The 57469-nt window shown below is 58.0% G+C and carries 52 protein-coding genes, 4 tRNA genes and 1 other RNA gene (1 of these 57 cut by a window edge); 43 read left to right on the top strand and 14 right to left on the bottom strand.

The features are described from left to right. From CKF42_RS14365 to CKF42_RS14330, 8 genes are all read left to right on the top strand, one after another. Positions 1–370 carry the final stretch of a TDP-N-acetylfucosamine:lipid II N-acetylfucosaminyltransferase gene (locus tag CKF42_RS14365; protein ID WP_111208481.1) on the top strand. It extends 698 nt beyond the left edge of the window, so the window shows 370 of its 1068 coding nt (coding positions 699–1068); the start codon falls outside the window, past its left edge; its stop codon occupies positions 368–370. Continuing rightward, positions 367–1710: an ECA oligosaccharide polymerase gene (gene wzyE / locus CKF42_RS14360; RefSeq protein WP_058958101.1), complete on the top strand. Its 1344-nt coding sequence runs from the start codon at positions 367–369 to the stop codon at positions 1708–1710. Before CKF42_RS14365 ends, wzyE begins: the two co-directional genes overlap by 4 nt. A gap of 25 nt (positions 1711–1735) precedes the next feature. After that, positions 1736–2476, top strand: a complete 741-nt coding sequence (gene wecG / locus CKF42_RS14355; RefSeq protein WP_111208480.1) for a lipopolysaccharide N-acetylmannosaminouronosyltransferase — start codon at positions 1736–1738, stop codon at positions 2474–2476. A gap of 158 nt (positions 2477–2634) precedes the next feature. Further along, a tRNA-Arg gene (locus tag CKF42_RS14350) sits at positions 2635–2711 on the top strand. Between the two features lie 98 nt (positions 2712–2809). Beyond that, a tRNA-His gene (locus CKF42_RS14345) sits at positions 2810–2885 on the top strand. A gap of 16 nt (positions 2886–2901) precedes the next feature. Beyond that, positions 2902–2988 (top strand) — tRNA-Leu (locus tag CKF42_RS14340). 20 nt (positions 2989–3008) lie between these two features. Further along, a tRNA-Pro gene (locus CKF42_RS14335) sits at positions 3009–3085 on the top strand. 32 nt (positions 3086–3117) lie between these two features. Then, positions 3118–3247, top strand: a non-coding RNA gene (locus tag CKF42_RS14330) — RtT sRNA. A 985-nt stretch (positions 3248–4232) separates the two neighbouring features. Here CKF42_RS14330 and hemY read toward each other — a convergent pair. Genes hemY through hemC form a run of 4 tightly spaced genes read right to left on the bottom strand, consistent with a single transcriptional unit; the run spans position 4233 to position 8256 of the window. Continuing rightward, positions 4233–5429 carry a protoheme IX biogenesis protein HemY gene (gene hemY / locus CKF42_RS14325; RefSeq protein ID WP_009088436.1) on the bottom strand — a complete coding sequence of 399 codons (1197 nt, stop codon included), beginning with the start codon at positions 5427–5429 and terminating at the stop codon, positions 4233–4235. Between the two features lie 2 nt (positions 5430–5431). After that, positions 5432–6565, bottom strand: coding sequence for a uroporphyrinogen-III C-methyltransferase (gene hemX / locus CKF42_RS14320; protein WP_009088438.1), 1134 nt, complete (start codon positions 6563–6565; stop codon positions 5432–5434). Between the two features lie 24 nt (positions 6566–6589). Then, positions 6590–7318 (bottom strand): uroporphyrinogen-III synthase, encoded by a 729-nt coding sequence (gene hemD / locus CKF42_RS14315; RefSeq protein ID WP_046100954.1) that lies wholly within the window; start codon positions 7316–7318, stop codon positions 6590–6592. Further along, a complete protein-coding gene (gene hemC, locus CKF42_RS14310) occupies positions 7315–8256 on the bottom strand; it encodes a hydroxymethylbilane synthase (protein WP_111208493.1) in 942 nt (313 codons plus the stop codon). Before hemC ends, hemD begins: the two co-directional genes overlap by 4 nt. A 317-nt stretch (positions 8257–8573) precedes the next feature. Here hemC and CKF42_RS14300 point away from each other — a divergent pair, with 317 nt between their 5' ends. From CKF42_RS14300 to CKF42_RS14260, 10 genes are all read left to right on the top strand, one after another. Then, positions 8574–11132 (top strand): class I adenylate cyclase, encoded by a 2559-nt coding sequence (locus tag CKF42_RS14300; RefSeq protein ID WP_009088443.1) that lies wholly within the window; start codon positions 8574–8576, stop codon positions 11130–11132. 147 nt (positions 11133–11279) lie between these two features. Then, positions 11280–11480 (top strand): lipoprotein, encoded by a 201-nt coding sequence (locus CKF42_RS14295; protein WP_009088446.1) that lies wholly within the window; start codon positions 11280–11282, stop codon positions 11478–11480. A gap of 28 nt (positions 11481–11508) precedes the next feature. After that, complete coding sequence (gene dapF, locus CKF42_RS14290; protein ID WP_111208492.1) at positions 11509–12333, top strand: diaminopimelate epimerase; 825 nt, start codon at positions 11509–11511, stop codon at positions 12331–12333. After that, positions 12330–13034, top strand: coding sequence for a DUF484 domain-containing protein (locus CKF42_RS14285; protein ID WP_009088449.1), 705 nt, complete (start codon positions 12330–12332; stop codon positions 13032–13034). Before dapF ends, CKF42_RS14285 begins: the two co-directional genes overlap by 4 nt. Then, the gene (gene xerC, locus CKF42_RS14280) at positions 13031–13936 is read left to right on the top strand and encodes a tyrosine recombinase XerC (RefSeq protein ID WP_111208479.1); all 906 of its coding nucleotides are present in this window, start codon (positions 13031–13033) and stop codon (positions 13934–13936) included. The genes CKF42_RS14285 and xerC overlap by 4 nt, the downstream gene beginning before the upstream one ends. Beyond that, the gene (gene yigB, locus CKF42_RS14275) at positions 13933–14649 is read left to right on the top strand and encodes a 5-amino-6-(5-phospho-D-ribitylamino)uracil phosphatase YigB (protein ID WP_009088454.1); all 717 of its coding nucleotides are present in this window, start codon (positions 13933–13935) and stop codon (positions 14647–14649) included. The genes xerC and yigB overlap by 4 nt, the downstream gene beginning before the upstream one ends. Before the next feature lie 112 nt (positions 14650–14761). Further along, complete coding sequence (gene uvrD / locus CKF42_RS14270; RefSeq protein ID WP_009088456.1) at positions 14762–16924, top strand: DNA helicase II; 2163 nt, start codon at positions 14762–14764, stop codon at positions 16922–16924. A gap of 67 nt (positions 16925–16991) precedes the next feature. Next, positions 16992–17048 (top strand): YsgD/CorL family protein, encoded by a 57-nt coding sequence (ysgD, locus tag CKF42_RS21525; protein WP_350769477.1) that lies wholly within the window; start codon positions 16992–16994, stop codon positions 17046–17048. Positions 17049–17226: 178 nt separating this feature from the next. Continuing rightward, positions 17227–18180, top strand: a complete 954-nt coding sequence (corA, locus tag CKF42_RS14265) for a magnesium/cobalt transporter CorA (protein WP_009088458.1) — start codon at positions 17227–17229, stop codon at positions 18178–18180. A gap of 96 nt (positions 18181–18276) precedes the next feature. Further along, positions 18277–19329: an AbrB family transcriptional regulator gene (locus CKF42_RS14260; protein ID WP_111208478.1), complete on the top strand. Its 1053-nt coding sequence runs from the start codon at positions 18277–18279 to the stop codon at positions 19327–19329. On the opposite strand, the gene rarD is transcribed toward CKF42_RS14260, so the two are convergent. Together rarD and CKF42_RS14250 are read right to left on the bottom strand one after the other, a co-directional pair. Beyond that, on the bottom strand, positions 19300–20199 hold the full coding sequence (gene rarD, locus CKF42_RS14255) for an EamA family transporter RarD (RefSeq protein ID WP_009088462.1): 900 nt from the start codon (positions 20197–20199) through the stop codon (positions 19300–19302). The genes CKF42_RS14260 and rarD overlap by 30 nt on opposite strands. Before the next feature lie 20 nt (positions 20200–20219). After that, positions 20220–20690: a thioesterase family protein gene (locus CKF42_RS14250; protein WP_009088464.1), complete on the bottom strand. Its 471-nt coding sequence runs from the start codon at positions 20688–20690 to the stop codon at positions 20220–20222. A gap of 193 nt (positions 20691–20883) precedes the next feature. Between CKF42_RS14250 and pldA the strand changes: the two genes are divergently transcribed. From pldA to CKF42_RS14230, 4 genes are all read left to right on the top strand, one after another. After that, entirely contained in the window at positions 20884–21762 is an 879-nt protein-coding gene (gene pldA / locus CKF42_RS14245) for a phospholipase A (protein ID WP_009088467.1), read from the top strand. Between the two features lie 24 nt (positions 21763–21786). Next, complete coding sequence (gene recQ, locus CKF42_RS14240) at positions 21787–23613, top strand: ATP-dependent DNA helicase RecQ (protein ID WP_009088468.1); 1827 nt, start codon at positions 21787–21789, stop codon at positions 23611–23613. A 12-nt stretch (positions 23614–23625) separates the two neighbouring features. After that, positions 23626–24249 (top strand): threonine export protein RhtC, encoded by a 624-nt coding sequence (gene rhtC / locus CKF42_RS14235; RefSeq protein ID WP_111208477.1) that lies wholly within the window; start codon positions 23626–23628, stop codon positions 24247–24249. Between the two features lie 205 nt (positions 24250–24454). Next, on the top strand, positions 24455–25255 hold the full coding sequence (locus CKF42_RS14230; protein ID WP_033736133.1) for a DUF1460 domain-containing protein: 801 nt from the start codon (positions 24455–24457) through the stop codon (positions 25253–25255). A gap of 47 nt (positions 25256–25302) precedes the next feature. On the opposite strand, the gene rhtB is transcribed toward CKF42_RS14230, so the two are convergent. Next, on the bottom strand, positions 25303–25926 hold the full coding sequence (rhtB, locus tag CKF42_RS14225) for a homoserine/homoserine lactone efflux protein (protein ID WP_003854387.1): 624 nt from the start codon (positions 25924–25926) through the stop codon (positions 25303–25305). A gap of 112 nt (positions 25927–26038) precedes the next feature. On the opposite strand from rhtB, the gene pldB reads away from it, so the two are divergent. Together pldB and yigL are read left to right on the top strand one after the other, a co-directional pair. Continuing rightward, on the top strand, positions 26039–27031 hold the full coding sequence (gene pldB, locus CKF42_RS14220; RefSeq protein WP_009088474.1) for a lysophospholipase L2: 993 nt from the start codon (positions 26039–26041) through the stop codon (positions 27029–27031). 52 nt (positions 27032–27083) lie between these two features. Continuing rightward, positions 27084–27884, top strand: coding sequence for a sugar/pyridoxal phosphate phosphatase YigL (gene yigL / locus CKF42_RS14215; RefSeq protein ID WP_009088476.1), 801 nt, complete (start codon positions 27084–27086; stop codon positions 27882–27884). Positions 27885–27930: 46 nt separating this feature from the next. Here the strand turns inward: yigL and glpT are convergent, their stop codons facing one another. Then, on the bottom strand, positions 27931–29271 hold the full coding sequence (gene glpT / locus CKF42_RS14210) for a glycerol-3-phosphate transporter (protein WP_009088478.1): 1341 nt from the start codon (positions 29269–29271) through the stop codon (positions 27931–27933). A 373-nt stretch (positions 29272–29644) separates the two neighbouring features. On the opposite strand from glpT, the gene CKF42_RS14205 reads away from it, so the two are divergent. Then, positions 29645–30508, top strand: a complete 864-nt coding sequence (locus CKF42_RS14205; protein ID WP_111208491.1) for a carboxylate/amino acid/amine transporter — start codon at positions 29645–29647, stop codon at positions 30506–30508. A gap of 491 nt (positions 30509–30999) precedes the next feature. Here CKF42_RS14205 and CKF42_RS14200 read toward each other — a convergent pair whose 3' ends face one another. Both CKF42_RS14200 and metR read right to left on the bottom strand, forming a co-directional pair. Next, a complete protein-coding gene (locus tag CKF42_RS14200) occupies positions 31000–31479 on the bottom strand; it encodes a DUF1456 family protein (RefSeq protein WP_009088484.1) in 480 nt (159 codons plus the stop codon). Between the two features lie 83 nt (positions 31480–31562). Beyond that, positions 31563–32489 carry an HTH-type transcriptional regulator MetR gene (gene metR, locus CKF42_RS14195; protein ID WP_111208476.1) on the bottom strand — a complete coding sequence of 309 codons (927 nt, stop codon included), beginning with the start codon at positions 32487–32489 and terminating at the stop codon, positions 31563–31565. Positions 32490–32633: 144 nt separating this feature from the next. On the opposite strand from metR, the gene metE reads away from it, so the two are divergent. Beyond that, positions 32634–34904 (top strand): 5-methyltetrahydropteroyltriglutamate--homocysteine S-methyltransferase, encoded by a 2271-nt coding sequence (metE, locus tag CKF42_RS14190; protein WP_111208475.1) that lies wholly within the window; start codon positions 32634–32636, stop codon positions 34902–34904. 292 nt (positions 34905–35196) lie between these two features. Here the strand turns inward: metE and CKF42_RS14185 are convergent, their stop codons facing one another. Further along, positions 35197–36030, bottom strand: a complete 834-nt coding sequence (locus tag CKF42_RS14185; protein ID WP_009088490.1) for a dienelactone hydrolase family protein — start codon at positions 36028–36030, stop codon at positions 35197–35199. 303 nt (positions 36031–36333) lie between these two features. Here CKF42_RS14185 and udp point away from each other — a divergent pair, with 303 nt between their 5' ends. From udp to tatD, 10 genes are all read left to right on the top strand, one after another. Then, positions 36334–37095: a uridine phosphorylase gene (gene udp / locus CKF42_RS14180; protein WP_111208474.1), complete on the top strand. Its 762-nt coding sequence runs from the start codon at positions 36334–36336 to the stop codon at positions 37093–37095. Positions 37096–37172: 77 nt separating this feature from the next. Further along, a complete protein-coding gene (locus CKF42_RS14175) occupies positions 37173–38441 on the top strand; it encodes a lipopolysaccharide assembly protein LapB (protein ID WP_111208473.1) in 1269 nt (422 codons plus the stop codon). Positions 38442–38526: 85 nt separating this feature from the next. Next, entirely contained in the window at positions 38527–40026 is a 1500-nt protein-coding gene (rmuC, locus tag CKF42_RS14170) for a DNA recombination protein RmuC (RefSeq protein ID WP_111208490.1), read from the top strand. A gap of 75 nt (positions 40027–40101) precedes the next feature. Beyond that, entirely contained in the window at positions 40102–40860 is a 759-nt protein-coding gene (ubiE, locus tag CKF42_RS14165) for a bifunctional demethylmenaquinone methyltransferase/2-methoxy-6-polyprenyl-1,4-benzoquinol methylase UbiE (RefSeq protein WP_009088499.1), read from the top strand. 11 nt (positions 40861–40871) lie between these two features. After that, the gene (locus CKF42_RS14160) at positions 40872–41477 is read left to right on the top strand and encodes an SCP2 domain-containing protein (protein ID WP_046100983.1); all 606 of its coding nucleotides are present in this window, start codon (positions 40872–40874) and stop codon (positions 41475–41477) included. Beyond that, a complete protein-coding gene (gene ubiB / locus CKF42_RS14155) occupies positions 41474–43111 on the top strand; it encodes a ubiquinone biosynthesis regulatory protein kinase UbiB (RefSeq protein ID WP_009088503.1) in 1638 nt (545 codons plus the stop codon). The genes CKF42_RS14160 and ubiB overlap by 4 nt, the downstream gene beginning before the upstream one ends. A 109-nt stretch (positions 43112–43220) precedes the next feature. Continuing rightward, positions 43221–43475 carry a Sec-independent protein translocase subunit TatA gene (gene tatA / locus CKF42_RS14150; RefSeq protein WP_009088506.1) on the top strand — a complete coding sequence of 85 codons (255 nt, stop codon included), beginning with the start codon at positions 43221–43223 and terminating at the stop codon, positions 43473–43475. Positions 43476–43478: 3 nt separating this feature from the next. Further along, a complete protein-coding gene (tatB, locus tag CKF42_RS14145; protein ID WP_111208472.1) occupies positions 43479–44132 on the top strand; it encodes a Sec-independent protein translocase protein TatB in 654 nt (217 codons plus the stop codon). Next, positions 44132–44890 carry a Sec-independent protein translocase subunit TatC gene (tatC, locus tag CKF42_RS14140; protein WP_009088508.1) on the top strand — a complete coding sequence of 253 codons (759 nt, stop codon included), beginning with the start codon at positions 44132–44134 and terminating at the stop codon, positions 44888–44890. The genes tatB and tatC overlap by 1 nt, the downstream gene beginning before the upstream one ends. Positions 44891–44977: 87 nt before the next feature. Continuing rightward, entirely contained in the window at positions 44978–45760 is a 783-nt protein-coding gene (gene tatD / locus CKF42_RS14135; RefSeq protein WP_009088510.1) for a 3'-5' ssDNA/RNA exonuclease TatD, read from the top strand. On the opposite strand, the gene rfaH is transcribed toward tatD, so the two are convergent. After that, positions 45757–46245 carry a transcription/translation regulatory transformer protein RfaH gene (gene rfaH, locus CKF42_RS14130; RefSeq protein ID WP_009088512.1) on the bottom strand — a complete coding sequence of 163 codons (489 nt, stop codon included), beginning with the start codon at positions 46243–46245 and terminating at the stop codon, positions 45757–45759. The genes tatD and rfaH overlap by 4 nt on opposite strands. Positions 46246–46451: 206 nt before the next feature. On the opposite strand from rfaH, the gene pepE reads away from it, so the two are divergent. From pepE to fre, 3 genes are all read left to right on the top strand, one after another. After that, entirely contained in the window at positions 46452–47177 is a 726-nt protein-coding gene (gene pepE, locus CKF42_RS14125; RefSeq protein ID WP_058958179.1) for a dipeptidase PepE, read from the top strand. Positions 47178–47257: 80 nt separating this feature from the next. Next, a complete protein-coding gene (gene ubiD / locus CKF42_RS14120) occupies positions 47258–48742 on the top strand; it encodes a 4-hydroxy-3-polyprenylbenzoate decarboxylase (RefSeq protein ID WP_111208471.1) in 1485 nt (494 codons plus the stop codon). Positions 48743–48783: 41 nt separating this feature from the next. Continuing rightward, the gene (fre, locus tag CKF42_RS14115; RefSeq protein WP_009088519.1) at positions 48784–49485 is read left to right on the top strand and encodes an NAD(P)H-flavin reductase; all 702 of its coding nucleotides are present in this window, start codon (positions 48784–48786) and stop codon (positions 49483–49485) included. 68 nt (positions 49486–49553) lie between these two features. Here the strand turns inward: fre and fadA are convergent, their stop codons facing one another. Both fadA and fadB read right to left on the bottom strand, forming a co-directional pair. Then, on the bottom strand, positions 49554–50717 hold the full coding sequence (gene fadA, locus CKF42_RS14110; protein ID WP_046100969.1) for an acetyl-CoA C-acyltransferase FadA: 1164 nt from the start codon (positions 50715–50717) through the stop codon (positions 49554–49556). Between the two features lie 10 nt (positions 50718–50727). Continuing rightward, positions 50728–52911, bottom strand: coding sequence for a fatty acid oxidation complex subunit alpha FadB (gene fadB / locus CKF42_RS14105; RefSeq protein ID WP_111208470.1), 2184 nt, complete (start codon positions 52909–52911; stop codon positions 50728–50730). A gap of 186 nt (positions 52912–53097) precedes the next feature. Here fadB and pepQ point away from each other — a divergent pair, with 186 nt between their 5' ends. Genes pepQ through hemG form a run of 4 tightly spaced genes read left to right on the top strand, consistent with a single transcriptional unit; the run spans position 53098 to position 57081 of the window. Then, positions 53098–54429, top strand: coding sequence for a Xaa-Pro dipeptidase (gene pepQ, locus CKF42_RS14100; protein WP_111208469.1), 1332 nt, complete (start codon positions 53098–53100; stop codon positions 54427–54429). Then, on the top strand, positions 54429–55046 hold the full coding sequence (locus CKF42_RS14095; protein WP_111208468.1) for an IMPACT family protein: 618 nt from the start codon (positions 54429–54431) through the stop codon (positions 55044–55046). The genes pepQ and CKF42_RS14095 overlap by 1 nt, the downstream gene beginning before the upstream one ends. A 32-nt stretch (positions 55047–55078) precedes the next feature. After that, positions 55079–56530: a Trk system potassium transporter TrkH gene (gene trkH / locus CKF42_RS14090; protein ID WP_009088529.1), complete on the top strand. Its 1452-nt coding sequence runs from the start codon at positions 55079–55081 to the stop codon at positions 56528–56530. 17 nt (positions 56531–56547) lie between these two features. Beyond that, positions 56548–57081 (top strand): menaquinone-dependent protoporphyrinogen IX dehydrogenase, encoded by a 534-nt coding sequence (gene hemG / locus CKF42_RS14085; protein WP_111208467.1) that lies wholly within the window; start codon positions 56548–56550, stop codon positions 57079–57081. Positions 57082–57469: the final 388 nt, after the last annotated feature.

Raw genomic sequence — 57469 nt, 5'->3', positions numbered from 1 at the left:
TACGCTGTTCCCGCAGGGGCAGGTGAACCTGATACGTGAAAATATGGCGTTTGAAGCCTATCTGGCGCTGCTGGCGCGCTGCCACGTCGGCTATTTTATGTTTGAACGTCAGCAGGGGGTGGGCACACTCTGCCTGCTGATTCAGGCGAACGTGCCGTTTGTGCTGACCCGCAAAAATCCATTCTGGCGCGATGTGGCAGAGCAGCAGTTGCCGGTCCTGTTCAGCGAAGATACGCTGTCGCCTGCTGTTATCGCCGAGGCGCGTCGCCAGCTTATGACCTGTGATAAAGCGGCGATCGCCTTTTTCGCTCCCGGTTATCTGGCAGGCTGGCGGGCAGCGTTACAGCTCAGCGAAGGGGAAAAGTCATGAGTCTTATGCAGTTTGGCGGCCTGCTGGTGGTCTATCTGCTGTCGCTGGGTTTCATTCTGACCCTGACCTGGCGGGAGTTTAAGCGTGTCCGTTTTAACTTCCACCTCTTTTTCACGCTGCTGTTTTTACTGACCTTCTACTTCGGCTTTCCGCTGACTTCCCTGCTGGTGTTCCGGTTTCATGTTGAGGTGGTGCCGGTGGAAAACCTGCTGGAGGCGCTGCTCTCGGCCACGGCGTTTTATGCCATCTATTACGTCAGTTATAAGGTGCGGCTGAAGCCGGCCAATGCACCGCCTGCAAAGCCCTGGCTGCAGATGAACCGGGTCGAAACCCACCTGACCTGTGTGATTCTGGCGCTGGTGGCGCTGGGCACCGTTACGGTGTTCTTTATTCACAACGGTTTTCTGCTGTTCCGCCTGACGGCCTATAACCAGATCTTCTCCAGCGAAGTGTCGGGCGTGGCGCTGAAGCGCTTCTTCTATTTCTTTATTCCGGCGATGCTGATCCCCTATTTTCTGCGTCCGACGCGTCGCAACTGGCTGCTGTTTCTGGTGGTGACGGTGGCCTTTGGCCTGCTGACCTACGCGCTGGTGGGCGGGACTCGCGCCAATATCATTATTGCGTTTGCGCTGTTCCTGTTTATCGGTATTACGCGCGGCTGGATCACCCTGTGGATGCTGGCAACGGCGGGGGTGATGGCTATCGCGGGGATGTTCTGGCTGGCGCTGCGCCGCTATAACCTGGACGTTATGGGCGATGAAGCGTTTTACACCTTCCTTTATCTGACGCGGGATACATTCTCGCCGTGGGAGAATCTGGCCCTGCTGCTGGATAACTACGCCAGAATAGAGTTTCAGGGGCTGGCACCGCTGTGGCGCGATTTCTACGTGTTTATTCCCACCTGGCTGTGGCCGGATCGGCCGCTGACCGTGCTGAACAGCGCGAACTATTTCACCTGGGAAGTGCTGGATAACCATTCGGGCCTGGCCATTTCCCCGACGCTGATCGGCTCGCTGGTGGTCATGGGCGGCGTCTGGGCGATTCCGATCGGTGCCGTGGCGGTAGGGATGATTATTAAAGCCTTCGATGCGATCTACCAGCGTGGCTGCCGTGAGGCCAACCGCTACAGCGGTGCTATCCTGCAAAGCTTCTGTTTTGGTGCGGTCTTTAACATGATCGTGCTGGCACGTGAAGGGCTGGATGCCTTCGGTTCTCGCGTAGTGTTTTTCTGCATCATTTTTGCTGCCTGTCTGGGCCTGGCTAAATTACTTTTCTGGTTACTGGATCGCGCAGGTTTAATACGCGATCGCAGTGGACGGGTGCTACACAGCCCGCTCTGATTAACCTCTGGGATTAACGGAAGATATGACACAGTTAACAGATACGCCGCAGTACCGGATCCGCGGCGTTGACCTGTATGGCTTCGAAAATATGTCGTCGGCGGTGAGCTTTCTGATGCCGCCGCAGAGCGTACGCAGCGGCATTCTGGTGGCGATCAATGCGGAGAAGATCCTGACCGCCGAGCGGGATGAGGGATTGCGCACGCTGCTGGCGCAGGCGGAGTATGCCTATGCCGATGGCATCAGCATTGTGCGCTCGATCCGTAAAAAGTATCCGCAGGCGTCAGTGCAGCGTATTGCGGGCGCAGATTTGTGGGAGGCGCTGATGGAACGCGCCGGGCGGGAAGGGACGCCGGTGTTTCTGGTCGGCGGTCGCCAGCAGGTGCTGGATGAGACCTGTGCGAAGCTGCGTCGTCAGTGGAATGTGAATATTGTCGGGGCGCAGGATGGCTATTTTGCGCCAGCGGATCAGGATGCCCTGTTTGCCCGGATTGCCGCCAGCGGCGCGAAGCTGGTGACCGTGGCGCTGGGGTCGCCGCGTCAGGAGCTGCTGATGCTGGCGTGCCGCGCACACTGGCCGGATGCGCTTTATATGGGGGTAGGGGGAACCTACGACGTCTTCACCGGCCATGTGAAGCGCGCGCCCAGAATCTGGCAGCGGCTGGGGCTGGAGTGGCTCTACCGTCTGATTCGGCAGCCGAGCCGCCTGCGCAGGCAGTTAAAACTGCTTAAATATTTGCGCTATCACTGGCGCGGCGATCTCTGATATCGCTGATAAATGCCGCATTTTTACGCACGGCGAGGGCGGAAATGTACTATTTGTCGACGAAATGCACAAAGCGTAATCAAACGCGCCTTTTTATTTAAAAAGCACTAGACACGATGGGCGCTTATCTCTAGTATGCACATCCGCAACGGCGCTACGCGCCCGTAGCTCAGCTGGATAGAGCGCTGCCCTCCGGAGGCAGAGGTCTCAGGTTCGAATCCTGTCGGGCGCGCCATATCGTTTGTGCGCATGAGCTTCGGTGGTTGATTTACCGCGGTTGGCAGTAAAGATTTACATGCTGCAGGTCTTTGACTTGTAACATTAAGTACAGTGGTGGCTATAGCTCAGTTGGTAGAGCCCTGGATTGTGATTCCAGTTGTCGTGGGTTCGAGTCCCATTAGCCACCCCAGATTTTGCTGGGATACGCGAAGGTGGCGGAATTGGTAGACGCGCTAGCTTCAGGTGTTAGTGTCTTAACGGACGTGAGGGTTCAAGTCCCTCTCTTCGCACCAGGCAAAACAGTTAAAAAAATCGGCGAGTAGCGCAGCTTGGTAGCGCAACTGGTTTGGGACCAGTGGGTCGGAGGTTCGAATCCTCTCTCGCCGACCATTTTTAGAAACCTGTCTGAAAAGACAGGTTTTTTTTCGTCTGAAAAAAAGAGGATGAGAACCTCCGAAGGAGGTTTGAGCCGAGCGTAGCGAGACAACGTTGCTTCAGCAACGGCCCGGAGGGCGCTGCTCGCAGAGCAGTGTAATCCTCTCTCGCCGACCATTTTTAGAAACCTGTCTGAAAAGACAGGTTTTTTTTCGTCTGTAGAAAAGTGGGTGAGGACCTTTGCAGAAGGTTCAGGCAGGTACGGCGAGATAAGTTTGCTGTAAATCTGAGCCTGCGAAGGGAACACGGTCAGATCGGAAAGTCGCTTAAGCCATCCCTGGACGCTTTCCTCCTCTGCCCGTGTTACCTGCACGTTGAGCTTCTTCATTGCTGTAAACCCTCTGAAGCTTATGTCAGTACTTAATGCGTCTGCCAGACTTAAAGCGAAGGGAGCATACGCCTGTAGCAAAGCATAGCGGGCCAGGGATGGCCCGCGCTGAGCCTGCCATGGATGGCGTCTTTTGCGTCTTTGCGAAAGGCGTATGCTCCCTGAAGCCCGCACTGTGGTGAGAGCCGGCGTGCTCGTTAGCGTATTGTTTGATGCCAGATTACCCGCTTTGAGTGAGTCAGTTGTCAGAGAAGGTTGCTGAAGCAGAATCGCTAGCGTCGTGAATTGCCGACAAATAAGTTATTGTTATTTATAGATTCATAAAGAGTCCGGGCTCGCTGTCTCCGTTCAGAGACAGAGAAAGTCTCTGCTGTCGCCGGATACCGACACTTACCCGCCATCTGCTCCGCTGGAGCACTCAGCCTCTTCGATAACCGAATGATTTAAAATAATTTTTAAAATAACCTTCAAACTGGCACGGCTTGTGCAATACTCCTGCTGTAGATGCTCATTCCACCTCTTATGTCTGCTGATGCTGCATAAACCTGGGAATGATGCAGAGCCAATTTTAGGTACCTGTTGTCTGCCTGCCTGTATCGCGAAAGCCTTACAGGATTACCAGACACCACGTTGAGTCGGGTACCTCCCGGTTGTCTTACCGACCTGATCTTACACCTGCCACTGGCAGGTGTTTTTTTTTGCCTGAGGAGAAGGAGCGGCAGATTGCGGGCACAAAAAAGCCGGGCGAGCCCGGCTTAGTTAGCTTTGCGCCTGTCAGGCGCCAGGATTATTTTTCAGCGTCAGCAGTAAGCCTTCACGGCGCATCTTCGCGGCCTCTTCCGGACGATGCAGACGATCATACACATCCGCCAGCCACGCATAATCGAATGCGTCAGGACGCTGTGCCAGCGCCTGCTGCAGAGCATCCGCTGCCTGCTGCCACTCTCCATGACGCATCAGCAACTGTCCCAGCGTGCTGTGCAGCAGCGGCGTTGCGCCATGCTGTTTGATCTGCTGACGTAAGGCCTTCTCAAGTGCTTCCGGATTGCCGCTTTTAATGCGGGGCATCAGCAGCACCAGACGATCGTCATAATGACGCTTGAGGCCTTCCAGCACGATCGACTGCGCGGTGTCATGGTCGTTACACTCAATCAGGTGATCCGCCATGGCGACCTGCAGCGTGGTATCCTGACGGGTCTTACGGCTCAGCGTATTCCACCAGCGCTTCAGACCGTCACTGCCCTGATCGGCCATCGCCTGATTCATCAGGCCCAGCCAGGCCTGCTGCTGCAACGCGTCGCGATGGAGGTCGTCGCCGACCTGCGCTTTCTGCATCGCAGGCAGAATATCCAGCAGCGCACTCCAGGCGCCGGTACGGACATAGGCCTGTTCAGCCAGACGCAGCACTTCAGGATGACGCGGTGCCACTTCCAGCAGACGATCGATGCTGTGACGTGCAGCGTGATCTTCATTGCGCGCCAGCTGAATACGTGCGCGGGCAATTTCTACCGGAATAGTATTGTTTTCGGACAGCTCTGCCGCGCGTTCAAGATGCTGGTTGGCACGCACTTCATCACCGCGCTGCTGCGCGGCTTCCGCAGCCAGCAGGTAGTTTGCTACCGGCACATCCGCGTGATCGGCATCTTTAGAGAGCAGTTTTTCCGCCTGACGGTGGTCACCTTCCGCCAGCTTCATCAGCGCAGTCTGCGTATGACGCTGGGCGCGGCGGCGTTTACGTCCGGTAAACCAGCCACGGGTGCGTGCGCCGGTTCGCAGCACGCGACGCAGCAGCCACTCCACGGCCAGAATTACCAGCAGGCTGAGAATAAGGATAATCACCAGCCCGGTGACGCTGGTTTCGATATTCCAGTTATCAGTCTGAATCAGCACATAGCCTTGATGACCGGCAATCATCGGTCCCAGTACCACGCCCGCAATCAGCAGGATAAAGAGGATAAATACCTTAAGCATGCTTAGCCTCCCTGCTGAGTGGCAGCGGCAGAGGGCTGAGCTAACAGGTTCCGCACACGGGTCTGCATCAGCTGTTCCAGCAACGGCTGGCTTTCCAGCGTGTCAGGCAGATCCATATTGATGTTCTGCTGGCTCAGCTCATCCAGCTGGGCAAGGAAGGCTTTCGTTGCCGCATCGTTAGTGTCATACCAGGCGCGAACCCAGGCGGAGACGGTATCGATAGATTGTTTGTAAATCTCATCCTGATGACGCGGCACAGCCTGCGCTGCGATCAGCAGACGCGAGCGGATATTCTCACGCAGATAGACATCCTGATTCGGGGCCAGCAGCGGCTGGGCGGTGTTATCGCGGCGGCGGATGGTAATAAAGTCATCCATAAAGTTGTGCCAGCTCTTCACCAGGTTCTGACGCCACTCGCGCACGGAACCCGACAGTTCGCCGCCATCGCTGTCCATCGGCGCATCATCGCTGTCGTTGTCTGCCAGACGCAGATTATCGACGTTGTTCGACAGCTGATTCAGCTTGAGGATCACGCCGTCATAATCGACCTGCGTGACGGAGGAGAGATTGCTGATGTCCTGGGTCAGGGCGCGACGCACGTTCATTACGCTAGGATCGTTCATGTCGGCCAGGCTGGCATCAGCGCTTTTCAGCAGCGCAGCGGCGGTCGTGACATCCTGATCGCTCCAGAGCTTGCGGCCAGCCAGTTTCACCAGATAATCGGCCTGAGCCAGCAACCAGCTGCGCACGTCATTGCCGGAAATCACGGCCATTTTTTCGCGCAGGGTTTCCAGCTCTTTGGCTGACGCGTTCTGCTGGGCCTGTGCCGTCTGCAGTGCGGTTTCAGCGCCGCTCAGCTGCTGAGTCAGCTGCTGTTTGTCGCTGCTGGCCTGCTGCTGCAGCGCACTCAGCTGGTCACTCAGCTTCTGATTGGTTTGTGCCTGTAAATCAGCCTGATGTTTCCCGTAAAGGTATAAACCTGCACCCATCGCCAGCGCAATGACGATCGCCACTGCCCCCAGCGCCATGCCACCTTTATTCGCATTGCGCGGAGGCGTGTCGTTGCTGGAGAGAGAGCGGTCGACCGCTGGGGTGGTTTCTTCAACCATGGCGGAGGAGTCTTTTTGTTCCGTCATATGTGGCACATCCCATTGTTAAGTTCATCGTAACGCGCGCAGCAGCGCATCGTTATCGGCACCATCGGCTACCTGAATATCCTGCCAACCCAATCCTGCGGCCAGGGTAGCCAAACGTTCACTGACGACAATCAGTCGGCAGTTGAGCAGCCATTCCTCGCGATCGACTGCGGGGAACAGCGAAAAGAGCTGTTGTAACATTTCACCGCTGGTGACCACCAGTACCGAGACGCCGCGATCGCGCCAGCGGCGGCCTTCGACCGGTCCGTCGTAATGCTTCTGACAGCGCTGGTAACAGGCAGCAAACGTCACCTCAGCACCACGCCGGGTTAATGTCTCTGCCAGCAATTCGCGTCCGGGGTCGCCGCGCAGGATCAGCGCACGTTTACCGGCAATCTGCTGCAGTGTATTCAGCTGAATCAGTTCTTCACTGGTTTCATGAGCATGGGGCCATGTTACCTGCCGGCCGCTGGCGGTGTGAAACGCCAGCGCAGTGCTGCGACCAATTGCATAATAGTCCAGCTCGCCGGGCCATGCTTTGATCGCGTGCTGCGCGTAGTGAATAACCTGCTGAGAAAGAATGAAAACCAGGTCGCCCGGGCGGAGGGCGGCGAGCTTCTGAGGCAGAAAGGGGAGGTCCGCGCCCGGTGCGAACTCGATTAGCGGCAGGCTCCACGCCTGCCTGCCAAGGGCATGCAGGCGTGACACCAGCTCTGCCGCGGCGGGTTCCGGGCGCGTCACCAGAATGGTCATGCCGGTGGCTGCCCCTGGTAAACGTCCTGCAGAATCTCACGGGCGCCACCGTCCAGCAGCTCGTCGGCCAGTGAAATGCCCATCTCGCGGGCCTGATCCCGCGGACCACGACGCTCGCCGCTGACCATCACATGACCATCCGGTGCACCGACCATGCCGCGCAGCCAGAGTTCATCGCCTTCCAGCACGGCGAAACTGCCGATAGGCACCTGACACCCCCCTTCGAGACGGGTATTCATGGCGCGTTCCGCTCTGACACAGACTTCCGTGTCGTCGTGATTCAGCGCCTGCAGCAGGCCGATCAGGGTGGTGTCATCCAGACGGCATTCAATACCGACTGCGCCCTGGCCCACGGCGGGTAAGGAGACTTCAGCAGGCAGGGCCTGACGAATACGATCTTCCAGTCCCAGACGTTTCAGCCCGGCAACGGCGAGAATAATCGCGTCATATTCACCGGCATCCAGTTTGCTCAGACGAGTGCCCACGTTGCCCCGCAGCGAGCGGATCACCAGATCCGGGCGGCGAGCGCTAATCTGGCACTGACGACGCAGGCTGGAGGTGCCGACAATAGCACCCTGAGGCAGCGCGTCCAGGCTGTCATAATGATGAGAAACGAACGCATCGCGCGGATCGTCGCGCTCGCAGATGGTTACGAGGCCCAGACCTTCAGGGAAATCGACCGGCACATCTTTCATTGAGTGCACCGCCATATCGGCCCGGCCATCCAGCATCGCCAGTTCCAGCTCTTTGACAAACAGACCTTTACCGCCGACTTTCGCCAGCGGCGTATCAAGAATAATGTCACCCTTGGTGACCATTGGCACCAGTTCAACGCGCAGTCCCGGATGGGCGCTCATCAGGCGTTGCTGTACATAATGTGCCTGCCATAATGCGAGCGGGCTTTGTCTTGTAGCAATTCTGAAAATTTTGTCTAACATGCTGTTAACCATTTTTATCGTTCACTGAATATCCTATCATCTCTGGGTGAATACTGTCAGTTTCAACGGATTGAAAACGGCCTGTGAGCGGTTTCAGGCCCGGTTCATCAAGCCATCACGTGGGAACCAGTGCTGAAAAGGCGGGAAGCTGGTAAGAACGTGCTAAACTGTTAAGTAGCGCAACTTTCTTTACGGTCAATCTGCCGGGTGTTAGATTGATCACGTTTCCAGCAATTATCTGCCCACTTTTTTACTTTTATAAGCGGCAGAGCGGGGAAACAGGGTGCTTAAACACTGGGACAATCAGGCGAAACGTCTTGTACCTCTACATTGAGACACTGAAACAGAGACTGGATGCAATCAACCAGCTGCGCGTTGATCGTGCGCTGGCTGCTATGGGACCCGCTTTTCAGCGCGTCTACAGTCTGCTGCCAACCTTATTACATTATCAACATCCGCAGATGCCGGGTTACCTTGAAGGTAACGTTCCACATGGCATCAGCTTTTTCACGCCTGATGAAAACCAACGTCAGCTACTGGCCGATCTCACAGGTGACAGCGACCTGCGCCATGCCGATGCGCCGAAAGGCGAAATGCCGATCACGGCGATCTACTCCATGGGCAGCACCTCCTCTGTCGGGCAGAACAGCGTCTCAGATCTCGATATCTGGGTCTGCCATCAATCCTGGCTGGATAATGAAGAGCGGCTGAATCTGCAGCGCAAATGCACGCTGCTGCAGAAGTGGTGCGTCTCGATGGGCGTGGAAGTGAGCTTCTTCCTGATCGACGAGAACCGCTTCCGTCACAACGAAAGCGGCAGTCTGGGCGGTGAAGATTGTGGCTCAACGCAACACATTCTCCTGCTGGATGAGTTTTACCGCACCGCGGTGCGTATGGCGGGTAAACGCCTCCTGTGGAATATGGTGCCGGGCGAAGAGGAGCATCACTACGACGATTACGTGATGTCGCTCTATGCCAAAGGGGTGCTGACGCCTAACGAGTGGCTCGATCTGGGCGGCCTTGGCACCCTGTCGGCGGAAGAGTATTTCGGTGCCAGCCTGTGGCAGCTCTATAAGAGCATCGATTCGCCCTATAAAGCGGTGCTGAAGACCCTGCTGCTGGAAGCCTACAGCTGGGAATATCCGAACACCCAGCTGCTGGCGATGGACATTAAACAGCGTCTGCACGATGGCGAAATCATCTGCTTCGGGCTGGACCCTTACTGCATGATGCTGGAGCGCGTGACGCACTATCTGACCAGCATCGACGATCAGCCGCGTCTCGACCTGGTGCGGCGCTGTTTCTATCTCAAAGTGTGCGAAAAGCTCAGCACGGACGACCATCCGCAGCGCAGCGGCTGGCGTCGCGAAATTTTATCGCAGCTGGTGAAAGAGTGGGGCTGGAACGACGAGAAGCTCGCTATCCTGGATAACCGCGCCGGGTGGAAAATCGAGCGCGTGCGTGAAGCCCACAATGAACTGCTGGATGCGATGATGCAGAGCTATCGCAACCTGATCCGCTTTGCCCGCCGTAACAATTTAAGCGTGAGCGCCAGCCCGCAGGATATCGGCGTGCTGACCCGTAAATTGTATGCCGCCTTTGAGGCGTTGCCGGGCAAAGTGACGCTGGTGAACCCGCAGATTTCACCCGATCTCTCTGAGCCGAACCTGACCTTTATTCATGTGCCGCCTGGCCGTGCCAACCGCTCCGGCTGGTATCTCTATAATCAGGCGCCGGATATGGATTCGATCATCAGCCATCAGCCGCTGGAATATAACCGCTATCTGAACAAGCTGGTGGCGTGGGCGTGGTTCAATGGCCTGCTGACCCGCAAAACCCGGCTGCATATCAAAGGCAATGACACCTGCGATCTGGCGCGCCTGCAGGAGCTGGTTAACGACGTCTCCAGCCACTTCCCGCTGCGCCTGCCTGCGCCGACGCCCAAAGCGCTCTACAGCCCGTGCGAAATTCGGCACCTGGCGATTATCGTGAACCTTGAGCACGACCCGACGGCGGCCTTCCGCAATCAGGTGGTGCATTTTGACTTCCGCAAACTCGATGTCTTCAGCTTCGGTCAGCAGCAGCAGTGTCTGATTGGCAGCATTGACCTGCTCTACCGTAACTCCTGGAATGAGGTGCGAACCCTGCACTTCAGCGGTGAACAGGCGATGATCGAGGGACTGAAAACCATTCTGGGCAAGATGCACCAGGATGCCGCACCGCCAGACACGGTAGAGGTCTTCTGCTACAGCCAGCATCTGCGCGGTCTGATTCGCACGCGCGTTCAGCAGCTGGTGTCCGAGTGCATTGAGCTGCGCCTCTCCAGCACACGTCAGGAGCCTGGCCGCTTCAAGGCGCTGCGTATGGCTGGCCAGACATGGGGACTCTTCTTTGAACGCATGAGCGTCTCCGTGCAGAAGCTGGAAAACGCGGTAGAGTTTTATGGCGCGATCTCCAATAACAAGCTGCACGGGCTGTCGATCAAAGTCGAAACCAACCAGACGCCGCTGCCGCCGGTGGTCAACGGCTATGCCAGCGAAGGCATTATTCAGTTCTTTTTTGAGAACACGACGGACGACCAAGGTTTCAATATCTATATCCTGGATGAGTCCAACCGGGTTGAGGTTTATCATCACTGCGAAGGCAGCAAAGAGGAGCTGGTGCGCGACGTCAGCCGGTTCTACTCCTCCTCGCACGATCGCTTTACCTACGGGTCGAGCTTCATCAACTTTAACCTGCCGCAGTTCTACCAGATAGTGAACACCGGCGAGCGTTTTCAGGTGATACCGTTCCGCAGTCAGACGCTGACCCAGCTCTGCACCAGCCAGCCTGACAACGACAACAGCGACTATCAGCCACGCTATCAGGTGCACTGATGCCGACCGGCTGCCTGCGCTCAGCAGGTGGCCGCGCGCTTCCTGACCGCTTATCAGGTTCACGCTATTTGCGGGGATTTCCTGTTGCTTTTCCACCTTCAACTGCGATGATAAGCATCCAGGTAAAGGACATGAAGAGCATAAAGAATGAAGAAAGTGATAAGCCTGTTTGCCATGACACTGGCAGTAATCAGCCTTGCAGGTTGTGGTCTGAAAGGGCCGCTTTACTTCCCGCCGAAGGATCAGCCGAAGAAACAACAAGCGCCGACCGAACGCCAGAAAGCGGACGCCTCTAAAGCCGATGTGGGCGGGCTGGTAACCGGCAATTCAGGCGTAAAAGCGAACTAATCTGATGGCTTACCCGGCGGAGCAAAAAATGCAGTTCTCCAAAATGCACGGTCTCGGCAACGATTTTATGGTTGTGGATGCGGTGACGCAAAACGTCTTCTTTTCGCCGGAATTGATCCGCCGGCTGGCCGATCGTCATCTGGGGATCGGCTTCGATCAGCTGCTGATTGTTGAACCGCCCTACGATCCCGATCTCGATTTCCACTACCGCATTTTCAACGCCGACGGCAGCGAAGTGGCTCAGTGCGGTAATGGCGCACGCTGCTTTGCCCGCTTTGTGCAGCTGAAAGGGCTGACCAACAAAAGCGATATCCGGGTCAGTACCCAGAATGGCCGCATGGTGTTAACCGTGACGCCGGACGATCAGGTGCGCGTGAACATGGGCGAACCGAACTTTGAGCCGCAGCAGGTGCCGTTCCGTGCCAATAAAGCGGAAAATCTCTATCTGCTGCGCGTGGCCGAACAGACGGTGATGATGGGCGCGGTGTCGATGGGCAATCCGCACTGCGTGATTCAGGTTGAAAGTGTGAAAACCGCACAGGTTGAACTGCTGGGTCCGATTCTGGAAAGCCATGAGCGCTTCCCGGAGCGGGTCAATGTGGGCTTCATGGAGATCGTCAATCCCGAACACATCCGCCTGCGCGTCTACGAACGCGGCGCGGGAGAAACGCAGGCGTGCGGCAGCGGCGCCTGTGCTGCCGTGGCATGTGGCATCCAGCAGGGCATTCTGGCACCCAAAGTGCGTGTCGATCTGCCCGGCGGAACCCTGCATATCACCTGGAAAGGGGCCGGACAGCCGCTCTACATGACCGGTCCTGCGACACACGTCTACGATGGGTTTATTCATCTATGAAAAATATCGAAGAGCAGGCTGACAGTTCGGTTCTGCTGGACGATCAGGCCGTCAGTGATTATCTGCGGCAGAATCCCGATTTCTTTATCCGTAACGCCCGCGAAGTGGAACAGATGGCCGTGCCGCATCCGGTTCGCGGCAGCGTCTCGCTGGTGGAGTGGCATATGGCGCGTCAGCGCAACCACATCCAGCGGCTGGAAGAGGAGATCACGCTGCTGATGGAGCAGGCCAGCGCCAACCATGAGCTGTTCGATCGTCTGCTGTCGCTGGAGAGCCATCTGGCCGCGGCTGACTCGCTGCAGGATATGCTCAACCGGCTGCATCGCTGGGCGCGAGAGCTGGGGCTGGCGGGTGCCAACGTGCGGCTGTTCAGCGATAAATGGCTGCTGGGCGCCCCCTCCGATTTCTTCCAGCTGAGCCTGTCACGTCAGGCCTTCGAACCGCTGCGTATTCAGCGTTTCGGTCATCAGCACCACTATCTCGGCAACATCAACGGCCCGGAACTGCTGCTGCTGCTGCCGCAGGCTAAAGCGATCGGCTCGGTGGCGATGTCGCTGATGGGCGAAGCGGGCGACCTCGGCGTGCTGATTTTCAGCAGCCGCGACAGCCAGCACTATCAGTCAGGCATGGGAACGCTGCTGTTGCAGCACCTGTCACAGATGATGCCAGGTCTGCTGTCGCGCTGGGTTGAACGCGCATGAGCAGCGCGCTGCAGGAGGCCGTTGACGGATTTCTGCGCTTCCTGAAAGTGGAACGCCAGTTAAGTCCGCTGACCCAGAGCAGCTATGCGCGCCAGCTCGCTGCGCTGGTCGCGATTGCGGATGAGATGAAGCTCAGCAGCTGGGCCGCGCTGGAGCCAGCCCAGGTGCGCAGTATGGCGGCGCGCAGCCGCCGCGCCGGACTCTCGGCCAGCAGCCTTGCGCTGCGTCTCTCAGCCCTGCGCAGTTTCCTGGACTGGCAGGTCAGTCAGGGTATGCTCACCGCTAACCCCGCCAAAGGGGTGATGACGCCGCGTAAAGCGCGCCATCTGCCGAAGAATATCGACGTTGACGAAGTGAATCAGCTGCTGGAGATCGATCTCAGCGATCCGCTGGCCGTTCGCGACCGGGCGATGCTGGAGGTGATGTATGGCGGCGGGTTGCGTCTCTCTGAACTGGTCAATATGGATTGCCGCCACGTTGACCTCGATTCCGGTGAGGTGTGGGTGGTGGGTAAGGGCAGTAAAGAGCGCCGGGTGCCGATTGGCCGCACGGCCGTGACCTGGATCGAACAGTGGCTGCCGCTGCGTGAGACCTTCGGCTGTCAGGATGATGCGCTGTTTCTTTCAACGCGCGGCAACCGCATCTCGCCGCGCAGCGTGCAGAAGCGCTTCGCCGAATGGGGCATTCGCCAGGGCGTCGCCAGTCATATTCATCCACATAAGCTGCGTCACTCCTTTGCAACGCATCTGCTGGAATCCAGCGGCGATCTGCGCGCCGTGCAGGAGCTGCTGGGGCATGCGAACCTGTCGACGACCCAGATCTATACCCATCTCGACTTCCAGCATCTGGCTTCGGTGTATGATGCTGCGCATCCCCGCGCCAAACGAGGAAAGAACGAATGAAGTTTTATCGTCCGCTGTCGGCCATCAAAGCCATGACTTTCGACCTTGATGACACGCTTTACGATAACTACCCGGTGATCCGCCGCACCACGCTGGAGTCGCATGCCGCGTTACAGGCTTTTCATCCGGCGCTGCGCGACTTTACGCCGCAGGATTATCAGCAACTGCGAGATGAGCTGTTGCAGCGAGAGCCCGACATCTTTCACGACGTTTCGGAGTGGCGCCGCCGTTCGGTTGAGCTGGCGATGCTGAATATCGGCCTCTCTGCGGCGGAAGCCACGGCGGGCGCGGCAGAGGTGATGGCGGTCTTCCACCAGTGGCGGAGTCAGGTTGTGATGCCGGAGGAAACCCATCAGACGCTGAAAGCGCTGGCGGAGAAGGTGCCGCTGGTGGCGATCACCAACGGCAACGCCAGCCCGGAAAAAATGGGTATTGCCGGCTATTTTCAGTTCACTCTGCGCGCCGGGCCCGACGGGCGCGCCAAGCCGTGGCAGGATATGTATCAGCTGGCGGCGCAGCGTCTTGCTATCGCCCCCCACCATATTCTGCATGTGGGCGACGATCTCACCACTGACGTGGCGGGTTCGCTGCGCGGCGGGCTGCAGGCGTGCTGGATTAACCTGCGGCAGGGCAACCTGATGCATATCCCGGACGCGCGCCTGTTGCCGCATGTCGAAATTTCGCGGTTGGCATCACTCACCTCACTGCTATAATGGCTGTAAATTTATCCAGTCGTTGCCGCTTTCAGCTTTGCCGCCAGCCTTGCCTGTGGCAGGCGCAATACCGCGCGCGATGACGGCGTTTTCTCTTTGGTAACCGGTGCTTATGGACGTTTCTGAACTGCTCGATGGGTTAAATGACAATCAGCGTGAGGCCGTAGCGGCCCCGCGCAGTAACCTGCTGGTGCTGGCAGGCGCGGGCAGTGGCAAAACGCGGGTGCTGGTGCATCGCATCGCCTGGCTGATGTCGGTAGAGAACTGTTCACCCTATTCCATTATGGCGGTGACCTTTACCAACAAAGCGGCGGCGGAGATGCGTCACCGTATTGAGCAGCTGATTGGCACCAGCCAGGGCGGGATGTGGATCGGGACCTTCCACGGTCTGGCGCATCGCCTGCTGCGTGCTCATCATCTTGACGCCGGTCTGCCACAGGACTTTCAGATCCTCGACAGTGAAGATCAGCTGCGCCTGCTTAAGCGCCTGATTAAATCGATGAATCTGGATGAGAAGCAGTGGCCTGCGCGCCAGGGCATGTGGTACATCAACGGCAAAAAAGATGAAGGCCTGCGGCCAAAGCATATCGAAAGCTACGGCAATCCGATTGAGCAGACCTGGCTGCGAATCTATCAGGCCTATCAGGAAGCGTGCGATCGCGCCGGTCTGGTGGACTTTGCCGAGCTGCTGCTGCGCGCGCATGAGTTATGGCTCAACAAGCCGCACATTCTGAATCACTACCGCGAACGCTTCACCAACGTGCTGGTGGATGAGTTCCAGGATACCAACAACATTCAGTATGCCTGGATTCGGATGCTGGCGGGTGACAGCGGCCGGGTGATCATCGTGGGTGACGATGACCAGTCGATCTACGGCTGGCGCGGCGCGCAGGTCGAAAATATCCAGCGCTTCCTGCAGGATTTTCCCGGCGCGGAAACCATCCGTCTGGAGCAGAACTACCGCTCAACCAATAACATCCTGAAAGCCGCCAACGCCCTGATCGCCAATAACAATGGCCGGCTGGGTAAAGAGCTCTGGACCGACGGCAGCGATGGGGAACCGATCTCCATCTACTGCGCCTTCAATGAGCTGGATGAAGCGCGCTTCGTGGTGAACCGCATCAAGGTCTGGATGGAGAACGGCGGGGCGCTCAATGACTGCGCCATTCTCTACCGCAGTAACGCCCAGTCGCGTGTGCTGGAAGAGGCGCTGCTGCAGAGCAGCATGCCCTACCGGATTTATGGCGGCATGCGCTTCTTTGAACGTCAGGAGATCAAAGATGCGCTCTCCTATCTGCGTCTGATCGCGAACCGCAATGACGACGCGGCGTTTGAGCGTGTGGTCAATACCCCGACGCGCGGCGTGGGCGATCGGACGCTCGACGTGGTGCGTCAGACTGCCCGCGAACGTCAGATGACCCTGTGGCAGGCGACGCGCGAACTGCTGCAAACCCGTGCGCTGGCTGGCCGGGCCGCCTCGGCGCTGCAACGCTTCTGTGAGCTGGTCGATTCCCTGGCGACCGAAACCGCCGAATTACCGCTTCATGTGCAGACCGATCGGGTGATCAAAGATTCCGGTCTGTGGCTGATGTATGAGCAGGAGAAAGGCGAGAAGGGTCAGGCGCGAATCGAAAACCTTGAGGAGCTGGTGACGGCAACCCGCCAGTTCAGCTATCAGGACGAAGATGAAGATCTGATGCCGCTGCAGGCGTTTTTATCTCATGCGGCGCTGGAAGCGGGCGAAGGTCAGGCAGACAAATGGCAGGATGCGGTTCAGCTGATGACGCTGCACTCGGCAAAAGGGCTGGAGTTCAGCCAGGTCTTCATCGTCGGCATGGAAGAGGGGATGTTCCCGAGCCAGATGTCGCTGGATGAGGGGGGCCGGCTGGAAGAGGAGCGTCGTCTCGCTTATGTCGGCGTCACCCGTGCGATGCTCAAGCTGACGCTGACCTATGCTGAAACCCGCCGACTCTATGGTAAGGAAGTGTATCACCGTCCTTCCCGTTTTATCGGTGAGCTGCCCGAAACGTGCATTGAAGAAGTGCGGCTGCGCGCCAGCGTCAGTCGTCCGGTCAGCCATCAGCGGATGGGAGCACCGGTGACCAAAAATGACAGCGGATTCTCGCTGGGCCAGCGTGTTCATCACGCCAAATTTGGTGAAGGCACCATCATTAACCTGGAAGGCAGCGGCGAGCACAGCCGCCTGCAGGTGGCGTTTCAGGGGCAGGGAATCAAGTGGCTGGTGGCGGCTTACGCGAAGCTGGAAACGCTTTAGCGTGCGGTTGACGGCTTTTTCGTCTCAGCGTAACATGCGCCCACTATTATCATGAGAGGACAACGCCTTGGACACGCCCAGTCGATGCTGGCTCAATGACCTGGATACCAGGCATAACATCTAAGGCTACCTCTTTACGCGGGTAGCCTTAGCGGTTATCAGCGACCTCCCTTTTTGATCCCGTCGCACGAGTCAGCACTGATTTACCTTTGAAACTCTGTTTCCGTGTTCAGGCCGCCCGTTCTGTGTTGAGGAACGGCGGATTGCCTTGTCCCATTTAGTCTGCAATGGGGAGTATTGCTATGCTGAGCGCATTTAAACTGGACCACAGCCGCCTGACGCGACTGGAGCTGGAAGACGAAAACGACAAGCTGACCACCTCCGTCTGGGTCGATCTGATCGAGCCGGAAGAGGGCGAGCGTGACCGGGTGCAGTGTGAGCTGGGCCAGAGCCTGGCAACCCGACCTGAGCTGGAAGATATCGAGGCATCGGCGCGCTTCTTCGAAGATGAAGATGGTCTGCACATCCACTCCTTCTTCTTTTATGAAGATGCGGACGACCACGCCGGTAACTCCACGGTGGCGTTCACCATCCGTGAAGGCCGCCTCTATACCCTGCGCGAACGCGAACTGCCCGCTTTCCGTCTCTACCGCATGCGCGCCCGAAACCAGACCCTGATCGACGGCAACGCGTTTGAGCTGCTGCTCGACCTGTTCGAGACCAAAATCGAACAGCTGGCGGATGAGATCGAAAACATCTACAGCGCGCTGGAGAAACTCAGCCGGGTGATTATGGAAGGTCAGCAGGGCGAAGAGTACGATCAGGCGCTGTCACGCCTGGCAGAGCTGGAAGATATCGGCTGGAAAGTGCGTCTCTGCCTGATGGATACCCAGCGCGCCCTGAACTTCCTGGTGCGCAAAGCGCGTCTGCCGGGCAACCAGCTGGAGCAGGCGCGTGAAATCCTGCGCGATATCGAGTCGCTGCTGCCGCACAACGAATCGCTGTTCCAGAAGGTCAACTTCCTGATGCAGGCCGCGATGGGCTTTATCAACATCGAGCAGAACCGCATCATCAAGATCTTCTCGGTGGTCTCCGTTGTCTTCCTGCCGCCGACGCTGGTGGCATCCAGCTACGGGATGAACTTCGAGTTTATGCCGGAACTGAAGTGGAGCTTTGGCTATCCGGCGGCGATTGGCCTGATGATCCTGGCGGGCCTGGCACCCTATCTCTACTTCAAACGTAAAAACTGGCTGTAAAACGTTCCGGGCCATTATCGATGGCCCGTTCTGCTGGCTCCCGTCGCCATTTCTGCGTACTCTGTCCCCCCTTGTTTTTACAAATAATTAACTTTTATGGACGCTTTATCCTTACGCGCGCAGTGGGCGCTGCTGCTGCTGGTGTCGGTCCTGCTGGGGACGCTGCTGCACCACTTTCAGGTGCCCGCGGCGCTGCTGCTGGGCCCGATGGTGGTCGGCGTTGTGATGGGGTTATCAGGCGCAACGCTGCGCATCGACAGGCGGTTGTTCCTGCTGGCGCAGGCGGTACTGGGCTGCATGATTGCACAGAGCCTGTCGCTGTCGATTCTGACGCCGCTGATTCAGGAGTGGCCGGTGGTGCTGGCGGTGCTGCTGCTGACCCTGGCGGCCAGCGGCGTATCGGGCTTTCTGCTGGTGCGCTTCAGTCAGCTGCCTGGCCCGACCGGTGCCTGGGGATCGTCACCGGGTGGCGCATCCGCCATGGTGGCGATGGCGGGCGACTTTGGGGCCGACGTGCGGCTGGTGGCGTTCATGCAGTATCTGCGGGTGCTGTTTGTCGCCTCGGCGGCGGCGCTGGTGGCACGTATCGGCCTGGGGGATGAAGCACACAGCGTCTCGCTGCTCTGGTTTCCCGCCCTGAATCGCGGCTTTGTCATCACGCTGGCGGTGATGCTGGCGGGCGCGTGGCTGGGCACCCGGCTGCGCATCCCGTCGGGGGCGCTGTTGCTGCCCGCGCTGGCGGGGGCGGCACTGAACGGCAGCGGTGTTGCGGTACTCCAGGTGCCGGAGTGGCTGCTGGCTCTGGCCTACGCGCTGATCGGCTGGAGTGTCGGGCTCCGGTTCACCCGTCCGATTTTCCTGCTGGCGCTGCGCACGCTGCCGCAGATGCTCGCCTCCATCTTCGGGCTGATGCTGTTGTGTGGCGGGCTGGCGTGGATGCTGACGCAGATGCTGGATATCGATCTGATGACCGCCTATCTCGCCACCAGTCCGGGCGGGCTGGACACGGTGGCGATAATTGCCGCGGGCACCCAGGTCAACATGGCTTTTGTGATGGCGTTACAGACGCTGCGTCTGTTCACCATCCTGCTGACCGGCCCGGCGATGGCGCGCTTTATTTCACGCTACGCGCGCACGGGTGCGGAATGAAAACGCCACTGCATCGCAGACAAACACCAGCAGCGCCAGCCAGATGAAGCCAAAGGTGACCATCTTGTCTGGCGTGATGGTTTCCCCGTAGAAAACGACCGCCAGGATAAACATCAGGGTCGGGCCGAGATACTGAAAGAAGCCAACCGTGGAGAGACGCAGCCGGCTGCAGGCCGCCGCAAACAGCATCAGCGGAATGGTGGTGATAATCCCTGCCGCGACCAGCCTGAGGTTGAGGCTCAGCGGGTTAGCGGAGAGATGGCTGGTGGGGCTGTCGGCAAAGCCGAACAGATAGATGGCCGCCAGGGGGAACAGCCACAGGGTCTCAATCAGCATGCCGCTCTGAGCATCGACCTGAATCTTTTTACGCACCAGACCATACAGGGCGAAGCTCAGCGCCAGCCCCAGCGCAATCACCGGCAGCGAACCGAACTGCCACAGCTGCACCAGCACGCCGAGGGTGGCCAGCAGCACCGCCAGCCACTGGAGACGACGGAAACGCTCGCGCAGAAACAGCATGCCGAACACCACATTAATCAGCGGATTAATAAAGTAACCCAGGCTGGCTTCCAGCATATGCTGATTATTGACCGCCCAGATAAACAGCAGCCAGTTGCCGCCAATGGTCAGCGCGGTCAGCGCCAGCATCAGCACTTTTGCTGGCTGAGAGAACACGCTGCGTACGACGGGCCAGCTGCGGCTCAGCGTAATCAGCAGCAGCATAAACAGCGCAGACCAGATAACCCGGTGCGTCATGATTTCCGTGGCCGGAACCTGCTTCACCAGTTTGAAGTAAGCCGGCGCGATGCCCCAGATAAAGTAAGCCCCCAGGGCGAAACCCACGCCCTGGCGGGTTTGTTGCGTATCCATATGAGATCCAGATGGCGTGCTTAGCCGATAAGATAGGTGGCGGTTGCCGTGGCGATATAGTCGCCCTGTTGGTTGTGCAGCTCGACGCGCGCCACGGCGACTTTGTTACCGGCACGCAGCAGACTGCTGGTGGCGGTAAAGCGCTCGCCGCGTCCGGGGCGCAGATAGTCAACGCGCATATCGATGGTGCCCATGCGGGAGAGACGCTGGCGAAGCTCGGCTTCGCTGATGCTCTCCTGACGGGTCAGCGCGTTACTGACGCAGACCATGCCTGCCGCCACATCCAGAACCGACGCGATCACCCCGCCATGCAGGATCTGTTGTGCCTGGTTGCCCACCAGCATGGTTTTGTTGGCAAAGCTGATTTCGGCGTAGTCTGCCTCCAGGCGCATCAGTTCCAGACCCAGCGCCTGATTGAAGGGCATGTGATAAACGAAAATTTCGCCGACCAGCTGGCGAGCGTCCTGCGGTGTCAGCACGGGTGATGACATGATGATGTGTCCTGAAAAAATCGGGCCAGAGGGGCGCGCAATCTGAATGAGTTGTGTATTCTATGCCGCCTGCGAGGGGGTTTCCAGTTTAAGAAATCAGCACTCTTGCTCACTGCCATTTGCGTGTAGAATGGCCTGCTTTTTACGACACCCTTTCAGTTGTTTTGATACGCAGCGCTCACCGGAGAATTTTATGCGTAAGCATCGCGCCTTGCTGGCGGCAATGTTGATAATTCCTGCGCTGGCGCAGGCAGATGAAGCTCAGATCAAAGAGGTTCATGACGCGCCACAGGTTCAGGGCAGCATCATTGCTAACCTGCTGGAGAAGCATGATAATCCGTTTGTTCTCTATCCTTACGAGAACAACTATCTGCTCTACACCTACACCAGCGACCTGAATAAAGAGGCGATCTCCTCCTATAACTGGGGAGAAAATGCCCGCAAAGATGAAGTGAAATTCCAGCTCAGCCTGGCGTTTCCGCTGTGGCGCGGTATTCTGGGTGATAACTCGGTGCTGGCCGCCTCTTACACCCAGCGCTCCTGGTGGCAGCTGTCGAATCGCGGTGAATCCTCGCCCTTCCGTGAGACCAATTATGAGCCGCAGATTTTCCTTGGCTGGGCCACGGATTATTCGCTGGGTGGCTGGACACTGCGGGATGTCGAACTGGGTCTGAATCATGAGTCTAACGGACGCAGCGATCCCACTTCGCGCAGCTGGAACCGCGTTTATGCGCGGCTGATGGCGGAGAACGGGAACTTCCTGGCGGAGATCAAACCCTGGTATCGCATCCCGGACGGGGCAAATAATGACGACAACCCCGATATCACCAAATATATGGGTTACTACCGCACCCGGCTGGGCTATAAGCTGGGCGACAGTATCTTCAGCGTTGAAGGCAACTATAACTGGAACAGCGGTTATGGCGGTGCGACGATGGCCTGGAGCTACCCAATCAGTGAGCATGTCCGCTTCTATACGCAGGTGTTCAGCGGCTACGGTGAATCACTGATCGATTACAACCATCGCCAGACGCGTCTGGGTGTGGGTGTAACGCTCAACGACTTGTTCTAATCCCTAACGTACGACAGGAATCGCGTGGCAACCTCGGCAGTTCTCAATCAGGAAGCGCTGGCGCAGCAGGTATTGCAGGATACCTTCGGCTACCAGCAGTTTCGTCCCGGTCAGCAGACGATCATCAATCAGGCGCTGAGCGGGCGCGATTGTCTGGTGGTCATGCCCACCGGCGGCGGTAAATCGCTCTGCTATCAGATCCCGGCGCTGGTGCGCGAAGGCCTGACGCTGGTGGTCTCGCCGCTGATCTCACTGATGAAAGATCAGGTCGATCAGCTGCTGGCAAACGGCGTGGCCGCGGCGTGTCTCAACTCCACCATGACGCGCGAACAGCAGCAGACGGTGATGGCTGACTGCCGCACCGGTCGGGTGAAGCTGCTCTACATCGCCCCCGAACGCCTGATGATGGATAACTTCCTCGACAATCTGGCGCACTGGCAGCCCGTGATGCTGGCGGTGGATGAGGCGCACTGTATCTCGCAGTGGGGGCACGATTTCCGTCCGGAATATGGCGCGCTGGGCCGGTTGCGTGAACGCTTCCCGGAGGTGCCGGTGATGGCGCTGACCGCGACCGCCGATGAAACCACCCGTAACGACATCGTTAACCTGCTGCACATGCAGGACCCGCTGATCCAGATCAGCAGCTTCGACCGTCCCAATATCCGCTACACCCTGGTGGAAAAATTTAAGCCCACCGATCAGCTGCTGCGCTACGTTCAGGATCAGCGCGGCAAGTGCGGCATTATCTACTGCAACAGCCGGGCGAAGGTGGAAGACACCGCCGCGCGCCTGCAAAGCCGTGGGCTGAGCGTCGGGGCCTATCATGCCGGTATCGACAGCGAACAGCGCGCCAGAGTGCAGGAAGCGTTTCAGCGTGACGATCTGCAAATCGTGGTGGCGACGGTGGCCTTTGGGATGGGCATCAACAAGCCCAACGTCCGGTTTGTGGTTCACTTTGATATCCCGCGCAATATCGAATCCTATTACCAGGAAACCGGCCGTGCCGGCCGTGATGGCCTGCCCGCCGAGGCGATGATGCTTTACGACCCGGCAGATATGGCCTGGCTGCGTAAGTGTCTGGAAGAGAAAGTGCCGGGGCCGCTGCAGGATATTGAACGTCACAAGCTCAACGCCATGGGCGCGTTTGCGGAAGCGCAGACCTGCCGCCGCCTCGTGCTGCTCAACTACTTTGGTGAGGGGCGCCAGCAGCCGTGCGACAACTGCGATATCTGTCTCGATCCGCCTAAACGGTATGATGGTCTGGTCGAGGCGCAGAAGGCGCTCTCCGGCATCTACCGCGTGGGACAGCGTTTCGGCATGGGCTATATCGTGGAGGTGCTGCGCGGCTCCAACAATCAGCGTATCCGGGAACAGGGCCATGACAAACTGCCGGTCTATGGACTCGGCAAAGATCAGAGCCACGAGCACTGGGTCAGCGTGTTACGTCAGTTGATCCATCTGGGGCTGGTCACGCAGAACATTGCCATGCATTCGGCGCTGCAGCTGACCGAAGCTGCCCGCCCGGTGCTGCGCGGTGAAGTCCCCCTGATGCTGGCGGTGCCGCGCCTGATTACCGCGAAGACGAAGAGCAGCAGTCCGGCGAAGTTTCACGGTGGCAACTACGATCGCAAGCTCTTTGCCAAGCTGCGTAAGCTGCGAAAAGCGATTGCCGATGAAGAGAATATTCCGCCTTACGTGGTGTTCAATGACGCCACACTGATTGAAATGGCAGAACAGATGCCGGTCAGCGCGTCAGAGATGCTCAGCGTCAATGGCGTGGGTCACCGCAAACTGGAGCGCTTTGGCAAACCTTTCCTGGTGATGATCAAAGAGCATCTCGATGAAGAGTAAAGGACACTGATTATGCTGATGTTATTTGCCACTGTGGCGCTGGTACACCTGGTGGCGCTGATGAGCCCCGGCCCGGATTTCTTTTTCGTCTCACAGACGGCTGCCAGCCGCTCACGCAAAGAGGCGATGATGGGCGTGCTGGGCATTACGCTCGGTATCGTTGTCTGGGCAGGGGTGGCGCTGATGGGGCTGCATCTGATTCTGGAGAAAATGGCCTGGCTGCACCAGATCATCATGGTCGGTGGCGGACTCTATCTGCTGTGGATGGGCTGGCAGCTGATGGGCTCGGCACGTCAGCGCCACAAACAGCCGCAGCAGGATGAACCGGTGGTGGAGCTGCCAAAACGCGGCATGAGCTTCCTCAAAGGGCTGCTGACGAATCTCTCAAATCCTAAAGCGATTATCTACTTCGGCAGCGTCTTCTCGCTGTTTGTCGGGGATGATGTCGGCGCGACGGAGCGCTGGGGTCTGTTTCTGCTGATCATCGCGGAAACTTTTGCCTGGTTTGCGCTGGTGGCGGCAATCTTTGCCCTGCCGTGGATGCGTACGAAATATCAGCGCCTGGCAAAATGGGTGGATGGTATGGCAGGGGTGCTCTTTGCCGGTTTCGGCATCCATCTGATTATCTCCCGCTAAGCATCGCGGATGCCGGCGTGCACGAGGCGCGTCCGGCAGGGCTCTCACCTCCCGTCGTCTCTCCCTCATGTGACAGCGATCACACTCTGCTCCACCGTTTATCCCGTTACCTTAACCGTCACTCAATCGTCACCCGGTGTTAATCCACCGAGGCATCACCTCTGGTAAGGTCGGTAACCGGGCATATTTTTGCAGGAACAGGATGATGAGAATGAAAGCGCTGCTGCTGCTGTTAATGAGTGCGGGCATCAGCGCCTGCGCGTCACCGGCGGCGACCCGTTATCCGGCATCGCAGCCGATCCGGACGGATAAGGTGACGTCGATGCTGGCGCAGCTTCCTGCGCCCGGCCTGCCGCAGGGTGACAGGATTAGCCGGATCTCTGCGGCTTTTCTCGGGACACCTTATCAGGCCCATACGCTGATCGGCTCGCCTGCGACGCCCGAAGCGCTGGTGATCAACCTCTACGGGGTAGACTGCTTTACGCTGCTGGATTATGTGCAGGCGCTGAGCCAAAGCCACGATCGCCCCAGCTTTGAAGCCAGCCTTATCCGCACCCGTTATCGGGATGGCGAGGTCAGCTACCTGAAACGGCGCCACTTTTTTTCTGACTGGGCTGCTGACAGCCCGCCGATTGCCGATGACGTCACCCGCACACTGAGCCCGGCGGCGGTGACGGTGATGAAACCACTCAATCGTCAGGCCAGCGGAACAGAAAAAGTGCCGGGTCTGGGCGTGATGCCGCGTCCGATCACTTACATTCCGGCCCGCGCCCTTACGCCCCGGCTGCTTGACCAGATTCAGAATGGCGATTACGTCGGGGTTTATACGCCCGCGGCGGGGCTGGATGTCTCACATGTGGGGATTGCCGTCCGGCACGATGGCCGGTTGTGGTTCAGGAACGCCTCCTCGCGGGCTGAAAACCGCCGGGTTGTCGATGCGCCGTTCAGGGAATATATGCGGTCAGTGCCGGGCATCATCGTGCTGCGCGCCGTGCCGGCGGTGTGATGAGATAGAAGCGATCGCGCCAGCCCTGGCGGGCCGGCGCGTCAGGATCAGGCGATCTTCCTGGCGCTGGCCAGCAGGGCGCCGACCGCCATAAACAGTCCGCCGAAAATACGGTTCATGAGCTTCATCTGTTTTGGCCCTTTAATCCAGCCCGCAATGCGGGTCGCCAGCGTGGCGTAGCCAATCATCACGATGATATCGACCACTACGGTCGTCACGCCCAGCACCAGATACTGCATAAAGAGTGGCTGATGCGGCTGAATAAATTGCGGGAAGAGCGCCGCCAGAAAGACGATGCTTTTGGGGTTGGTCAGGTTCACCAGCACGGCACGTTTGAACAGGCGACGGCGCGGCATCGCTTTAGCGACCGCGTCCAGGTCGATACCGCCCGCTGAGCGCCACTGCTGAATACCCAGCCAGACCAGATAGGCCGCACCGGCCCATTTCAGAATCTCAAAGGCGAGCAGCGACTGGGAAAACAGCGCCCCCAGCCCGATGCCTACCAGCACGATATGCAGCGCCAGCCCGACCTGCAGGCCGGAGATGGATGCCACCGTGCCGCGATAGCCGTGGCTGATGCCGGTACTCATGGTGTTAATCGCGCCGGAGCCGGGCGACAGGCTGAGAATTGTGGTGGTGAGCAGATAGGTCAGCCACCATTCGATGGTCATGGGTTGCGCTCTCTTTAGGGGCGGAAGTGTGACACAATACGCCAGAAATAAGCGCGGCGCTACGGCCTGCGTACGGCAACAGGGACTCTTTATCCGGTCATCAGGAGGGCGAATGAATCCACACAAAGCCAGCTGGCTGCGACGCGAAAAAGCCTTTGCTGCCTTTGCAACCGGTCCGCTGCTCGACTTCTGGCACAGCCGTGAAGAGCGTGAGTTTACCGGCGTCGGCAATCTGACATTACGTTACGTCCGGTTCACGTCACCGAAACACACGCGTGTCATCCTGATTGTGCCCGGCCGCATCGAGAGTTACATCAAATATCCTGAGCTGGCCTACGATCTGTTTCACTGTGGCTTCGATGTGGTGATCCTCGATCATCGCGGCCAGGGGCGCTCCGATCGTCTGCTGGAAGACTCACACCGCGGCCACGTGGTGGAATTTACCCACTATGTCGACGATCTCGAAACCCTCTATCTGAAAGAGATCGTCAGCGGTCACTATCAGCAGCGTTATGCGCTGGCTCACTCGATGGGGGGCGCAATATTAACGCTGTTTCTGGCGCGGCAGCCGCAGGCTTTTCATGCGGTTGCCCTGGTGGCCCCGATGTTTGGTATTGCGCTGCCGTTGCCCGCCTTCCTGACCCACCGGATACTCGACTGGGCGGAGAAACGCCCGGCGGTGCGCGATGGTTATGCGCTCGGCACCGGACGCTGGCGCGCGCATCCATTTGGCATCAACCGGCTGACGCACAGTGCTGAGCGTTACCGGCGTAACCTGCGCTTTTATGCTGATGATCCGGCGATTCGCGTTGGCGGGCCGACCTATCACTGGGTGCGCGAAGGCATCCATGCCGGTCGCAACATCATCAGCCAGGTGGATAAGATCACCACGCCGCTGCTGCTGTTACAGGCCAGCGAGGATCGGGTGGTCGATAACCGTTCGCAGGACCTGTTTTGTGCCGCGATGGCTGCGGCGGGTCATCCGTGTGAGGGCAACACGCCGCGGGTGATCAACGGCGCGCGTCATGAGATCCTGTTTGAAAAAGACGCGATGCGTGCCGAAGCGCTCAATGCAGTGGTCGACTTCTTTTCAGCGCATCACTGACGTTATTTATCCGACCGGCGAAAGCCGGCAGACTCCGATACCCGAGGTTTTCATGTACCACATCGTTGCATCCGACCTGGATGGCACGCTGCTTTCTCCCGAACATCGCCTGACCCCGTTTGCACGCGAAACGCTGCAGCAGCTGGTCGCCAGAGATATTCACTTCGTTTTCGCGACCGGCCGTCATCATATCGATGTCGGACAGATGCGCGACAGCCTGGCGATTCCGGCTTATATGATCACTTCAAACGGCGCGCGCGTTCACAACGCGGCGGGCGAACTGGTCTTCAGTCACAATCTGGATGCCGACATCGCCAGCGATCTGTTTGGCCTGCAATATCACCACAACGAAATCCTGACTCACGTCTACCGGGATGATGAGTGGTTTGTCAGCCGCTCAAGTCCGGCAGAACAGGATTACTTCCGCGAGTCGGTGTTCAATTATCAGGTCTATGAGCCAGGTCTGCTGCCAACCGATAACATCAGCAAAGTCTTCTTCACCTGCGAAAACCCTGAACATCTGATCCCGATGGAGCAGGCCATTGAAGCGCGCTGGGGTGACCGCGTTAATGTCAGCTTCTCATTACCCACCTGCCTGGAGGTCATGGCGGGCGGCGTGTCGAAGGGGCATGCGCTGGAAGCCGTGGCGAAGCAGCTGGGTCATTCGCTGCAAAGCTGTATCGCCTTTGGCGACGGCATGAACGATGTGGAGATGCTGAGCATGGCGGGTAAGGGCTGTATCATGCAGAACGCTCATCAGCGGCTGAAAGATACGCTGCCGGCGCTGGAAGTGATTGGATCGAATGCGGATGATGCGGTGCCGCAGACGCTGCGCGCACTCTACCTCGCATAAGTAGATGAATGAAAAGGGCCGGTTATCCGGCCCTTTTTTTATGCCGTCAGGCGATTTTCTGTTTGTGTCTGTGTTCGCTGACCATGGTCAGGAGCAGCAGAATAACGGCGAGCACGCAGCCTGCGATCATCACCAGGAAGCCGCCATCCCAGCCGAAGTAGTCGACGGTGTAACCGACAATGGCGCTGGCGGCCACCGAGCCTCCCAGGTAGCCGAACAGGCCGGTAAAGCCCGCTGCCGTTCCTGCCGCTTTTTTCGGGGCCAGCTCCAGCGCGTGCAGACCAATCAGCATCACCGGGCCGTAGATCAGGAAACCAATCACGATCATACAGGCCATATCGACGCCGGGGTTACCCGCCGGATTGAGCCAGTAGATGACGGTCGCGACGGTGACCAGCGTCATAAAGAACACCCCGGTCGCCCCCCGATTGCCGCGGAACACCTTATCCGACATCCAGCCGCAGAGCAGCGTCCCCGGTATCCCCGCATATTCATACAGGAAGTAGGCCCAGGAGGACTTATCCAGCGTGAAGTGTTTCACCTCTTTGAGATAGGTCGGAGACCAGTCGAGGATGCCGTAGCGCAGCAGATAGACAAACACGTTGGCCAGCGCGATGTACCACAGCAGCTTGTTCGGCAGCACATACTTCATGAAGATCTGCTTTGCCGTCAGCTCCTCTTCATGGCTGGCATCGTAATCGGGCGGATAGTCGTTTTTATACGCTTCAATCGGCGGCAGGCCACAGGATTGCGGGGTATCGCGCATCAGCGCAAAGGCCAGAATCGCAATGGCAATCGCGCCAAAAGCGGGCATGTAGAGCGCCGCTTTCCAGTCGTTAAACCACGCCATGCCCAGCAGAAACAGCAGCGGGGGGATACCGCCGCCCACATTATGGGCGCAGTTCCAGACCGACACGATCCGGCCGCGCTCCTTCTGTGACCACCAGTGAACCATGGTGCGTCCGCACGGCGGCCAGCCCATCCCCTGAAACCAGCCGCAGATAAACAGCAGTACAAACATCACCATGATGCTGGAGGTCGCCCAGGGCACAAATCCCATGATCAGCATCACCGCCGCGGCCAGAATCAGGCCAGCCGGCAGGAAGACGCGCGGGTTTGAGCGGTCCGACACCGATCCCATGATGAATTTTGAAAAGCCGTAGGCGATGGAGATGCCCGACAGGGCAAACCCTAAATCGCCCCGCGAAAAACCCTGCTCGACCAGATATGGCATCGCGAGCGCAAAGTTTTTTCTGACCAGATAGTAGGCGGCATAACCGAAGAAGATCCCGATGAAAATTTGCCAGCGCAGACGACGGTAGAGGGGATCGACACGATCCTCTGCCACCTGTGGCTGGCGTGGCGCAGGTTTAAAAATGCTCAGCATCAGTGAGGCCCTCCAGGGCACATTATGGTTTTTGAATTCCCGGCAGGTTGAAGCAGGAAAAGAGGAGAAAATGGCCATCCGATGTTCCATTTCGCGCAAAGAATAGTGTTAGTTGCGCAGCGTTACTGTGATGAATGACACATTTGTTACAGTTTTATTACAGTTGAGAGCGAAAGTGTTCACCTGATGGATCATTTCGCGCATTTTGTCTGGCGGAAAAGCGGTTCTGTCGACAGTTATGTCAGTCTGTGTAAACGGTCTGCTGCTTAAAGATTCTGATCGAATGTTTTATAGTCAGATGTCAACCAGATTTCACAGCCTGATGGCAGCACATTGTTTACACTGGCGGCCTGTTAATTTCAGGGTCATGACCGTGTTCTTATTAATTATTACCACTATTCTGTGGGCCTTTTCGTTCAGTCTGATTGGCGAATACCTTGCCGGGCAGGTGGACAGCTGGTTTTCCGTTCTGATGCGTCTGGCGCTGGCTGCGCTGGTCTTCCTGCCTTTCCTGCGCTGGCGTGGCTACCGCCCTTCAACGCTGCTGCTTTATATGCTGGTGGGGATGCTGCAGCTCGGGGTGATGTATCTGCTGAGTTTTGAAGCCTATCTCTATCTGAGCGTTTCAGAATTCCTGCTGTTTACGGTGATGACGCCGCTGTATGTCACGCTGATTTACGATCTGATCAGCCGTCGTCCGCTGCGCATCGGTTATGTGTTCAGTGCGCTGCTGGCGGTGGCCGGTGCGGCGATTATCCGTTATGACAAAGTCAGCGATCATTTCTGGTTCGGGCTGCTGTTAGTGCAGCTGGCAAACATCTGTTTTGCGGCGGGAATGGTAGGGTATAAGCGTCTGCAGGAGACCCGTCCGATGCCGCAGCACACCGCCTTCTCCTGGTTCTATCTGGGTGCGGTTGTGATTGCCGTGATCGCGTGGTGCGCCTGGGGTAATCCGCAGAAGTTGCCGACCACCTCACTGCAGTGGGGCATTCTGGTCTGGCTGGGCGTTGCGGCTTCCGGTCTGGGCTATTTTATGTGGAACTATGGTGCAACGCAGGTCGATGCTGGCACGCTGGGCATTATGAATAACATGCACGTTCCCGCCGGGCTGCTGGTGAATCTGGCAATCTGGCAGGAGAAACCGCACTGGCCGAGCTTTATTGCGGGTGCGCTGGTGATCCTCGCCTCGCTGTGGGTGCATAAGCGCTGGGTGGTGGGGCGCAGCAGCCGAACCTAAAGGAGAATCGCACCTAATCAGTGGCTGTGGGTCAGGTGCGGCCTCCCGGGCTGGCGCGTCCGATCGCGAAGGAATCTCACCTCCCTGTGGATCGGCCGGGCCATCCCTGGCCCGGACGCTTCGCTCTTCTGACGCGCCAGCCCATGAGGCGTGACAGCCTCATCGCTGTTAAATGCGTGGCTCATCGCGAGCATGAAGGAGTGATGCAGAGTAGTAAAGCCTGGAGGCGCAACAGCCTCATCGCTGTTAAATGCGTGGCTCAGTGCGAGCATGAAGGAGGGAATGGCGGGCTGAGAAGTAAAGCGTCCGCCGCATGGCTGGCCCGGTGCTGCTCTTGTCAAAGCCCTGATGAAGCGGGAGGGAAGGGGTGGCGCAGCTGAAGAGCAAAGCGTCCGAGCCAGGGATGGCGAGGCCGTGCTGCATGGATGCAGGCTTTCTTTGCGATCAGATGCGCCACCTCTGACCACGCAGGGGTCAGAAGCGATCAGAGATTAAGCCGGCTTATCACTCTTCGGACGCTGGATCATCGCCAGCCCTTTCAGGAAGTTACGCAGAATCTGATCGCCACACTCGCGGTAGTTTTTATGGTCGGGCTTGCGGAAAATCGCCCCCACTTCCGCCTGCGACACGGTAAAGTTTGCGCGCTTCAGCACGTCAGGAATGTCGGTCGTTTTCAGATCGAACGCGATACGCAGTTTCTTCATGAAGATATTGTTATTCATTTTGCGCTCGATCGACGGGGCAGGCGCCTCTTCGCTTTTACCACGACGGTAAAAAATCAGGCCATTCAGAAAATAACCCATCAGCACATCAGGGCAGGGACGGAACGCGGCGTCGTCATCTTTTTTCAGCCACGCCTGAACATCCGTCTCGGGTACCTCACATTCCGCCAGCGCAAAAATCTTCACCATTCCGGCATCGCTCAGATTAAGCATGTAGCGCACGCTGCGCAGAATATCGTTATTAGTCATGGTGAGATCTTCTCATGGTCAGTCGACAGGCTGCGCATTATAGGGGATTTTGCCGGCGTCCGCGCAGGTTTGTGCCCTACCGGTTACCGCTGCAACACCGCACCGGGCAGCGCAGCATCACGCACAAACGGCAGATGCTCACAGGCGTGCTGACGGGCAAAACGGATAAAGGCTTCCAGCACCGGCTGCCGCTGTTCGCCCTCGCGCACGGCGGCGTAAAGACGACTCCAGAGCCCCTCACCCAGCGTGCGGGTCACGACCAGACCCTGCTTCTCAAAACTCTCCACCACCCAGTGCGGCAGCGCCGCGATACCCATGCGCGCGGAAACCATCTGAATCATCAGCAGGGTGTTATCGACACTTTTCAGTGCCGGGCTGACGCCAGCAGGCTGCAGGAAGTGACGCCAGATATCCAGACGCTGACGCTGCACCGGATAGATCATCAACACTTCATCGGCCAGATCTTCCGGGGCAATCTGCTCCACCTGAGCCAGCGGATGATCCGTTGCCAGCACCAGCCGCACTTCATAATCAAACATCGGGGAGTAGAACAGGCCGGAGCGCGCAAGAATATCGGAGGTCAGCACCACATCCAGCTCACCCTGCTGCAGAGCGGGCTGAGGATCAAAGGTCACGCCCGATTTGAAATCCATCACCACCTGCGGCCAGCTCTGACGGAATTTATCCAGCGCGGGGGTCAGCCACTGAATACAGCTATGACACTCGATCGCCACCCGCAGCGTGGTCTGATGCGGCTCATGGCACGCCTGCAGGGCCTGCTGGATCTGCGGCAACACCTGCTCTGCCAGCTGCAGCAGAATATCGCCCTGCGGCGTAAACCGCAGCGGCTGACTCTTACGCACGAACAGGCGGAATCCCAGCCGCTGCTCCAGGTCGCTGAACTGATGAGAGAGCGCCGATTGCGTCTGGTGAAGCTGGGCCGCCGCCGCCGCCAGCGATCCCGTATTGCGCAGAGCCTGAAGCGTCCGCAGGTGCTTGAGTTCGATCATGAGGGTCCTTCACATCGAAAATGAACATATTGCGCTTGAGCCACATACAGTACCCGCAGATTATAGCAGTGTAAACATCTGGACGGCTAAACCTCTCTGGCTGCCTGTAAAAGCCAGCGTGAAAGATTATCTGGAGAACAGCACATGACTATCCTGAACCACACCCTCGGCTTTCCCCGTATTGGCCTGCGCCGGGAACTGAAAAAAGCACTGGAGCAGTACTGGGCGGGTGATATTTCGCAGCAGGACTTACTGGCGGTGGGCCGTGAACTGCGCGCCCGCCACTGGCAACAGCAGAAAGCGGCGGGAGTCGATCTGCTGCCGGTCGGCGATTTTGCCTGGTACGATCATGTGCTGACCACCAGCCTGATGCTGGGCAACGTGCCTGCACGCCATCAGAATCCGGAGGGCAGCGTTGACCTGGACACCCTGTTCCGCCTTGGCCGTGGTCGTGCCCCCAGCGGGAAACCCGCCGCCGCGGCAGAGATGACCAAATGGTTTAACACTAACTATCACTACATGGTGCCGGAATTTACCCGGGGACAGCGGTTTAAACTGACCTGGACTCAGCTGCTGGACGAGGTCGATGAGGCGCTGGCACTGGGTCACAGCATCAAGCCGGTACTGCTGGGGCCGGTAACCTATCTCTGGCTGGGCAAAGTAAAAGGTGAGCCGTTCGAACGCCTGTCGCTGCTGGAGGCGATTCTGCCCGTCTACCAGCAGGTGCTGGCAGAACTGGCCAGACGGGGCATCGAATGGGTGCAGATTGATGAACCGGCCCTGGCCCTGGAACTGCCGCAGGCGTGGCGCGACGCCTTTAAACCGGCGTATGACGCGCTGCAGGGTCACAGCAGACTGCTGCTGACCACCTACTTTGACAGCATCAGACAGAACATTGAGGTGATTCGCGCACTGCCGGTGCAGGGCCTGCATGTCGATCTGGTTCATGGCCACGATGACCTCCAGCAGCTGAATCAGCAACTGCCCGCCAGCTGGCTACTGTCACTCGGGGTGATCAACGGGCGTAACGTCTGGCGCGCCGATCTCAGCCGCTGGTTCAGCCGTCTGCAACCGGTGATTGCACAGCGGGAACAGGTCTGGATCGGCTCCTCCTGCTCGCTGCTGCACAGCCCGATCGATCTCAGCGTGGAAACCCGTCTGGATGATGAGGTCAAAAGCTGGTTCGCTTTCGCCCTGCAGAAGTGTGCTGAACTTTCGCTGCTTACTCACGCACTGAACCAGAACGATGCGGCGTCGCTGGAGGCATGGAGTGCCCCGGTGCGCGCCCGTGCGCACTCGCGCCGCGTGCACAATGCCGCAGTGGGCCAGCGTCTGCAGGCCATCACGCCACAGCTCAGTCAGCGCCAGCGCGCCTATTCTGAGCGGGCTGCCCTGCAGCGTCAGCGTTTCAGACTGCCGGCCTGGCCCACCACCACCATCGGCTCTTTTCCACAGACCACCGAGATCCGTGGCCTGCGCCTCGACTTTAAGCAGGGCCGTCTCGACAGCAGCCACTATCGCACCGGCATCGCGGCACATATCAGGCAGGCCATTACCGAACAGGAGCGGCTGGGGCTGGATGTGCTGGTTCACGGTGAAGCGGAACGCAACGACATGGTGGAGTATTTTGGCGAGCATCTGGAGGGATTTGTCTTCACCCAGAACGGCTGGGTGCAGAGCTACGGTTCCCGCTGCGTGAAACCGCCGGTCATCATCGGGGATATCAGCCGGCCGGCGGCGATCACCGTGGGGTGGGCCAGCTATGCGCAGTCGCTGACCGACAAGCCGGTTAAAGGGATGCTGACTGGCCCGGTCACCATCCTCTGCTGGTCGTTCCCGCGTGAAGATGTGTCACGGGAAACTCTCGCTAAACAGATCGCGCTGGCGCTGCGTGATGAAGTGAAAGATCTGGAGAAGGCGGGGATCGGGATTATTCAGATAGATGAACCGGCTCTGCGTGAAGGCCTGCCTTTGCATCAGTCGGAGTGGGCCGCCTACCTGACCTGGGCGGTAGAGGCGTTCCGGCTTACCGCGGCCGTGGCGCAGGATGACACCCAGATTCACACCCATATGTGTTACTGCGAGTTCAACGACATCATGGATGCCATTGCGGCGCTGGATGCGGATGTCATCACCATTGAAACCTCGCGCTCCGATATGGAGCTGCTGGAATCGTTTGAGCATTTCGACTATCCGAATGAAATCGGCCCCGGCGTCTATGACATTCACTCGCCTAACGTTCCCAGCGTTGAGTGGATAGAGGCCCTGCTGCAGAAGGCCGCACAACGGATTCCGGCAGCGCGTCTGTGGGTAAACCCGGACTGCGGCCTGAAAACGCGCGGCTGGACGGAAACACGTCAGGCGCTGGCCAATATGGTGACGGCGGCGAAGAAACTGCGTGGTGAGACGGCGTAGGGGAGCGGGTCCGGGTGGCAAAAAACAGGGGCGCAGACGCGCCCCTTTCAGACTGCTGACAAACCCAAATCAGGGTGAGTCTGGCAGCAATGAATTAGCTCAATGCGCAGGGAACACGGTCAGAGGAGGAAAGCGTCCCGCGGCAGGGACGGCGCGGGCCGAGCATGCCATGGATGGCGGTTCTTGCGTCTTTCCGATCTGACCGTGTTCCCTCCGCAGGCTCGGTCTTACCGCTACCGCGCTGGACTTTGTCAACAATCTCAAAAGGGGCACAGATGCGCCCCTTTTTCAGTTACTGCGAGGTCACACCATATTGTCTGAACCAGGTCAGCATCCGCTGCCAGCCATCCTGAGCCGATTCCGCATGGTAGCTCGGGCGGTAGTCTGCATTAAACGCATGACCCGCTTCGGGATAGACGATGATCTCGGCGGTGGCATTGGCGGCATGCAGCGCCTGTCGCATCTGCTCGACGCTCTCCAGCGGGATGCTCTCGTCCTGTCCGCCATAGAGTCCTAAAACCGGCGCGTTGAGCGCGACGGCAATATCAATCGGGTGCTTCTGCTGCTTCAGGGTGCGGTCGCCGGTCAGCCGTCCATACCAGGCCACAGCGGCGCGCAGCTGCGGATTGTGCGCGGCGTAGAGCCAGCTGATGCGGCCACCCCAGCAGAAACCGGTAATGCCCATGCGGCGGATATCGCCGCCGTTGCGTGCGGCCCAGTTGGCGGCATGGTCCAGGTCAGCCAGCACCTGAGTATCCGGCACTTTACTGACCAGCTCGCTGAACAGCGTCGGGATATCGTGATACTCAGAGGGATCGCCCTCGCGGAAATAGAGCTCCGGTGCAATCGCCAGATAGCCTTCCAGCGCCAGACGGCGGCAGATATCCCGGATGTGTTCGTGCACACCAAAGATCTCCTGCACCACCAGTACGACGGGTAAAGGTCCTTCCGCTGACTGCGGTTTTGCAAAATAGGCCGGCATGTTTTCGCCCTGACTGGGCACGGAAGTCTCACCTGCGTGAATGGCCGGACTATCGGTAATAATGGTAGTGTCGGCGGTGGGCTGCACGGCTGGGGCAAAGCCGCCCGTCGCCGGTTTTTGTGGCAAAGTATCACTGGGTTTCATTATTCTCTCCGTGCAAGCATTGGCGCAATCACGTAACTATAGCCTGGCCCGAAAGCGTGCGTGCCAGGTGTCGGGTAACAGAATCAGCAGCGAACAAACGCATCCACCTCTTTAACATTGCCCTGACCCCGACACAGCCCCGCCGGGCGTTATCCGGGCGAAGAAGATGTTAATGTGTGATTAATGTCGCATTTTTTCTTCCGGTAAATGTAACTTTCATTTTCTTAAGTGAATGCTGTCACATATTTATCGGGCGTGCTGGCGTAGAGTGGCGCGCTATCATCCCTTAACAGGAGTCTGCAAATGACACAGTCTGACGTTTTCCATCTTGGCCTGACGAAAGCCGATCTGCAGGGCGCCACCCTGGCGATTGTGCCGGGCGACCCGGAGCGCGTGAAGAAAATTGCCGGACTGATGGAGGATGCCACGCATCTCGCCTCACACCGTGAATTTACCTCCTGGCTGGCAAAACTGGATGGCAAGCCGGTGGTTGTCTGCTCAACCGGCATCGGCGGCCCTTCGACCTCGATTACGGTAGAAGAGCTGGCTCAGCTTGGCGTGCGCACCTTCCTGCGCGTCGGCACCACGGGTGCCATTCAGCCACATATCAACGTCGGCGATGTGCTGGTCACGACCGCCTCCGTGCGCCTGGATGGCGCCAGCCTGCATTTCGCGCCGATGGAGTTCCCGGCGGTGGCTGACTTCGGCTGTACCACTGCGCTGGTGGCGGCTGCAGAAGCCTGTGGCGCCACAACCCATATCGGCATTACCGCCTCCTCTGACACCTTCTATCCGGGCCAGGAGCGCTACGACACCGTCTCAGGCCGCGTCGTCAGCCGTTTCAAAGGATCGATGAAAGAGTGGCAGGAGATGGGTGTCCTCAACTATGAGATGGAATCCGCTACACTGTTAACCATGTGCGCCAGCCAGGGCCTCCGCGCCGGTATGGTGGCAGGCGTCATTGTGAACCGTACGCAGAAAGAGATCCCTGATGCGGTCACCATGAAACAGACAGAAAGCGACGCAGTGAAGATTGTGGTCGAAGCGGCGCGTCGCTTGCTGTAGGCCGCGTCAGGCCGCGGGCCCCTATCGGGCCTGCTGCTGTATAAGGCGCGTCATTTCAGTGAAACCTGAGAAGGCTTATGCGCAATACACTTCCTGTCCGACGACCGGCATTCAAAGCCGATCCTGCCGCCCTTAATGCCCGGCTGGAACGCGGTGCCGAACGCTTCCGTGCCGCCATGCAGCAGGGTGACTATGCACAGGCCGCCCAGTGCTGCGAAGAGGCACTGCGCTATCTGCCTCAGCAGATGCAGGTGCTGAGCGACTATGCACTCTGTCTGCTGCGTCTGGGTCAGTACCAGAAGTCCTATAAAATCTATCAGAAGATTGCGCACTCCCCGCCCGCGGTGCGCAGCACCGCCTCTGAAACCTGGCTGGATGGCCTGACCGAAGTCTGTGGCTGGCTGAATAAGCCGGATGAGGTGGCGCGCTATGGTCTGGCGTCGCTGATGCAGTCCGATGCGCGTTTCAGTCAGGGGCAGCGTGTGGCGTTTCCCGCTCCCCAGCCCGAGCCTGCCGATCTCACACAGCCGCACCAGAATGTCATTGCCTTCAGCCTGTTTGGTGACCAGCCGCGCTACTGCGAAACCCTGATTAAAAACGTCGAAGTCGTACCTGAACTCTATCCCGGCTGGGTCTGCCGCATCTACCTTGACGACAGCGTGCCGCAGCATGTCTGGCAGCGACTGGACCAGCCGCATGTGCAACGGGTCGATATGTCGCATGAGAAAACCCTGTTTCCCACCCTGTGGCGTTTTCTGGTGATGGACGATCCTGGCGTGAAGCGCTTTATCGTCCGCGATGCCGACTCGCTGCTCTCAGAGCGCGAAGCGGCGGCGGTCAGCGCCTGGCTGGCTTCACCTTACTGGTTCCACCATATGCGTGACTACTTTTCCCACACCGAACTGCTGCTGGCGGGGATGTGGGGCGGCTGTCATGGCGTCTTTCACAACGTGGAGCAGGCGATGCGTGATTTTATTGCGCACTACCGGGGGAGCGAACGCTTCACCGATCAATATTTCCTCAAAGTGGCGTTGTGGCCGACAGTACGTGAAAGCGTGCTGAATCACGATGAACTGTTTCACTTTCATCAGGCCCGGCCGTGGCCTGCCCATGCGCCGGTGCGCTGGCAGACGCCGCAGTTCCACGTGGGCAGCAATGCCGGCTTTGCCAGTATGACCGGGAAAGCCAGTGTGGCCGACGGCAGCAGACAGCGCGTGGCGATCACCGCGGGCGAAACCACCTGGCACTATCTGGCGCAGGTTAAGCAGGGTGAGTGGCTGTTGCCGATGCCCTTTTTTCTGATTGAGGAGTGGCAGGCGGGAAGGGTGACCGTGACCGCGCTCTAAGTTGCTGAGCGCGAATAAATTTATCTGGACATTCATACAGTGCGACTCTACCTTTTTCCTCAGCAGCGTAAGTCGCGGGGAAATCATGGATCAGCACATCATCATCAGCATCTGTCTGGCGCTTGCCGGGGTCGGGATCGGCTGGATGCTGGCACAGCTTCGTGCCGGGCACCAGGCCGCCAGTTTCCAGACTGAGCGCCGTCTGCAGCAGGAGGCACAGCAGCGTCAGCAGCAGCAGACTGAACAGCTTCAGCAGCAAATCCGGGAGCGGGAACAGGAGCTGCGTCAGCTGCACGGTGCCCTGAGCGGAGCCACGGAGCGGCTGCAGCAGCTCGACTACTGGCGCAATGAAAGTGAGCAGCTCAATCGCGAGCTGCGCAATCAGCTGGAGGTCAACAGCGCGCAGGAAGCGGAGCTGCGTGAGGTGACCATCCGTCTGGAAGAGACCCGTTTTGCCGCCGAGGAGAAGCAGCGCCTGCTGACCAACAGCGAACAGCGTCTCAGCGCCCAGTTTGAAAACCTCGCCAACCGCATTTTCGAAAACAGCGGCCGTCGCGTCGATGAGCAGAACCGTCAAAGCCTGGATAGCCTGATTGGCCCGTTACGTGAACAGCTGGATGGCTTTCGTCGTCAGGTGCATGAAAGCTTTGGCGCAGAGGCGCGTGAACGTCACACCCTGACCCACGAAATCCGTCAGCTTCAGCAGCTGAATGCACAGATGGCGCAGGAGGCGCTCAACCTGACCAAGGCCCTGAAGGGCGACAATAAAATCCAGGGTAACTGGGGGGAAGTGGTCCTGAGCCGGGTGCTGGAAGCCTCCGGGCTGCGTGAAGGCTATGAATATGAAACGCAGGTCAGCATTCAGTCTGAACAGCAGGGCAGGATGCAGCCGGATGTGATTGTGCGGCTGCCACAGGGCAAAGATGTGGTGGTGGACGCCAAGATGACGCTGGTGGCCTATGAGCGCTACTTCAATGCGGATGATGAGATCGAACGTGAACAGGCGATTCAGGAGCATGTCAGCGCCATGCGGGCCCATATCCGCCTGCTGGGGCGAAAAGATTATCAACAATTGCCCGGTTTACGCTCGCTGGATTATGTGTTGATGTTCATTCCGGTTGAACCGGCCTTTTTACTGGCGATCGACCGCCAGCCTGAGCTGATTAGCGAGGCGCTGCAGCAGAATATCATGCTGGTCAGCCCCACCACGCTGCTGGTGGCGTTACGGACCATCAATAATCTGTGGCGCTATGAGCACCAGAGCCGCAATGCACAACGTATTGCCGACCGGGCCGCACGCCTCTATGACAAGATGCGGCTGTTTGTGGATGACATGAGCGGTATTGGTCACAGTCTGGACAAAGCGCAGAACAGCTATCGCGAGGCGATGAAAAAGCTGGCAGAGGGGCGCGGTAACCTGATTGCGCAGACGGAAGGGTTCCGTGCGCTGGGCGTTGAAATCAAACGGCCGATCAATCCTCAGCTGGCCGAACGGGCTATGCCGGAAAACCGGATGGCAGATGACGACAGGGATGATGAGGATGCGGATGACAGTGACAGGCGTGTGAGACGCCTCCACGAATAGTATGGGCGCAGCGTGCCTGACTTCCGTGACTCTGATACACTTCGGAAAGTATTGTTTGTGGAGCAGGTAAAACCGATGGCAGATGAATCACAGCAGGAAACCACCCATTTTGGCTTTCAGACGGTCGCCAAAAGCGAAAAAGCTGACAAAGTCGCGGATGTGTTTCACTCCGTAGCGGCAAAATATGACCTGATGAACGATTTGATGTCCTTTGGCGTCCATCGTATCTGGAAGCGCTTTACCATCGACAGCAGCGGTGTTCGCCGCGGTCAGCGTGTGTTGGATCTGGCGGGAGGCACCGGCGATCTGACGGCAAAATTCTCTCGTCTGGTGGGTGACACCGGTCAGGTGGTACTGGCGGATATCAACAGTTCCATGCTGAAGATGGGCCGCGAAAAGCTGCGCAATCAGGGTGTGGTGGGCAACGTCAGTTACGTGCAGGCCAACGCAGAAGCTCTGCCTTTCCCTGATAACTACTTCGACTGCATCACCATCTCCTTTGGTCTGCGCAACGTCACGGAAAAAGAGAAGGCGCTGGCCTCCATGTTCCGGGTGCTTAAGCCGGGCGGACGCCTGCTGGTGCTGGAGTTCTCTAAGCCAGTGCTGGACCCGCTGAGCAAAGCGTATGACGCTTACTCGTTCCACATTCTGCCGCGTATCGGCCAGCTGGTGGCGCAGGATGCTGAGAGCTACCGCTATCTGGCCGAATCGATCCGTATGCATCCCGATCAGGAGACCCTGAAGGCGATGATGAATGATGTCGGCTTTGAAAATACCACTTACTCCAACATGACTGGCGGCATCGTGGCGCTGCATCGTGGATTTAAGTTCTGAGTGAGATGGTGATGAACCTGACTCCTTTGATTACGGCGGGCATGGAGACGGCGCTGAACCGTATTCTGTACCGCGATCGCGGCCTTAAGCCGGCGCGGCAACGTCTGAATGGCAAAGTCCTGACACTGCGCCTGAATGAGTTCTCGTCTCCCCTGGTGCTGGTGTTCAGTGAACAGCAGCTGGACGTGTTAGCTGACTGGCAGGACCGCAGCGACTGCACGGTGATCACCTCGCTGAAAAGTCTGCCAAAGCTGCGCGATCGCCAGCAGCTGACGCCGCTGATTCGCAGCGGTGAACTGCAGGTAGAGGGCGATCTGCAGGTGGTGCAGCAGTTCTCGGCGCTGATGGATCTGGCTGAGCTGGATCCGGCGGAATATCTGGCTCCCTGGGTGGGCGACATCGCCGCGCAGGGCATCAGTCAGCGGGCACAGCAGGCTTTCCGCTTTTTCAAAGGTGAAGCAGCGCGTCGTCAGGGATATCTCGGACAGGCCATGACCGAAGAGTGGCGTGTTGCGCCTGGCTCACTGGAACTGGCCTGGTTTTCTGAGGAGGTCGACGCGATGGAACGTTCGCTTGAGGCGCTTGATGCGCGTCTGGCGCAGCTGGAGGCAAAATGAGTTTAGGAGAGATCCGCCGCTTATATCTGATCATGAAGGTGTTTCTGACCTATGGCCTTGATGAACTGATCCCGCAGACACGTCTCACTTTCCTGTTCCGCCTGTGGCGTCGCTCAATTTTCTGGATCCCTAATCTGCACCAGCATGAACCGACCGGTGCGCGTATGCGTATGGCGATGGAGCAGCTGGGGCCGGTCTGGATCAAGTTTGGTCAGATGCTGTCAACGCGCCGGGATCTCTTCCCGCCGCTGATCGCCGATCAGCTGGCGATCCTGCAGGACCGTGTGGCGCCCTTTGATGGCGTCAAAGCGAAAGCGCAGATTGAAGCCTCGATGGGAGCACCCATTGAGACCTGGTTTGATGATTTTGACATTAAGCCGCTGGCGTCTGCGTCGATTGCCCAGGTTCACACCGCCACGCTGAAATCTAACGGCAAAAAAGTGGTGATCAAAGTGATCCGCCCCGACATTTTGCCGGTGATCAAAGCGGATATGAAGCTGATCTATCGCCTGGCGCGCTGGGTTCCGCGTCTGCTGCCGGATGGCCGTCGTCTGCGTCCGGTCGAAGTGGTGCGCGATTATGAGAAAACCCTGCTTGATGAGCTGAACCTGTTACGCGAAGCCGCCAACGCCATTCAGTTACGCCGCAATTTTGAAGAGAGCCGTATGCTCTATGTGCCGGAAGTCTATTCCGACTATTGCAGCGAAACCATGATGGTGATGGAGCGCATTTACGGTATCCCGATTTCCGACGTTGCAACGCTGGAGCGCCACGGCGTAAACATGAAGCTGCTGGCCGAACGGGGTGTCCAGGTCTTCTTTACACAGGTCTTCCGCGACAGCTTCTTCCACGCAGATATGCATCCGGGCAATATTTTTGTCAGCTATGAACACCCGGAAGATCCGCAATATATCGGTATCGACTGCGGCATCGTGGGGTCGCTGAACAAAGAAGATAAGCGTTATCTGGCGGAAAACTTTATCGCGTTCTTCAACCGTGACTATCGCAAGGTTGCCGAGCTGCACGTTGATTCCGGCTGGGTTCCGCCCGATACCAACGTCGAAGATTTCGAGTTTGCGATTCGCACGGTGTGTGAGCCGATTTTTGAAAAGCCGCTGGCTGAGATCTCGTTCGGGCATGTGCTGCTGAACCTGTTCAACACCGCGCGTCGCTTTAATATGGAAGTGCAGCCGCAGCTGGTGCTGCTGCAAAAAACGCTGCTTTATGTGGAAGGTATTGGCCGTCAGCTCTACCCACAGCTTGACCTGTGGAAAACGGCCAAACCCTTCCTGGAAGAGTGGATCAAGGATCAGGTGGGTATCCCCGCCATTATCCGTGCGGTCAAAGAGAAAGCGCCGTTCTGGGCTGAAAAGCTCCCGGAGCTGCCAGAACTCTTTTACGACAGCATGCGCCAGCACAAGCTTTTACGGCACAGCGTCGATAAATTAGTGGGCGATCTCAATGCGCAGCGCGTCCGTCATCATCAGGCGCGTTATCTGTTTGGCGTCGGTGCCACACTGCTGCTAAGCGGAACGGCAGTTCTGCTCACCCGACCGGACTGGGATCTCTTTCCGGCGGTTCTGATGGCGGCAGGAATCGTTTCGTGGCTAATCGGCTGGCGTAAGACAAACTGATTGTCACGTCTGTTTAAAAAAAGGTAATGTCGCTGGCTAAAGCCCGGCTAAAAAGGGCACTCTGTCCTGCATTACCTTATCGTTTTCACAGAATATTAGAGGCTATCTCATGGGCGGTATCAGTATCTGGCAACTGTTAATCATTGCCGTGATTGTTGTACTTCTGTTCGGTACCAATAAATTACGTAATCTGGGTTCGGATTTAGGTTCTTCGATTCGTGGCTTCAAAAAGGCCATGAGTGATGAGGACGACAAAAAGGATCAACCGAAAGAGCAGGACGCTGACTTCGCTGCCAAAACGCTGGCGGACAAACAGCAAACTTCGGCTAACAAAGAAGAAGCCAAGAACGACAAGCAGGTGTAAACCGTGTTCGATATTGGTTTTAGTGAACTGGTATTGGTGTTCGTTATCGGGCTGATTGTACTCGGCCCGCAACGATTACCGGTTGCGGTGAAAACCGTGGTCGGCTGGATCAGGGCGATTCGTTCGCTGGCAGCCAATGTACAACATGAACTGGCGCAGGAACTCAAACTGCAGGAGTTGCAGGAGAGCCTGAAAAAGGTGGAAGAGGCGGGCCGTGGCACCCTCTCCCCTGAGCTGAAGGAGTCGATGGAAGAGCTGCGTAAAACGGCAGATTCAATGAAGCGCTCGGTCAGTCAGAGCATCGACATTGAAAAAGAGGAAGACGAAGCGAACACCATCCACTCAGCACAGCACCGGTATGCCCCTGAGCCTGCTGCGACGGAAACCGCCGCGACGCCAGCCTCAGCAGAGCATCAGTCCAGCGCACCGGCACAGGCACCGTCTGCGGCAGCGGGTGCCGATGCCACGGTGCAACCCGCACCAGCCGCGGCCGCACAGCGACCCTCTGCTGCGCCATCCGCTCCGGCTGCGCCATCCTCTGCTGCACCTGCTGCTGTGGTCAGCGCACCGGCACAGGCACCCGCTGGCGACGCCGCCAGGTCATCAGAGTCTGCGCGTCCTTCCGCGACCTCCTCTTCTGCAGGTGATGAACGATAATGGCCGTTGAAGATACCCAACCGCTCATCAGCCATCTGATTGAGCTGCGTAAGCGATTACTGAACTGCATCATCGCCGTACTGGTCATTTTCCTGGTACTGGTCTATTTCGCCAACGACATCTACCAGCTGGTCGCATCACCGCTGATCAGTCAGATGCCGGTGGGCTCCAGCATGATTGCAACCGATGTCGCCTCGCCGTTCTTTACCCCGATAAAGCTGACCATCATCGTGTCAGTGTTTCTCGCGGTGCCGGTGATCCTCTATCAGGTCTGGGCATTTGTCGCCCCGGCGCTCTACCGGCATGAGCGCAGGCTGGTGATGCCGCTGCTCTTTTCCAGCACCTTCCTGTTCTACTTCGGTGTGGCCTTTGCTTACTTCGTCGTTTTCCCGCTGGCATTTGGCTTTTTCACCAAGACCGCGCCCATCGGCGTGACGGTCGCAACGGATATCGCCAAATACCTCGATTTCGTCATGACTCTCTTCATGGCCTTTGGGGTGGCGTTTGAGGTGCCGGTGGCGATCGTGTTGCTCTGCTGGACCGGTATCACCAGCCCGGAAGATCTGAAAAAGAAACGTCCCTATATTCTGGTGGGCGCTTTCGTAGTCGGGATGCTGCTCACACCTCCGGACGTTTTTTCCCAAACTTTGCTCGCTATTCCAATGTACTGCCTGTTTGAAGTCGGCGTATTCTTTTCCCGTTACTATGTGGGTAAAGGCCGCTGGTCACAGGATGAGGATAAACATACCGACGCCTGACGCTGACCGTATGACCCGCACAGGCGGGAAGCGAGCCATCCAGACCGCCCCTCCGGGCGGTTTTTTTTACAAACTGTGGGAAAAATTATGTTTGATATCGGTGTAAACCTGACCAGCACGCAATTCGCCTCCGACCGGCAAAAGGTGGTTAAACGCGCGCGTGATGCGGGCGTCACCGGCATGCTTATTACCGGCACCAACGCGCTGGAGAGCCAGCAGGCTCAGCGACTGGCTGAAGGCCAGCCCGGCTTTTGCTGGTCTACCGCGGGCGTTCACCCTCATCATGCCAGCGAATGGTCGCTGGAGATCGCCAGCACCCTGCGCCGGCTGGCGGAAAAACCGGAAGTGGTCGCCATTGGTGAGTGCGGACTCGATTTTAATCGCAACCTCTCGGCCCATGAGCAGCAGGAGTATGCATTTGACGCACAGCTGGCGCTGGCCGCAGAACTCAATATGCCGGTGTTCCTGCACTGCCGTGAAGCCCATGCGCGTTTCGCTGCGGTGCTTGCCCCCTGGCTGCCAAAACTGCCGGGTGCGGTGATCCACTGCTTTACCGGCACGCGCGACGAACTGGAAGCCTGTCTGGAAATGGGGTTATCTGTGGGCATTACGGGCTGGGTCTGCGATGAGCGTCGGGGTCTGGAACTGCGTGAGCTGCTGCCGCTGATCCCGGCCGAACGCCTGCTGCTGGAAACGGATGCGCCCTACCTGTTGCCGCGCGACATGCGTCCGCGTCCGCCTTCGCGCCGCAACGAACCCTGCTTTTTACCGCATATTGTCAGTCAGGTGGCGACATGGCGAGGTGAGAGTGCGGAGGCACTGGCGGCCCGCATCGATCATAATGCGCGGACGCTGTTCAGACTGGCTTAAAGCTTGCGGAACTGCTTGTTATCGACGCTGCGCATCACCTGCTTGTTGAGGAGATTCAGCAACAGGATCGAGCGTGTTTCACCATCCGGCTCGGCAAAAATGGCGCGCAGCCCTTCAAACGTTCCTTCGGTGATGACAACCTCATCGCCGCTCTGTGGCGTTTCAGGATCGAGCAGGATTTGCGGGACGTCGGTTTCCAGCGCTTCGATGACCGCCGACGGCACGGTTGCCGGGGTGGAGCCGAAGCGGACAAAGTGACTGACACCGCGTGTGCTGCTGATGGTGGTGGTGTGAATCTCTTCAGGATCGAATTCGATAAACAGGTAGTTAGGGAACAGCGGCTCACTCACCGTGGTGCGTTTACCGCGCACGATCTTTTCCAGAGCGATCATCGGGCTGAGGCAATGCACCTCCTGCCGCTCGAGATGCTCCTTCGCGCGCAATAGCTGTCCACGTTTGCAATAGAGTAAGTACCAGGCTTCCATAACGGCTCCCATTGAATGGACGCTAAGAATAGCAAACCTGTTGCCAGAGTTATAGCGCAGGGGCAGGGTAAAGCGGCCCGCAGAGAAAATAAATTGAGACTTTTCTTAGCAGGCCGGAGGCGGGCAGAAACGGTAACGGGAAATTGACGTGCACCAGGGCTCTGTATCAGACTCGATAACCTTCACCCCTGCAAAAGGAACGTCTGATGGAACTCTTTCTGTTGAGCAATGGCAGGCTGGCGGACGATGCGCCGCTGCTGGGTTATGCGCAGCCGCAGCTGCACGCGATGATCGCCCGACGCGCTATCCGCTCGGCGGTCCTGATCCCCTACGCGATAATCCGGGGCGATCAGCAGCAGCGCGCCGCCGAACTCACGGCCTCTCTGGGCATCCCGGTCAGGCTGGTTCAATCCTTTGCCTCACCGGCTGAGGCGATTGCACAGGCAGAACTTATTCTGGTCAGCGGCGGCAACACCTGGTTTCTGAACCAGATGCTGCATGAGCAGGATCTCATCGTCCCGATCCAGCGTGCGGTACGTGAGCGACAGGTGCCTTATCTCGGCTGGAGCGCGGGCTGCAATGTGGCGACGCCCTCCATCCGCACCACCAACGATATGCCGGTGCGCAGCAGTGTAGTGCTGCCCGCGCTGGGACTCTTCCCGGTGCAGATCAATCCCCACTATCTTGATGCCAGCGTCAGCGGCCATATGGGCGAAACCCGCGATGAGCGTCTGGCGGAGTTCTGCGCGGTCAACCCGACGGAGTCGGTGATTGCCCTGCGTGAAGGCAGTTTTCTGCACCTGCATGACAACCAGCTGCGCTATCACAGCGTGCGAAACGAGGACTTTAAGCTGTTTCGTCACGGTGACCCGATTCAGGGAATGCACGATACCCGCGCACTGCAGCCGCTGGTTCCCTTTCAGTGCGTATGAGGCTGCGGTATAAACCTCAGCAACTCCGCGTAATCAGACCTATAATGGCCGATTCACTCTGGCCGGAATGTTAAAGCCGCATGAAATACCACGATTTGAGAGACTTCCTCGCGCTGCTTGAACAGCGCGGTGAGCTAAAGCGCATTACCCAGTCCATCGATCCCGAACTGGAAATGACGGAGATTGCCGATCGCACGCTGCGTGCCGGTGGCCCCGCCCTGCTGTTTGAAAACCCGAAAGGGTACGATATGCCGGTGCTGTGCAACCTGTTCGGCACGCCTAAGCGCGTGGCCATGGGCATGGGGCAGGAGGAGGTGAGCGCCCTGCGTGAAGTGGGTAAGCTGCTGGCCTTCCTGAAAGAGCCTGAGCCGCCAAAAGGCTTCCGCGACCTGTTCGATAAAATGCCGCAGTTTAAGCAGGTGCTGAACATGCCGACCAAACGGCTGCGTAATGCGCCCTGTCAGGAAGAGGTGTTCAGCGGTGATGAGGTCGATCTGACGCGTATTCCGGTCATGAAGTGCTGGCCAGGCGATGCCGCACCGCTGATTACCTGGGGACTGACCGTCACGCGTGGCCCCCACAAAGAGCGCCAGAATCTCGGTATTTACCGTCAGCAGGTGATCGGTAAAAATCGTCTGATCATGCGCTGGCTGTCGCACCGTGGCGGCGCGCTTGATTTTCAGGAGTGGACGAAAGCGCATCCGGGTGAACGTTTTCCGGTTTCGGTCGCACTGGGCGCCGATCCTGCCACCATCCTCGGCGCGGTGACGCCGGTGCCTGACACGCTGTCAGAATATGCGTTTGCCGGTCTGCTGCGCGGCAACAAAACGGAAGTGGTGAAGTGCCTGTCGAACGATCTCGAAGTGCCGGCCAGTGCGGAAATCGTGCTGGAAGGCTATATCGAAGCGGGCGATATGGCGCCAGAAGGCCCCTACGGTGACCACACCGGCTACTACAATGAAGTGGATAGCTTCCCGGTATTTACCGTGACGCATATCACGCAGCGTCGTCAGCCGATCTATCACTCCACCTATACCGGGCGTCCGCCGGATGAACCCGCCGTACTGGGCGTGGCGCTGAATGAAGTTCTGGTACCGATTCTGATTAAGCAGTTCCCGGAGATCGTGGACTTCTACCTGCCGCCTGAAGGTTGCTCCTACCGGCTGGCGGTTGTGACGATTAAAAAGCAGTACTCAGGGCATGCCAAACGTGTCATGTTTGGCGTCTGGTCATTTTTGCGGCAGTTCATGTACACCAAATTTGTTATTGTGTGTGACGATGATGTTAATGCGCGCGACTGGAATGACGTGATCTGGGCGATCACCACGCGAATGGATCCGGCCCGTGATACGGTATTAGTCGAAAATACCCCTATCGACTATCTCGATTTCGCCTCGCCGGTTTCCGGGCTGGGGTCGAAGATGGGGCTTGATGCAACCAATAAGTGGCCGGGTGAAACGCAGCGTGAATGGGGTACGCCCATTGTTAAAGATCCTGCGGTCACGGCGCGCATTGATGCTATCTGGGATGAGCTAGGTATTCTTGATCAGCCGCCACAGCGTTGATGGCGAGCACAACCATAAAGACGACCCGACAGAGGGAACGCATGACAACGTTAAGCTGTAAAGTAACTTCGGTTGAGGCGATTACCGACACGGTCTATCGCGTTCGCCTGATCCCTGAAGCGGAATTCAGTTTTCGCGCGGGGCAGTATCTGATGGTCGTGATGGATGAGCGTGATAAGCGTCCGTTCTCACTGGCCTCAACGCCGATGGAAAAAGATATTATTGAGCTGCATATCGGCGCGTCCGATCTCAACCTCTATGCGATGGCGGTGATGGATCGGATCCGCAACGATCGCCAGATCACCGTCGATATGCCGCACGGTGACGCCTGGCTGCGCGAAGAGAGCAGTAAGCCGCTGATCCTGATTGCAGGTGGCACCGGCTTCTCCTACGCCCGTTCGATTCTGCTCACCGCTCTGGCGGAACAGCCGGAGCGCGATATCGCCATTTACTGGGGCGGACGTGAGCTTAAGCATCTGTACGATCTGGACGAGCTGAATGCGCTGGCAGTGAAGCACCCGAACCTGAAAGTGATCCCGGTTGTTGAACAGCCTGAAGCGGGCTGGCAGGGACGTTCCGGTACGGTACTGACCGCGGTGATGCAGGATTTCAGCACGCTGAGCGAACATGAGATCTATATCGCCGGACGCTTTGAGATGGCGAAGATTGCCCGCGATCGTTTCTGTGCCGAGCGTGGCGCAGTCGAGTCACAGATGTATGGCGATGCGTTTGCCTTTATCTGATCGCCGGCAGCAGACAGAAAAAACCCGCCGGTAACGGCGGGTAAATCTGACAAAATAAACGCAACGTATTACAGACGCTCGAATACGGTTGCGATGCCCTGGCCCAGCCCGATACACATGGTGGCAAGACCCAGGCTGGCATCGCGTCGTTCCATAATGTTTAGCAGCGTGGTACTGATACGCGCGCCGGAACAGCCCAGCGGATGGCCTAACGCAATCGCGCCGCCATTCAGATTGACCTTTTCATCCAGCTGCTCCAGCAAGCCTAAATCTTTGATGCACGGCAGTGTCTGCGCAGCAAAGGCTTCGTTCAGCTCAAAGACGTCGATATCGCTGACGCTCAGTCCCGCCCGTTTTAACGCCAGCTTACTGGCCGGAACCGGCCCATAGCCCATGATTGAAGGATCGCAGCCCACCACGGCCATGCTGCGGATGCGGGCGCGCGGCGTCAGCCCCAGCTCGCGGGCGCGTGATTCACTCATCACCAGCATGGCGGCTGCGCCATCTGACAACGCTGACGAGGAGCCCGCCGTCACGGTGCCATTCACCGGATCGAAAGCCGGTTTCAGCGCCGCCAGGCCTTCGGCGCTGGTCTCTTCACGGATCACTTCATCGAAATCATAACGTTTGAGGATGCCGTCGCTGTCATGACCATAGGTGGCGACAATCTCTGTCGCAAAGTCGCCGCGCCGGGTGGCCTGCCAGGCCCGCTGGTGCGAACGCAGGGCAAATGCATCCTGCTGCTCACGGCTGATATGATGCATCCGCGCCAGCATTTCTGCCGTCAGGCCCATCATCCCTGCGGCTTTGGCAACCGTCCGGCTAAGCCCGGGATGAAAGTCGACGCCGTGGTTCATCGGCACATGCCCCATATGCTCCACGCCACCGATCAGACAGCTCCGGGCATCACCGACCATAATGGCGCGGGCGGCATCGTGCAGCGCCTGCATGGAAGAGCCACACAGCCGGTTGACGGTGCTGGCTGGCACCGTGTGGGGAATTTCGGCCAGCAGGGCAGCGTTACGTGCGATATTAAATCCCTGCTCCAGTGTCTGCTGCACGCAGCCCCAGAGAATGTCATCCAGCTCTGCCGGGTTCACCGTCGGGTTACGGCTCAGCAGTTCACGCATCAGATGCGCAGAGAGATCTTCGGCGCGCACATGACGGAAGGCGCCGCCTTTTGACCGGCCCATTGGCGTGCGCACGGCATCAATAATCACCACATTTTCCATCTTCTTGCCCTCAGGCGCTTTTCAGCGCGGCTTCATCAATCGGTTTGGCGGCGGGATACCAGCTTTCATGCTGATGGGCTTTCTGCAGCAGCAGGGCAGGCAGGGCATACAGGCCACCGAGGCCGCTATAACGCCGGGCCTGATCCACCACGTTGCTGTTGCCCAGAGTATCGAGATAGCGGAAAGCCCCGCCACGGAAAGGCGGGAAGCCGAGGCCATACACCAGCGCCATATCGGCTTCAGCCGGTGAGGCGATAATCTTCTCTTCCAGGCAGCGCACCACTTCGTTCAGCATCGGCAGCATCATGCGGTTCAGAATCTCTTCATCGCTGAAGATTCGCGCGGGCTGACAGGCCTGTTGCAGCAGCGTATCGACATCGGCATCGGCCACTTTTTTTGGCTTGCCCTTTTTATCTTCTTCCCAGCGCCAGAAGCCTTTGCCATTTTTCTGGCCAAAGCGACCAGCCTCAAACAGCAGATCGATCGCGTCGCGATAGTCATGCTTCATGCGGTCCGGGAACCCGTCAGCCATCACGCTTTGCGCATGGTGCGCCGTATCGATGCCCACGACATCCAGCAGCCATGACGGCCCCATCGGCCAGCCAAACTGTTTTTCCATGACCTTATCTATCTGGCGGAAATCTGCGCCATCGCGCAGGAGCAGGCTGAAAGCGGCGAAGTAGGGGAACAGCACCCGGTTAACAAAGAAGCCGGGGCAGTCGTTGACCACGATAGGGGTTTTACCCATTTTGCTGGCCCAGGCCACCACTTTGCCGAGGGTCGCTTCACTGGTTTTCTCGCCCCGGATTACTTCGACCAGCGGCATACGCGGCACCGGGTTAAAGAAGTGCATGCCACAGAAGTTTTCCGGGCGCTGCAACGCCTGCGCCAGCTGGCTGATAGGAATGGTCGAAGTATTCGAGGCCAGAACGGCATCGTCACGCAGGTGCCGCTCTGTTTCAGCCAGCACTTTAGCCTTGATCTGCGGGTTCTCGACTACCGCTTCCACCACCACGTCGGCCAGTTCAAAACCGGCGTAATCCAGCGTGGGCTGGATGGTGGCGATGACGCTGGCCAGCCTGTTACCGTCAATTTTTCCGCGCGCCAGCTGGGTGTTAAGCAGCTTGCTGGCTTCATTCATCCCCAGCGTCAGCGCCTGTGGATTGATATCTTTCATTCTGACCGGCACGCCTTTCCAGGCAGACTGGTAGCTGATGCCACCGCCCATGATGCCTGCGCCCAGCACTGCCGCCTGAGCAGGTGCGCCGCTTTCGCTGGCGCGTTTTTTTGCCAGCCCTTTAACGTACTGATCGTTGAGGAAGATGCCGACCAGTGCGCGCGCTTCGTCAGACTGCGCCAGCGGCACAAATGCAGCCGTTTCAAGCTTCAGCGCATCATCGCGACCGAGACTGGCCGCGGCCTCAATGGTTTTTACCGCCATCAGCGGAGCGGGGTAATGTTTTCCTGCGGTCTGCATCACCATGCCCTTCGCAATGGTAAAACTCATCGCCGCCTCGATCGGACTGAGCTTCAGCGGGGCCAGTTTAGGCGCACGGCGCGCCTGCCAGCTGCCCTCTTCGGCGGCCGCTCTGAGCATGGTGATGCCCGCTTCGCGCAGTTTGTCACGGGCAACCACCGCATCGACCAGGCCCAGTTTCAGCGCGGCATTGCCATCCACATCTTTACCGGCGGCAATAATTTCCAGCGCGCTGTCGGCTCCCAGCAGGCGGGGCAACCTTACGCTGCCGCCAAAGCCTGGCATGATGCCGAGTCTGGTTTCCGGCAGGCCGATGCGGGCATCCGCAGTGGCGATGCGCAGGTCGGTCGCCAGGACGCACTCACATCCGCCACCCAGTGCATAGCCATCAATGGCTGCCAGGGTGGGCACGGGCAAATCTTCCAGACGGTTGAAGATGCTGTTGGCGTAACTCAGCCACCGGCTCAGCTTTTCGGTGGGGGCATCAAACAGGGAAAGAAACTCGGTAATGTCCGCGCCCACGATAAAGGCGGGTTTAGCGGAGCTCAGCAGCAGGCCGCGCAGTGCTGGCTGCTGTTCCAGGACCGCAATGGCCTCGCCCAGACTGGCGACCGTTTGCGTATCCAGCTTGTTGACTGAGCCTGTGGCATCAAAAACCAGCTCGGCGATGCCATCGTCCAGCCAGTGAAGGGTAAGGTTAGCGCCTTGGTAGAGCATGTGCGTCTCCTGAAACCGCGAAAGGTGATCTGGTCATACCAGATGATCGTGAGTGTGGGAGTGATGTTAATTTTTTGCAAACCGCTCTTTGCTTATTTGCTAACAAGATCACAGCCACGCCGGCTTCGGCATCTGAGCAAGGGGTATGCTAAACTGCGGCCATTTCGCGACACGGGAGAGACGGCTATGGATTCACTGAAGACCTTGTATCACGCGCACATCGCCACGTTGCAGCAACGGGCGCAGCAGGTGCTGGCACGCAATAAACTGGATGCGATGCTGATCCATTCCGGTGAGTTGCTGACGGTGTTTCTGGATGACCACACCTATCCGTTTAAGGTGAATCCGCAGTTCAAAGCCTGGGTGCCGGTCACGCAGGTGCCTAACTGCTGGCTCTGGATCGATGGTGTGAACAAGCCGAAACTGTGGTTCTACTCTCCGGTGGATTACTGGCATAACGTTGAACCGCTGCCGGACAGTTTCTGGACCGGAGATGTCGAGGTTATCGGCCTGAAAAACGCAGATGAGATTGCGCACCTGCTCCCTGCACAGCGTGATAATGTCGCCTATATCGGGCCGGTTAATGCACGCGCGGCGCAGCTCGGAATCTCCTCAGACAACATCAACCCTAAAGCGGTCATCGACTTTCTGCACTACCATCGCAGCATCAAAACCGACTATGAACTGGCCTGTCTGCGTCAGGCGCAGAAGCTGGCGGTTGCGGGGCATCGCGCGGCCAAAGAGGCGTTCTCTGCGGGCCTGAGCGAATTTGACATCAATCAGGCTTACCTGACCGCGACCGGCCATCGTGATACCGATGTGCCGTACGGCAATATCATTGCGCTGAATGAACACGCGGCGGTGCTGCACTACACCCGCCTGGATCATCAGCCACCGGCGAAACGTCACAGCTTCCTGATTGATGCGGGCGCCGAATATCTGGGCTACGCCGCCGATCTGACCCGTAGCTATGCGGCGCAGAGCAGCTCGCTCTATGCCAGAATGGTGGAGGCGATGAACGCCGAAGAGCTGGCTTTAATCGCCACGCTGAAACCGGGTGTGCGCTACACCGATTATCATCTTCAGATGCACCAGCGTATTGCGAAGATGTTGCTGAAGTTTGAGTTGGTGCAGGGAATCAGCGAAGAGGCGCTGGTGGCTGAAGATCTGACCGGGCCATTTATGCCACACGGTCTGGGGCATCCGCTGGGCTTGCAGGTGCATGACGTTGCCGGGTTTATGCAGGATGAGCAGGGCACCCATCTCGCCGCGCCTGCGCAGTATCCTTACCTTCGCTGCACCCGCGTGCTGCAACCCGGCATGGTCTTAACCATCGAGCCGGGCTTCTATATTATCGACTCGTTACTGGCGCCGCTGCGTCAGGGCCGTTTCAGTCAGCACTTTAACTGGCAGGCGATTGATGCGCTTCGGCCTTATGGCGGCATTCGCATCGAAGATAACGTGGTGATCCATCCAAACCGCGTTGAAAACATGACCCGCGATCTGCATCTGGCCTGATGGACGCTTTTGATATTCCCGCGCTGGCTGTGAGCATCAGCGAGGAAACCATCAAAAAGAGTCGCTTTATTACGCTGCTGGCGCACACCGAGGGGACAGAGGCCGCGCGCGCCTTTGTCCAGCAGGTGAAAAGCGAGCATCCTGCTGCCCGGCATCACTGCTGGGCCTGGGTGGCGGGTGCGCCGGATGACTCTCAGCAGCTCGGTTTTTCGGATGATGGTGAGCCGTCGGGCACCGCCGGGAAACCGATGCTGGCGCAGCTGATGGGTGCCAGTATTGGCGAGGTGACCGCTGTGGTGGTGCGTTATTACGGCGGCATTATGCTGGGCACCGGTGGCCTGGTGAAGGCGTATGGCGGTGGCGTCCAGCAGGGACTGAAGCAGTTACCGCGGCAGCGCAAAGTACCGATGATGGTTTTCACGCTGCAATGCGACTATGCACAGCACAGCGATATCGAACGGCTGGTGCAGCGTTTTGAAGGTAAGGTGACCGACAGCCACTATCAGGATCGTATTGCGCTGACGCTGGCATTGCCTTATGGACAGATAGAGGGGTTCAAAAAAAATCTGTCAGACTTTAGCCGGGGCGCGTTGTCGCTGATCCCGCTCACACCATGATGTTCATCTCTCTTATTTAAAGGAACGGCTGAATGCACTTTCGCGCCATTACCCGCATCGTCGGTCTGCTGGTAATTCTTTTTTCAGTGACAATGATTCTGCCCGGCCTCGTCGCATTAATTTATCGCGACGGCGCGGGACGGGCGTTCAGCCAGACATTTATGATGGCGCTGGTGATCGGCTCGCTGCTGTGGTGGCCGAACCGTAAAAAGAAAACCGAACTCAAACCCCGCGAAGGGTTCCTGATCGTCGTTCTGTTCTGGACGGTGCTGGGCAGCGTAGGGGCCATGCCCTTTATCTTTGCGGAGCAGCCGCATCTTTCCGTCACGGATGCGTTCTTTGAATCTTTCTCGGGCCTGACAACCACCGGAGCCACCACGCTGGTGGGGCTGGACTCGCTGCCTAAGGCCATCCTCTTCTACCGGCAGATGCTGCAGTGGCTGGGCGGGATGGGGATCATCGTGTTAGCAGTAGCCATCCTGCCGATTCTGGGCGTCGGGGGCATGCAGCTCTATCGCGCTGAAATGCCGGGACCCCTGAAAGACAATAAAATGCGCCCGCGCATCGCCGAGACGGCCAAGACACTCTGGCTGATCTATGTTCTGCTGACCGTAGCCTGTGCGCTGGCACTCTGGCTGGCGGGCATGCCGGCGTTCGATGCTATCGGCCACAGCTTTTCGACCATCGCCATTGGCGGCTTCTCAACTCATGATGCCAGCATCGGCTACTTTAACAGCAGCACCATCAATACTATCGTGGCGGTGTTCCTGCTGATCTCCGGCTGTAACTATGGCCTGCACTTTTCCATGCTAAGCGGACGTAACCTGCGCGTGTACTGGCGGGACCCGGAGTTCCGCATGTTTATCGGCGTTCAGCTGACGCTGGTTCTGATCTGTACGGTGGTGCTCTGGTTCCACAATGTCTATGCCAGCGGCTGGCAGACCCTGAACCAGGCCTTTTTCCAGGTGGTGTCCATGGCGACGACGGCGGGTTTCACGACCGACAGTATCGCTCGCTGGCCGCTGTTCCTGCCGGTTCTGCTGTTGTGCTCAGCTTTCATTGGTGGCTGTGCCGGTTCGACCGGGGGTGGCCTGAAGGTGATCCGCATTCTGCTGTTGTGCAAACAGGGTAACCGCGAGCTTAAGCGTCTGGTTCACCCGAATGCGGTGTACACCATCAAGCTGGGCAATCGTGCGCTGCCGGAGCGTATCCTGGAAGCCGTCTGGGGATTCTTCTCGGCCTATGCGCTGGTGTTCCTGGTGAGCATGCTGGCGATCATCGCCACGGGCGTCGATGACTTCTCCGCTTTTGCTGCCGTTGCCGCCACGCTGAATAACCTCGGGCCGGGCTTAGGCGTCGTGGCAGACAACTTCACGTCTATGAATGATGTGGCGAAATGGATACTTATCTCTACCATGTTGTTCGGGCGTCTCGAGGTTTTCACCTTGCTGGTGCTGTTCACGCCTACTTTCTGGCGTGAATAATTAATAAGGATGCTGACATGAAAGCGCTGATTCTCTATTCCACCCGCGACGGGCAAACGCAGAAGATTGCTTCCGCTCTTGCGGAGACCATCCGGCAGCAGCAGCCGTGTGATGTGCTGAACATCCAGGATGCCGCTGTGCCTGACTGGACACAGTATGATCGCGTACTGATTGGCGCCTCGATCCGCTATGGCCATTTTCAGCCGGTCGTCGAGACCTTCGTTAAGCAACATCTCCCTGCGCTGCAGCAGCGTACCAGCGGTTTCTTTTCGGTAAACCTCACGGCACGCAAACCTGAGAAGCGTACTCCTGAAACGAATGCCTATACCCGGAAGTTCTTATTGCAGTCTCCATGGCAGCCTGACTGCTGTGCCGTATTTGCAGGGGCGCTCTATTATCCCCGCTATCGCTGGTTTGACCGCGTGATGATTCAGCTGATTATGCGTATGACCGGCGGTGAAACCGATGCAACGAAAGAAGTGGAATACACGGACTGGCAACAGGTGAGCCGTTTTGCCCATGAATTTGCACAGTTACCAGGCAAATCGTAGCGAAATAGCGCGATTTGGTGAAAATTACTTCGAACAGTAATCTTTTCGCAATAAACGCTTGTCAGCCCGCGCGAACTCCCTATAATGCGCCTCCATCGACACGGCACACCGGCAACGGGAAACGGGTTGAAGGTTCAGGAGACTGAGCCGCCGGAGAAAAACTTCTGAAAAAGAGGTTGACTCTGAAGGAGGAAAGCGTAATATACGCCACCTCGCGACAGGACGCTAACGCACTGTTCGCACTGCTCTTTAACAATTTATCAGACAATCTGTGTGGGCACTCGCAGGATTGATATCAGCGCCTTAGGGCGCACAAAAATATCAAAGCCTCACGAGTGAACACATAATGAAATTCATTATGACGTTTTACAGATGAGCACCGCTGAAC

Source organism: Pantoea sp. ARC270, from assembly GCF_003236725.1.
Classification (GTDB): Bacteria; Pseudomonadota; Gammaproteobacteria; order Enterobacterales; family Enterobacteriaceae; genus Pantoea; species Pantoea anthophila.
Note: the sequence above shows the minus strand (reverse complement) of the source record. Positions and strands in the feature narration are given on the sequence as shown.

Bases quoted from the DNA above. Each gene is read 5' to 3' on its own strand.
- wzyE (WP_058958101.1), top strand. From the start codon at position 367: ATGAGTCTTATGCAGTTTGGCGGCCTGCTGGTGGTCTATCTGCTGTCG.
- wecG (WP_111208480.1), top strand. From the start codon at position 1,736: ATGACACAGTTAACAGATACGCCGCAGTACCGGATCCGCGGCGTTGAC.
- hemY (WP_009088436.1), bottom strand. From the start codon at position 5,429: ATGCTTAAGGTATTTATCCTCTTTATCCTGCTGATTGCGGGCGTGGTA.
- hemX (WP_009088438.1), bottom strand. From the start codon at position 6,565: ATGACGGAACAAAAAGACTCCTCCGCCATGGTTGAAGAAACCACCCCA.
- hemD (WP_046100954.1), bottom strand. From the start codon at position 7,318: ATGACCATTCTGGTGACGCGCCCGGAACCCGCCGCGGCAGAGCTGGTG.
- hemC (WP_111208493.1), bottom strand. From the start codon at position 8,256: ATGTTAGACAAAATTTTCAGAATTGCTACAAGACAAAGCCCGCTCGCA.
- CKF42_RS14295 (WP_009088446.1), top strand. From the start codon at position 11,280: ATGAAGAAAGTGATAAGCCTGTTTGCCATGACACTGGCAGTAATCAGC.
- dapF (WP_111208492.1), top strand. From the start codon at position 11,509: ATGCAGTTCTCCAAAATGCACGGTCTCGGCAACGATTTTATGGTTGTG.
- CKF42_RS14285 (WP_009088449.1), top strand. From the start codon at position 12,330: ATGAAAAATATCGAAGAGCAGGCTGACAGTTCGGTTCTGCTGGACGAT.
- xerC (WP_111208479.1), top strand. From the start codon at position 13,031: ATGAGCAGCGCGCTGCAGGAGGCCGTTGACGGATTTCTGCGCTTCCTG.
- yigB (WP_009088454.1), top strand. From the start codon at position 13,933: ATGAAGTTTTATCGTCCGCTGTCGGCCATCAAAGCCATGACTTTCGAC.
- uvrD (WP_009088456.1), top strand. From the start codon at position 14,762: ATGGACGTTTCTGAACTGCTCGATGGGTTAAATGACAATCAGCGTGAG.
- corA (WP_009088458.1), top strand. From the start codon at position 17,227: ATGCTGAGCGCATTTAAACTGGACCACAGCCGCCTGACGCGACTGGAG.
- CKF42_RS14260 (WP_111208478.1), top strand. From the start codon at position 18,277: ATGGACGCTTTATCCTTACGCGCGCAGTGGGCGCTGCTGCTGCTGGTG.
- rarD (WP_009088462.1), bottom strand. From the start codon at position 20,199: ATGGATACGCAACAAACCCGCCAGGGCGTGGGTTTCGCCCTGGGGGCT.
- CKF42_RS14250 (WP_009088464.1), bottom strand. From the start codon at position 20,690: ATGTCATCACCCGTGCTGACACCGCAGGACGCTCGCCAGCTGGTCGGC.
- pldA (WP_009088467.1), top strand. From the start codon at position 20,884: ATGCGTAAGCATCGCGCCTTGCTGGCGGCAATGTTGATAATTCCTGCG.
- rhtC (WP_111208477.1), top strand. From the start codon at position 23,626: ATGCTGATGTTATTTGCCACTGTGGCGCTGGTACACCTGGTGGCGCTG.
- CKF42_RS14230 (WP_033736133.1), top strand. From the start codon at position 24,455: ATGAGAATGAAAGCGCTGCTGCTGCTGTTAATGAGTGCGGGCATCAGC.
- rhtB (WP_003854387.1), bottom strand. From the start codon at position 25,926: ATGACCATCGAATGGTGGCTGACCTATCTGCTCACCACCACAATTCTC.
- pldB (WP_009088474.1), top strand. From the start codon at position 26,039: ATGAATCCACACAAAGCCAGCTGGCTGCGACGCGAAAAAGCCTTTGCT.
- yigL (WP_009088476.1), top strand. From the start codon at position 27,084: ATGTACCACATCGTTGCATCCGACCTGGATGGCACGCTGCTTTCTCCC.
- glpT (WP_009088478.1), bottom strand. From the start codon at position 29,271: ATGCTGAGCATTTTTAAACCTGCGCCACGCCAGCCACAGGTGGCAGAG.
- CKF42_RS14200 (WP_009088484.1), bottom strand. From the start codon at position 31,479: ATGACTAATAACGATATTCTGCGCAGCGTGCGCTACATGCTTAATCTG.
- metR (WP_111208476.1), bottom strand. From the start codon at position 32,489: ATGATCGAACTCAAGCACCTGCGGACGCTTCAGGCTCTGCGCAATACG.
- metE (WP_111208475.1), top strand. From the start codon at position 32,634: ATGACTATCCTGAACCACACCCTCGGCTTTCCCCGTATTGGCCTGCGC.
- CKF42_RS14185 (WP_009088490.1), bottom strand. From the start codon at position 36,030: ATGAAACCCAGTGATACTTTGCCACAAAAACCGGCGACGGGCGGCTTT.
- udp (WP_111208474.1), top strand. From the start codon at position 36,334: ATGACACAGTCTGACGTTTTCCATCTTGGCCTGACGAAAGCCGATCTG.
- CKF42_RS14175 (WP_111208473.1), top strand. From the start codon at position 37,173: ATGCGCAATACACTTCCTGTCCGACGACCGGCATTCAAAGCCGATCCT.
- rmuC (WP_111208490.1), top strand. From the start codon at position 38,527: ATGGATCAGCACATCATCATCAGCATCTGTCTGGCGCTTGCCGGGGTC.
- ubiE (WP_009088499.1), top strand. From the start codon at position 40,102: ATGGCAGATGAATCACAGCAGGAAACCACCCATTTTGGCTTTCAGACG.
- CKF42_RS14160 (WP_046100983.1), top strand. From the start codon at position 40,872: ATGAACCTGACTCCTTTGATTACGGCGGGCATGGAGACGGCGCTGAAC.
- ubiB (WP_009088503.1), top strand. From the start codon at position 41,474: ATGAGTTTAGGAGAGATCCGCCGCTTATATCTGATCATGAAGGTGTTT.
- tatA (WP_009088506.1), top strand. From the start codon at position 43,221: ATGGGCGGTATCAGTATCTGGCAACTGTTAATCATTGCCGTGATTGTT.
- tatC (WP_009088508.1), top strand. From the start codon at position 44,132: ATGGCCGTTGAAGATACCCAACCGCTCATCAGCCATCTGATTGAGCTG.
- tatD (WP_009088510.1), top strand. From the start codon at position 44,978: ATGTTTGATATCGGTGTAAACCTGACCAGCACGCAATTCGCCTCCGAC.
- rfaH (WP_009088512.1), bottom strand. From the start codon at position 46,245: ATGGAAGCCTGGTACTTACTCTATTGCAAACGTGGACAGCTATTGCGC.
- pepE (WP_058958179.1), top strand. From the start codon at position 46,452: ATGGAACTCTTTCTGTTGAGCAATGGCAGGCTGGCGGACGATGCGCCG.
- ubiD (WP_111208471.1), top strand. From the start codon at position 47,258: ATGAAATACCACGATTTGAGAGACTTCCTCGCGCTGCTTGAACAGCGC.
- fre (WP_009088519.1), top strand. From the start codon at position 48,784: ATGACAACGTTAAGCTGTAAAGTAACTTCGGTTGAGGCGATTACCGAC.
- fadA (WP_046100969.1), bottom strand. From the start codon at position 50,717: ATGGAAAATGTGGTGATTATTGATGCCGTGCGCACGCCAATGGGCCGG.
- fadB (WP_111208470.1), bottom strand. From the start codon at position 52,911: ATGCTCTACCAAGGCGCTAACCTTACCCTTCACTGGCTGGACGATGGC.
- pepQ (WP_111208469.1), top strand. From the start codon at position 53,098: ATGGATTCACTGAAGACCTTGTATCACGCGCACATCGCCACGTTGCAG.
- CKF42_RS14095 (WP_111208468.1), top strand. From the start codon at position 54,429: ATGGACGCTTTTGATATTCCCGCGCTGGCTGTGAGCATCAGCGAGGAA.
- trkH (WP_009088529.1), top strand. From the start codon at position 55,079: ATGCACTTTCGCGCCATTACCCGCATCGTCGGTCTGCTGGTAATTCTT.
- hemG (WP_111208467.1), top strand. From the start codon at position 56,548: ATGAAAGCGCTGATTCTCTATTCCACCCGCGACGGGCAAACGCAGAAG.